This window comes from Mycobacterium sp. IS-1742 (assembly GCF_001500125.1).
Classification (GTDB): domain Bacteria; phylum Actinomycetota; class Actinomycetes; order Mycobacteriales; family Mycobacteriaceae; genus Mycobacterium.
Genome location: NZ_LQIV01000013.1, coordinates 1 through 56,734 on the forward strand (window position 1 = coordinate 1; position 56,734 = coordinate 56,734).

The 56,734-nt window shown below is 69.9% G+C and carries 54 protein-coding genes, 1 tRNA gene and 1 riboswitch (1 of these 56 cut by a window edge); of the genes, 23 read left to right on the forward strand and 32 right to left on the reverse strand.

Features of this window, described 5'->3' with window-relative positions; genetic code table 11:
• The first annotated feature begins 221 nt into the window (after positions 1–221).
• Together AU196_RS10285 and AU196_RS10290 are read left to right on the forward strand one after the other, a co-directional pair.
• Entirely contained in the window at positions 222–461 is a 240-nt protein-coding gene (locus AU196_RS10285) for a hypothetical protein (RefSeq protein ID WP_231737508.1), read from the forward strand.
• A gap of 187 nt (positions 462–648) precedes the next feature.
• A complete protein-coding gene (locus AU196_RS10290) occupies positions 649–1,965 on the forward strand; it encodes a glycoside hydrolase family 183 protein (RefSeq protein ID WP_059094976.1) in 1,317 nt (438 codons plus the stop codon).
• Here the strand turns inward: AU196_RS10290 and AU196_RS10295 are convergent.
• From AU196_RS10295 to AU196_RS10320, 6 genes are read right to left on the reverse strand one after another with little or no spacing between them, the layout of a single operon-like run.
• Entirely contained in the window at positions 1,962–2,351 is a 390-nt protein-coding gene (locus tag AU196_RS10295) for a hypothetical protein (protein ID WP_059094977.1), read from the reverse strand. The two genes, AU196_RS10290 and AU196_RS10295, sit on opposite strands and share 4 nt — an antisense overlap.
• Positions 2,348–3,088: an SDR family NAD(P)-dependent oxidoreductase gene (locus AU196_RS10300; protein ID WP_059094978.1), complete on the reverse strand. Its 741-nt coding sequence runs from the start codon at positions 3,086–3,088 to the stop codon at positions 2,348–2,350. The genes AU196_RS10295 and AU196_RS10300 overlap by 4 nt, the downstream gene beginning before the upstream one ends.
• 13 nt (positions 3,089–3,101) lie before the next feature.
• A complete protein-coding gene (locus AU196_RS10305; RefSeq protein ID WP_082695667.1) occupies positions 3,102–4,733 on the reverse strand; it encodes an ABC transporter ATP-binding protein in 1,632 nt (543 codons plus the stop codon).
• Positions 4,730–5,617, reverse strand: a complete 888-nt coding sequence (locus tag AU196_RS10310) for an ABC transporter permease (protein WP_059094979.1) — start codon at positions 5,615–5,617, stop codon at positions 4,730–4,732. Before AU196_RS10310 ends, AU196_RS10305 begins: the two co-directional genes overlap by 4 nt.
• Positions 5,614–6,582 carry an ABC transporter permease gene (locus AU196_RS10315; RefSeq protein WP_059094980.1) on the reverse strand — a complete coding sequence of 323 codons (969 nt, stop codon included), beginning with the start codon at positions 6,580–6,582 and terminating at the stop codon, positions 5,614–5,616. The genes AU196_RS10310 and AU196_RS10315 overlap by 4 nt, the downstream gene beginning before the upstream one ends.
• The gene (locus tag AU196_RS10320; protein WP_059095062.1) at positions 6,579–8,129 is read right to left on the reverse strand and encodes an ABC transporter substrate-binding protein; all 1,551 of its coding nucleotides are present in this window, start codon (positions 8,127–8,129) and stop codon (positions 6,579–6,581) included. The genes AU196_RS10315 and AU196_RS10320 overlap by 4 nt, the downstream gene beginning before the upstream one ends.
• A gap of 120 nt (positions 8,130–8,249) precedes the next feature.
• Here AU196_RS10320 and AU196_RS10325 point away from each other — a divergent pair, with 120 nt between their 5' ends.
• A complete protein-coding gene (locus AU196_RS10325; RefSeq protein ID WP_059094981.1) occupies positions 8,250–8,792 on the forward strand; it encodes a hypothetical protein in 543 nt (180 codons plus the stop codon).
• Here AU196_RS10325 and AU196_RS10330 read toward each other — a convergent pair.
• Positions 8,789–9,544 (reverse strand): 3-oxoacyl-ACP reductase family protein, encoded by a 756-nt coding sequence (locus tag AU196_RS10330; RefSeq protein WP_059094982.1) that lies wholly within the window; start codon positions 9,542–9,544, stop codon positions 8,789–8,791. The two genes, AU196_RS10325 and AU196_RS10330, sit on opposite strands and share 4 nt — an antisense overlap.
• An 81-nt stretch (positions 9,545–9,625) precedes the next feature.
• Between AU196_RS10330 and AU196_RS10335 the strand changes: the two genes are divergently transcribed.
• Entirely contained in the window at positions 9,626–10,699 is a 1,074-nt protein-coding gene (locus AU196_RS10335) for an NAD(P)H-dependent amine dehydrogenase family protein (RefSeq protein ID WP_059094983.1), read from the forward strand.
• A gap of 1 nt (position 10,700) precedes the next feature.
• Positions 10,701–12,410, forward strand: coding sequence for an Hsp70 family protein (locus AU196_RS10340; RefSeq protein WP_059094984.1), 1,710 nt, complete (start codon positions 10,701–10,703; stop codon positions 12,408–12,410).
• Here AU196_RS10340 and AU196_RS10345 read toward each other — a convergent pair.
• Entirely contained in the window at positions 12,407–12,724 is a 318-nt protein-coding gene (locus AU196_RS10345; RefSeq protein ID WP_059094985.1) for a hypothetical protein, read from the reverse strand. The genes AU196_RS10340 and AU196_RS10345 overlap by 4 nt on opposite strands.
• Complete coding sequence (locus AU196_RS10350; RefSeq protein ID WP_059094986.1) at positions 12,721–13,377, reverse strand: DJ-1/PfpI family protein; 657 nt, start codon at positions 13,375–13,377, stop codon at positions 12,721–12,723. Before AU196_RS10350 ends, AU196_RS10345 begins: the two co-directional genes overlap by 4 nt.
• Before the next feature lie 92 nt (positions 13,378–13,469).
• On the opposite strand from AU196_RS10350, the gene AU196_RS10355 reads away from it, so the two are divergent.
• Positions 13,470–14,432 carry a GlxA family transcriptional regulator gene (locus tag AU196_RS10355; RefSeq protein WP_059094987.1) on the forward strand — a complete coding sequence of 321 codons (963 nt, stop codon included), beginning with the start codon at positions 13,470–13,472 and terminating at the stop codon, positions 14,430–14,432.
• A 1-nt stretch (position 14,433) separates the two neighbouring features.
• Here AU196_RS10355 and AU196_RS10360 read toward each other — a convergent pair whose 3' ends face one another.
• The 3 genes from AU196_RS10360 to AU196_RS10370 all read right to left on the reverse strand — a co-directional run bounded on the left by AU196_RS10360 (position 14,434) and on the right by AU196_RS10370 (position 17,319).
• The gene (locus tag AU196_RS10360) at positions 14,434–15,522 is read right to left on the reverse strand and encodes a class I SAM-dependent methyltransferase (protein ID WP_059095063.1); all 1,089 of its coding nucleotides are present in this window, start codon (positions 15,520–15,522) and stop codon (positions 14,434–14,436) included.
• A gap of 82 nt (positions 15,523–15,604) precedes the next feature.
• Positions 15,605–16,219, reverse strand: a complete 615-nt coding sequence (locus AU196_RS10365) for an MBL fold metallo-hydrolase (RefSeq protein ID WP_157546224.1) — start codon at positions 16,217–16,219, stop codon at positions 15,605–15,607.
• 11 nt (positions 16,220–16,230) lie between these two features.
• On the reverse strand, positions 16,231–17,319 hold the full coding sequence (locus tag AU196_RS10370; RefSeq protein ID WP_059094989.1) for an S-(hydroxymethyl)mycothiol dehydrogenase: 1,089 nt from the start codon (positions 17,317–17,319) through the stop codon (positions 16,231–16,233).
• Between the two features lie 101 nt (positions 17,320–17,420).
• On the opposite strand from AU196_RS10370, the gene AU196_RS10375 reads away from it, so the two are divergent.
• The 4 genes from AU196_RS10375 to AU196_RS10390 all read left to right on the forward strand — a co-directional run bounded on the left by AU196_RS10375 (position 17,421) and on the right by AU196_RS10390 (position 21,637).
• Entirely contained in the window at positions 17,421–19,037 is a 1,617-nt protein-coding gene (locus AU196_RS10375) for a LuxR C-terminal-related transcriptional regulator (protein ID WP_059094990.1), read from the forward strand.
• 68 nt (positions 19,038–19,105) lie between these two features.
• On the forward strand, positions 19,106–20,182 hold the full coding sequence (locus AU196_RS10380) for a class I SAM-dependent methyltransferase (protein ID WP_059094991.1): 1,077 nt from the start codon (positions 19,106–19,108) through the stop codon (positions 20,180–20,182).
• Positions 20,183–20,192: 10 nt separating this feature from the next.
• Entirely contained in the window at positions 20,193–21,017 is an 825-nt protein-coding gene (locus AU196_RS10385; protein WP_059094992.1) for a serine hydrolase domain-containing protein, read from the forward strand.
• A gap of 107 nt (positions 21,018–21,124) precedes the next feature.
• Positions 21,125–21,637 carry a DUF3145 domain-containing protein gene (locus AU196_RS10390; protein WP_059094993.1) on the forward strand — a complete coding sequence of 171 codons (513 nt, stop codon included), beginning with the start codon at positions 21,125–21,127 and terminating at the stop codon, positions 21,635–21,637.
• 15 nt (positions 21,638–21,652) lie between these two features.
• On the opposite strand, the gene AU196_RS10395 is transcribed toward AU196_RS10390, so the two are convergent.
• Entirely contained in the window at positions 21,653–22,555 is a 903-nt protein-coding gene (locus tag AU196_RS10395) for a diacylglycerol kinase (RefSeq protein ID WP_059094994.1), read from the reverse strand.
• A 19-nt stretch (positions 22,556–22,574) separates the two neighbouring features.
• On the reverse strand, positions 22,575–24,152 hold the full coding sequence (locus tag AU196_RS10400) for an FAD-binding oxidoreductase (protein ID WP_082695668.1): 1,578 nt from the start codon (positions 24,150–24,152) through the stop codon (positions 22,575–22,577).
• 59 nt (positions 24,153–24,211) lie between these two features.
• Here AU196_RS10400 and AU196_RS10405 point away from each other — a divergent pair, with 59 nt between their 5' ends.
• Genes AU196_RS10405 through AU196_RS10420 form a run of 4 tightly spaced genes read left to right on the forward strand, consistent with a single transcriptional unit; the run spans position 24,212 to position 29,170 of the window.
• Entirely contained in the window at positions 24,212–24,793 is a 582-nt protein-coding gene (locus AU196_RS10405) for a TetR/AcrR family transcriptional regulator (RefSeq protein ID WP_059094996.1), read from the forward strand.
• Positions 24,790–26,445: a glycerol-3-phosphate dehydrogenase/oxidase gene (locus tag AU196_RS10410; protein WP_059094997.1), complete on the forward strand. Its 1,656-nt coding sequence runs from the start codon at positions 24,790–24,792 to the stop codon at positions 26,443–26,445. Before AU196_RS10405 ends, AU196_RS10410 begins: the two co-directional genes overlap by 4 nt.
• 29 nt (positions 26,446–26,474) lie before the next feature.
• A complete protein-coding gene (locus AU196_RS10415) occupies positions 26,475–28,295 on the forward strand; it encodes an amino acid permease (RefSeq protein ID WP_059094998.1) in 1,821 nt (606 codons plus the stop codon).
• A complete protein-coding gene (locus tag AU196_RS10420) occupies positions 28,292–29,170 on the forward strand; it encodes a universal stress protein (RefSeq protein WP_059094999.1) in 879 nt (292 codons plus the stop codon). Before AU196_RS10415 ends, AU196_RS10420 begins: the two co-directional genes overlap by 4 nt.
• A 13-nt stretch (positions 29,171–29,183) precedes the next feature.
• On the opposite strand, the gene AU196_RS10425 is transcribed toward AU196_RS10420, so the two are convergent.
• The 8 genes from AU196_RS10425 to aceE all read right to left on the reverse strand — a co-directional run bounded on the left by AU196_RS10425 (position 29,184) and on the right by aceE (position 39,327).
• Positions 29,184–29,528, reverse strand: coding sequence for a hemophore-related protein (locus tag AU196_RS10425; RefSeq protein ID WP_231737509.1), 345 nt, complete (start codon positions 29,526–29,528; stop codon positions 29,184–29,186).
• A 193-nt stretch (positions 29,529–29,721) separates the two neighbouring features.
• Complete coding sequence (locus AU196_RS10430) at positions 29,722–31,143, reverse strand: acyl-CoA carboxylase subunit beta (protein WP_059095001.1); 1,422 nt, start codon at positions 31,141–31,143, stop codon at positions 29,722–29,724.
• 60 nt (positions 31,144–31,203) lie between these two features.
• Entirely contained in the window at positions 31,204–32,457 is a 1,254-nt protein-coding gene (kasB, locus tag AU196_RS10435) for a 3-oxoacyl-ACP synthase KasB (protein ID WP_059095002.1), read from the reverse strand.
• Positions 32,458–32,495: 38 nt separating this feature from the next.
• Positions 32,496–33,746: a 3-oxoacyl-ACP synthase KasA gene (kasA, locus tag AU196_RS10440; RefSeq protein ID WP_059095003.1), complete on the reverse strand. Its 1,251-nt coding sequence runs from the start codon at positions 33,744–33,746 to the stop codon at positions 32,496–32,498.
• Positions 33,743–34,036: a meromycolate extension acyl carrier protein AcpM gene (acpM, locus tag AU196_RS10445; RefSeq protein WP_059095064.1), complete on the reverse strand. Its 294-nt coding sequence runs from the start codon at positions 34,034–34,036 to the stop codon at positions 33,743–33,745. The genes kasA and acpM overlap by 4 nt, the downstream gene beginning before the upstream one ends.
• An 88-nt stretch (positions 34,037–34,124) precedes the next feature.
• Positions 34,125–35,039, reverse strand: coding sequence for an ACP S-malonyltransferase (locus AU196_RS10450; RefSeq protein WP_286141140.1), 915 nt, complete (start codon positions 35,037–35,039; stop codon positions 34,125–34,127).
• A gap of 147 nt (positions 35,040–35,186) precedes the next feature.
• Entirely contained in the window at positions 35,187–36,473 is a 1,287-nt protein-coding gene (locus tag AU196_RS10455) for a PucR family transcriptional regulator (protein WP_059095005.1), read from the reverse strand.
• A 64-nt stretch (positions 36,474–36,537) separates the two neighbouring features.
• Positions 36,538–39,327 carry a pyruvate dehydrogenase (acetyl-transferring), homodimeric type gene (gene aceE / locus AU196_RS10460; protein ID WP_059095006.1) on the reverse strand — a complete coding sequence of 930 codons (2,790 nt, stop codon included), beginning with the start codon at positions 39,325–39,327 and terminating at the stop codon, positions 36,538–36,540.
• A gap of 249 nt (positions 39,328–39,576) precedes the next feature.
• On the opposite strand from aceE, the gene AU196_RS10465 reads away from it, so the two are divergent.
• The 4 genes from AU196_RS10465 to AU196_RS10480 all read left to right on the forward strand — a co-directional run bounded on the left by AU196_RS10465 (position 39,577) and on the right by AU196_RS10480 (position 41,178).
• On the forward strand, positions 39,577–40,077 hold the full coding sequence (locus tag AU196_RS10465) for an Rv2240c family protein (RefSeq protein ID WP_059095007.1): 501 nt from the start codon (positions 39,577–39,579) through the stop codon (positions 40,075–40,077).
• Positions 40,078–40,169: 92 nt separating this feature from the next.
• Complete coding sequence (locus AU196_RS10470; protein ID WP_059095008.1) at positions 40,170–40,592, forward strand: DUF3052 domain-containing protein; 423 nt, start codon at positions 40,170–40,172, stop codon at positions 40,590–40,592.
• Entirely contained in the window at positions 40,589–41,059 is a 471-nt protein-coding gene (locus tag AU196_RS10475; RefSeq protein ID WP_059095009.1) for a peroxiredoxin, read from the forward strand. The genes AU196_RS10470 and AU196_RS10475 overlap by 4 nt, the downstream gene beginning before the upstream one ends.
• Before the next feature lie 47 nt (positions 41,060–41,106).
• Positions 41,107–41,178 (forward strand) — tRNA-Val (locus AU196_RS10480).
• A 15-nt stretch (positions 41,179–41,193) separates the two neighbouring features.
• On the opposite strand, the gene AU196_RS10485 is transcribed toward AU196_RS10480, so the two are convergent.
• Together AU196_RS10485 and AU196_RS10490 are read right to left on the reverse strand one after the other, a co-directional pair.
• Entirely contained in the window at positions 41,194–42,576 is a 1,383-nt protein-coding gene (locus AU196_RS10485) for an L-serine ammonia-lyase (RefSeq protein ID WP_059095010.1), read from the reverse strand.
• 147 nt (positions 42,577–42,723) lie between these two features.
• Positions 42,724–42,813, reverse strand: a riboswitch (glycine riboswitch).
• Between the two features lie 75 nt (positions 42,814–42,888).
• Entirely contained in the window at positions 42,889–43,284 is a 396-nt protein-coding gene (locus AU196_RS10490) for a nuclear transport factor 2 family protein (RefSeq protein ID WP_059095011.1), read from the reverse strand.
• 272 nt (positions 43,285–43,556) lie between these two features.
• Between AU196_RS10490 and AU196_RS10495 the strand changes: the two genes are divergently transcribed.
• Positions 43,557–44,270, forward strand: a complete 714-nt coding sequence (locus AU196_RS10495; RefSeq protein ID WP_231737511.1) for a chitinase — start codon at positions 43,557–43,559, stop codon at positions 44,268–44,270.
• Here the strand turns inward: AU196_RS10495 and AU196_RS10500 are convergent.
• The 5 genes from AU196_RS10500 to AU196_RS10520 form a co-directional block, all read right to left on the reverse strand.
• The gene (locus AU196_RS10500) at positions 44,261–46,618 is read right to left on the reverse strand and encodes a bifunctional polysaccharide deacetylase/glycosyltransferase family 2 protein (protein WP_059095012.1); all 2,358 of its coding nucleotides are present in this window, start codon (positions 46,616–46,618) and stop codon (positions 44,261–44,263) included. The two genes, AU196_RS10495 and AU196_RS10500, sit on opposite strands and share 10 nt — an antisense overlap.
• 7 nt (positions 46,619–46,625) lie before the next feature.
• A complete protein-coding gene (locus AU196_RS10505) occupies positions 46,626–47,240 on the reverse strand; it encodes an NAD-dependent epimerase/dehydratase family protein (protein WP_231737512.1) in 615 nt (204 codons plus the stop codon).
• 4 nt (positions 47,241–47,244) lie between these two features.
• Positions 47,245–49,029: a glutamine--fructose-6-phosphate transaminase (isomerizing) gene (gene glmS, locus AU196_RS10510; protein ID WP_059095013.1), complete on the reverse strand. Its 1,785-nt coding sequence runs from the start codon at positions 49,027–49,029 to the stop codon at positions 47,245–47,247.
• Positions 49,030–49,117: 88 nt separating this feature from the next.
• Complete coding sequence (locus AU196_RS10515) at positions 49,118–50,164, reverse strand: hypothetical protein (RefSeq protein ID WP_157546218.1); 1,047 nt, start codon at positions 50,162–50,164, stop codon at positions 49,118–49,120.
• Positions 50,165–50,470: 306 nt separating this feature from the next.
• Positions 50,471–51,154 carry a response regulator transcription factor gene (locus AU196_RS10520; RefSeq protein ID WP_059095015.1) on the reverse strand — a complete coding sequence of 228 codons (684 nt, stop codon included), beginning with the start codon at positions 51,152–51,154 and terminating at the stop codon, positions 50,471–50,473.
• A gap of 383 nt (positions 51,155–51,537) precedes the next feature.
• Here AU196_RS10520 and AU196_RS10525 point away from each other — a divergent pair, with 383 nt between their 5' ends.
• Positions 51,538–52,482 carry a cobalamin biosynthesis protein gene (locus tag AU196_RS10525; protein ID WP_059095066.1) on the forward strand — a complete coding sequence of 315 codons (945 nt, stop codon included), beginning with the start codon at positions 51,538–51,540 and terminating at the stop codon, positions 52,480–52,482.
• On the opposite strand, the gene AU196_RS26080 is transcribed toward AU196_RS10525, so the two are convergent.
• The 3 genes from AU196_RS26080 to AU196_RS10540 are packed head-to-tail and all read right to left on the reverse strand — an operon-like array spanning position 52,464 to position 54,458.
• Positions 52,464–53,288: an SURF1 family cytochrome oxidase biogenesis protein gene (locus tag AU196_RS26080; protein ID WP_059095016.1), complete on the reverse strand. Its 825-nt coding sequence runs from the start codon at positions 53,286–53,288 to the stop codon at positions 52,464–52,466. The two genes, AU196_RS10525 and AU196_RS26080, sit on opposite strands and share 19 nt — an antisense overlap.
• Positions 53,288–53,788 carry a low molecular weight protein-tyrosine-phosphatase gene (locus AU196_RS10535; RefSeq protein ID WP_059095017.1) on the reverse strand — a complete coding sequence of 167 codons (501 nt, stop codon included), beginning with the start codon at positions 53,786–53,788 and terminating at the stop codon, positions 53,288–53,290. The genes AU196_RS26080 and AU196_RS10535 overlap by 1 nt, the downstream gene beginning before the upstream one ends.
• The gene (locus AU196_RS10540) at positions 53,781–54,458 is read right to left on the reverse strand and encodes an HAD hydrolase-like protein (protein WP_059095067.1); all 678 of its coding nucleotides are present in this window, start codon (positions 54,456–54,458) and stop codon (positions 53,781–53,783) included. The genes AU196_RS10535 and AU196_RS10540 overlap by 8 nt, the downstream gene beginning before the upstream one ends.
• Positions 54,459–54,540: 82 nt before the next feature.
• Here AU196_RS10540 and cobC point away from each other — a divergent pair, with 82 nt between their 5' ends.
• The 3 genes in view from cobC to AU196_RS10555 are tightly spaced (each overlapping or abutting the next) and all read left to right on the forward strand, a layout consistent with a single transcriptional unit that may run on beyond the window.
• Positions 54,541–55,563, forward strand: a complete 1,023-nt coding sequence (gene cobC, locus AU196_RS10545; RefSeq protein WP_059095018.1) for an Rv2231c family histidinol phosphate aminotransferase CobC — start codon at positions 54,541–54,543, stop codon at positions 55,561–55,563.
• Positions 55,560–56,699 carry a Nif3-like dinuclear metal center hexameric protein gene (locus tag AU196_RS10550; RefSeq protein ID WP_059095019.1) on the forward strand — a complete coding sequence of 380 codons (1,140 nt, stop codon included), beginning with the start codon at positions 55,560–55,562 and terminating at the stop codon, positions 56,697–56,699. Before cobC ends, AU196_RS10550 begins: the two co-directional genes overlap by 4 nt.
• Positions 56,689–56,734: the 5' portion of a zinc ribbon domain-containing protein gene (locus tag AU196_RS10555; RefSeq protein ID WP_059095020.1), read on the forward strand. It continues 692 nt past the right edge of the window; only the first 46 of its 738 coding nucleotides appear in the window; its start codon is at positions 56,689–56,691; the stop codon falls past the right edge of the window. Before AU196_RS10550 ends, AU196_RS10555 begins: the two co-directional genes overlap by 11 nt.

Here is a 56,734-nt window from a genome sequence, read left to right on the forward strand (position 1 = left end):
CAGCGAATACACGTCGGCCGACGGGCCGACGGGTCCGCCGCTGAACCGTTCCGGCGCCATCTGCGCCGCCCACCCGATCTGGAGGGTTTCGAAGTTGCAAAGCGGGGTAAGATCAGACGCGAAGCTGTGAACAGCCTAAACAGCTTGGCGTGCGGAGGACAGCGAACATGTATACCAATGAATTCCCTGAGGAAACCCTTCGAATTAACTTTGAACATTGGTTGTGTGAAGCCATCCGCACCGGTGTCCGCAGCGCCCACCTGCAGCCCCTCACCCCGCTGAGCGCGCAGACCTGGCAGGCGATCGACGAGGTGGCCGACGCGGCCGCCGCGGTCGGAGGGCAGTCCGCCCACGTGGCACGTCTGCAGAACGTGGTGCTCGCCGCCCGCGAGCAGTTCGCCCGCCAGCTCGACGGCACGCAGCGCGCCCCCCAGGTGTTGCTGGGCCGGGCGGCCAGCTAGCCGTCCTTTGCGCAAACAAATAAACCCCGCGGCGAATCGCCGCAGTCTGGGCTGACGTAGGCGTCAGCTTCTTCTGGCAAACCATCTCGGATCGATCACGAAGGCGTTGCGGTTCGCTCCCCGACGCGGTCGGTAAACCACAGAGGCCACTACTGTCACACGGGTATCTCGGCCCGAAAGGTGTGACATGTCGGCCATGCGACGACTGGCGGCGCTGACCGTGGCGTCGGCGACTCTGGCGTCGCTGGTGGTGCCGATCGTGACCAGCCCGCCCGCGGCCGCCGACCCCTGTTCGGTCCCCGTCGCGGCGCCGTCGGCCCGCAGTGCCAACCCGGGGTTCACCGTCCCGAAGTTCCCGATCCTGCACCTGCCGATCGGTCGCAAACCCGCGCCGAAGACCACCGCCGCCGAGGCCGCGCAGTCCGACGCCGCTGTCGCCCCCGACACCGAGGCGCGGGCGGCCGCGGCGCCCGCCGCGTCGGGAGCGACCGTCGTCGACACCGTCGCCGGGCCGGACTCGTCGTCCTACCCGCGGTTCGGCATCTCAGGGGCCGATCTCGGCATTCTCTGGGACAACGGGCGCACCGGCGCGCAGCGGCAGGTGCTGATCGCTTTCGGCGACACCTTCGGCAACTGCAGCCTGCAGGACCAGGAATGGCGGAAGAACACGCTGTTCCGCAGCGCGACCACGGACCTGTCGAACGGAATGGTGGTCACCGACCCGGTGCCCGGCGACACATTCGGTGGTTCACCGGTCAACGCCAACCGGCCGAGCTTCTCCCGTCAGGTGATCCAGAGCCTCAACCTCGCGGCCACCGAGGTCACCGTGATCCCCACCGCCGGGATATCCGTGGGCACACGGCAGTACGTCAACTTCATGTCGGTCAGCCAGTGGGGCGCGCCCGGTCAGTGGTCGACGAACTTCTCGGCCGTCGCGGTCTCCGACGACAACGGCGAGACGTGGACGGTGCCGCGGACCAGCATTCGGCCCAGCTGGTTCAACACCGTGCCCGGGGTGCAGTTCGTGTGGGGCGATCAGAATTTCCAGATGGGCGCGTACCTGCGCCACAACGGCTACGTCTACGCATACGGCACCGGCGCCGGTCGCGGTGGGATGCCGTTCCTGTCCCGCGTCAGCGAGAACGCGGTCGCCGACAAATCAGCCTACGAGTACTACACGCCCTTCGGCTGGCTGCGCGGCTTTCCGTTCCTCGCCATCCAGGTGGTGTGGGCCCCGGGCAGTGAGATGTCGGTGGCGTGGAACGACCATCTGAAGAAATTCGTGATGCTCTACACCAACACGGTGAGCGACGTCGTGATGCGCACCGCCGACAAGCCCGAGGGCCCCTGGAGTTCGGCCAAGACGATCGTCACCTCGGCCGCCATGCCCGGCGGCATCTACGCCCCCTACATCCACCCCTGGTCGAAGGGCGACGACCTGTACTTCACGCTGTCGCGCTGGTCGGACTACAGCACCCTGCTGATGCACACCACACTCGGCTAGACGTGCACATCCCTCAGGCCGACCGCGTTGCGCAGCCCTGAACAGTTGTAACACCCCACGCAGCCAACACAATTGGTGCACTTCGCGCATCCGATGCACGCGACGCACCTGGCGCAGGCGAAACACCCCACACAGGCCAGGCACGCGCTCACCGCGAACGACAGTGCGGTGAGCGCACTCCCGGCCACCGCCGCGCTGGAGGCGGTGGCGACCGACCCCGTCACCCCGGCGCTGTTGACGGTGCCCACCGAGGCCGAGACGCCGGCGCTGTTGACCGTGCCCACGGAGGCCGAGACGCCGGCGCTGTTGACGGTCGCCACCGACCGGACGACCCCGGCGCTCGCGCGGGTCGCCCTGGATCGCAACACCGCAGGCACTCGCGTCATCCCGCCGTCTTCCCGTTGTCCACCACGTACACCGCACCGTGCACCGCCGAGGCGTCGTCGCTGGCCAGAAACGCGATGGTCTTGGCGACGTCGGCGACGTCCATCATCCCGCGGGGCGCGGCGATCCGCATGATCAAGTTCCAGTCCGCCTGCTCCGGGGCGGCGAAGTCCGTGGTCTGCGGGGTCACCATCCCGCCGGGGCACACGGCGTTGACCCGCAACCGGTCCGCGGTGAACTCGATGGCCAGCGCGCGGGTCAGGCCGACCAGGCCGTGTTTGGCCGCACAGTAGCCCGCGGAGTACACCTCGCCCTCCACGCCGGCGATGGACGCCACGTTGACGATGCTGCCGCCGGTCTCGAGCAGGTGCGGCAACGCGGCGCGGCACAGGAAGAACGGGCCGTTGAGGTTGACGGCGAGGTCGTGGTCCCAGTCCGCATCGGACATCGTCGGTGTGTGCCGCATCTGGTGGTAGCCCGCGACATTGGCCAGCACGTCGAGCCTGCCGAACCTCTCGACGCAGTCGTCGACGGCTTCGCGGCAGGCGGCGGGGGAGGTGATGTCGACCGACGCGTACGCCCCGCCGGGCACGTCGGCGAACACCGACGCCATCCGGTGGGTGTCCCGGGAGATCCCGAACACGGTCGCGCCGCGCTCGGCGAACAGTTTCGCGGTGGCCGCGCCGAGCCCCGACGACGCACCCGTCACCAACGCCACCTTGCCGCTCAGTTGTGCCATGGGAGTGAGCCTCTCACGCGGAGGCGCGCGGCCGAGCTGGAGGTACGGCTGCCAGCAGGTCGCGGGTGTAGGGCTGTTCGGGCGCGGCGAACAGATCGGCCGCGGGCCGGTACTCGACCGCGACGCCGTCGCGCATCACCAGCACGTCGTGGCTCATCCGCTGGATGACCGCGAGGTCGTGGCCGATGAACAGATAGGTCAGGCCGAGGTCACGCTGCAGGCCGGCGAGCAGGTCGAGAACCTTCGACTGCACCGAAACGTCAAGGGAGGCGGTCGATTCGTCGAGGATGAGCAGATCGGGTTCGGTCGCCAGCGCACGGGCGATGCTCACGCGCTGGCGCTGACCGCCGGACAGTTCGTGCGGGTACCGCGAACTGAAGTCGGCGGGCAGGCCGACGAGGCCGAGTAGTTCGGCGACGCGCGCCCGGCGGGCGGCCCGCCCGTCGACGAGCTTGTGCACCGCCAGCGGTTCGCCGATCGCCGCACCCACCCGCATCCGGGAGTTCAACGAGGAGAACGGGTCCTGGAACACCAGGCTGATGCGGCGGCGCAGCTTCTTCTCGTCGGCGCCCCGTACGGCGAGCACGTCGGCGCCGTCGAGGTTTGCGGACCCGGCACGGGGTGTGACCAGACCGGTCAGCGCGGCCGCGACGGTCGACTTCCCGGACCCGGACTCGCCGACCAGGCCGAGCGTGCTGCCGCGGCGGATGCGGAACGAGAGATCCCGTACCGCATGCACGGTCGAGCGGCCGGTCGGACCCGACACGTCGAAGCGGACGTCGAGGCCGTCGACCTCGAGCAGGACGGGGGCGTCCGGATCGGCCGGCGGCGGACCGTCGCCACCGACGAGGGGCCGCGCCGCCAGCAGTTCGCGGGTGTAGGCGTGCTGTGGGCGGTCGAACACGTCGAGTACCGGGGCATGTTCGACCGCCACCCCGTTCTGCAGGACGGTGACGTCGTCGGCGACCTGCCCGATCACCCCGAGGTCGTGGCTGATCCACACGACCGCGGTCCCGAAGTCTCGCTGGAGATCTCGCACCAGCTCGATGATCTGCGCCTGCGTGGTGACGTCGAGCGCTGTCGTCGGCTCGTCGGCGATCAACAGTTCCGGGTCGCACGCCAGGGCGATCGCGATCATCACCCGCTGGCGCTGTCCGCCCGACAACTGGTGCGGGTAGGAGTCCAGGCGGCGTTCGGGCTCGGGCAGGCCCACCGCGGTGAGCAGTTCCAGGGCGCGTCCCCGGGCCTGCCTGCGCGTCATGTTCCGGTGGGCCTCGAGGGATTCGGTGATCTGACGCTCCAGGGTCAGCAGCGGGTTCAGTGACGTGCCGGGGTCCTGGAACACGAAACCGATCCGGCCGCCGTGCACGGCGCGAAGCGTGCGGGCCGAGGCGCCGACCAACTGTGTCGGCGTCTGCCCGCCGAGCAGGCTGGATCCGCTGACCACCGCGCCGGGGGCGTCCAGCAGACCCGTGGCGGCCAGCACCGTCATCGACTTCCCCGAGCCCGACTCCCCGACGATGCCGAGCGTCTTCTCCCGCTCGACGGTGAACGAGACGCCGCGCACGATCTCACGCCTGCCGATCCGCACGCCCAGCTCGGCGACGTCGAGGACGGGTCCGGTCATCGCTTCCTCCGGTGTCATCCTCGCTCCCTGCGTGCGCGTGCCTCGATCATCGTGCGCTGCTTGGGATCCAGCACATCGCGCAGCCCGTCGCCGAACAGGTTGAACGCCAGGACGATGACGAATATCGCCGCGCCGGGGAACACCGCCATCCACCACGCCAGCGTGACGAAGCCCTGTGAATCGAAGATCATCCGACCCAGCGACGGCTGTGGCGGCTGGATGCCCAGGCCGAGGAACGACAGCGCAGCCTCCGACAGGATCGCGAACGCCAGCGACAGCGACGTCTGCACGATCAGCGGTCCGGAGATGTTGGGCAGCACGTGGCGGCCCAGGATGTAGAGGTGTCCGGTGCCCATCGTCCGCGACACCGCCACATACGGTTCCACCCGCACCGACAGCGTGCTCGCCCTGGCCACGCGGGCGAAGATCGGGGTGAAGACGATGCCGATCGCAAGGATCGTCGTCGTCACGCCCGGCCCGAGGATCGCCACCACCGCGAGCGCGAGCAGCAGCACCGGAAACGCGAACATCACGTCGACGATGCGCATCAGCACGGTGTCGAGCCACCCGCCGCGGTAGCCGGCGACCACACCCACCGTGACCCCGACGACGACCGCGAACGCCACGCTGACCACGGACACCCGCATCGACGCCTGGACGGCGACGAGCACGCGCGAGAACACGTCGCGGCCGAGTTCGTCGGTGCCGAACCAGTGCGTGCCGCTGGGTGACTGCAGGGCGTTCGGCACGTCGATGTCGTTGACGCCGTACGGGATCAACCACTGTGCGAACAGCGCGACGACGACGACCACGGCGAGGACCACCGAGCTGACCACCGTGACGGGATTGCCGAGCAGCAACCGCCAGGAGGCGATGCGGGTCGTTTCGGTGGGGGCGGTCATGACAGCCGGATCCTCGGGTCGGCGACCGCGTACAGCACGTCGACGATCAGGTTGATGAGCAGGAACAGGGCCGCCATCAGCAGCACCGCGCCCTGGATGACGGGGTAGTCGCGGGCGGCGACGGCGTTGTAGACGAGCCGGCCCAGGCCGGGCCAGGCGAACACGACCTCGACGACGATGACGCCGCCCAGGATCGTGGCCAGCTGGATGCCGGTGATGGTGAGCACGGGGATCAGCGCGTTGCGCACCGTGTGACGCAGCGTGACCACCCGCGGCGCAAGGCCTTTCGACCGAGCCGTGCGCACGTACCCCATCGACGCCACCTCCAGCACCGCGGACCGGATGTAGCGGGTCATGATCGCCGCGGCCACCAGTCCGACCGTCAGCCCCGGCAGGATGATGTGGCGAAGCCAGCCCGCCGGGTCGTCGAACAGCGGCCGGTACCCCGAGGTGGGCAGCCAGCCGAGGGTGGACGAGAACAGCGCGATCAGCAGGATCCCGAGCCAGAAATCCGGGACCGAGACGCCGAACTGACTGCCGACCCGCACGATCGCGTCGCTGACCCGGCCCTCGCGCAGCGCCGCCCAGATACCCGCGGGCACCGCGATGAGCAACGCGAACACGATGCCCACCAGCCCGAGGGACACCGTCGCGGGCAGCCGGTCGAGCAGGGTGGCGGTGACGGGGTCACCGTTGCGGAAACTCACCCCGAGGTCGCCGGTGAGCGCGTTGCCCAGATAGCTGAAGAACTGCACGATCAGCGGGCGGTCCAGGCCGCTCGCCGACCGCAGCGCCTCGTAGGCCTCCGGGGTGTACCGGGTCCCGAGCGCGATGCGTACGGGGTCGCCGGGCACCAACTGCACGAGCGCGAACACCACGATCAGGACGCCGATCAGCACCACCACCGAGTAGGCGATGCGCCGGGCCAGGAACCGCACGACCGGGTGGGTGAGCAACGCGGTCATGTCGATTCGTCCTCACCGAGGACGGCGCCGCGGAACCGGACCGCACCGTCGCGGCGCGCCTCGTACCCCGACAGCGCCGGTGTCCAGGCCTGGATGACCGACGGGTTGTAGAGGTAGATGTAGCTCACCTGGTCGGCGATGCGGGTGGCGGCCTCGGCGTAGACGTTTCGGCGCCTGTCGCGGTCGGTCTCGACACGGCCGGCGTCGAGCAGCCGGTCCACCGCCGGATCGGAGAACTTCTGCGCGTTGCTGGTGCCGTTGGTGTGGTGCTGGGCGTAGTAGAAGTCGTCGGGGTCGATGTTGCCGAGCCAGCCCATCATCAACATGTCGAAGTTGCCGTTGTTCTGCTCGTCGAGCCAGGTGGCGAAATCCACCGTGCGGATGTCGACGGTGATCCCCAGGGGCGCGAGGTTGTCGGCGATGATCTGCGCGGCGGTGACCGTCTCGGGGTATTCGCTGGTGACCAGCATGTCGAGTCTGTCCGGATCGGCCCCCGCCTCGGCGAGCAGGCCCTTGGCGGTGTCCAGGCCCGCCTCGGCGGAGGCGGGATACCGGTCGTAGGGGGTGTACCAGGGGTTGCCCTCGGGGATCGCGAGCTGATTGCGGGCCGCGGTCCCGTAGCTCGTCGCCGCGACGATCGCCTCGCGGTCGATGCCGTAGGCGATCGCCTGGCGCACCCGCACGTCGTTCCACGGCGCACGGGCCTCGTTGAGCGCCAGATACCAGTAGTCGTTGCTCGGGGTGACGGCGAGGCGCAGGGAATCGTCGTCGCGCAGCTGCGAGACACGCTGCGGGGGAACCGAATCGGTCCAGTCGACCTCCCCGGCCTGCAGCGCCGACAACGCCGTCGACGGTTCGGAGATGAAACGGAACGTCACTCCCGAGATCCGCGGACCGCCACCCCAGTACGAGGGGTTCGCGCGCAACGTGATCGAGTCACCGCTGGTGGCGCCTGCGAACGAGAACGGCCCGGTCCCGACGGGATGGGTGGCGATGCGTCCGCTCTCGACGTTGGCCCGGGACACGATCGCCATCCCCTTGAACCCGCCGAGGTTCGTCAGCAGGTTGGGGGTCGGTTTGTCCACGGTGATCCGCACGGTGGCCGGGTCGACGGCGGTGACGTCGGTGACGGCGCTGAACTTGTCGACGTTGGTCAGTTCCTCGTCGATGATGCGGCGGTAGGAGTAGACGACGTCGTCGGCGGTGAACGGCGACCCGTCGTGGAACGTGACCCCGCGCCGCAGGTGGAATGTCCACACCAACTGATCGGGGCTGACGTCCCAGCGTTCGGCGAGCGCCGGGCGCATCTCGAGGTCGGCGTCGGGTTCCACCAGCGTGTCGAAGACGTTCTCGAGCACTTCGAACGAGAAGTACGCGCTGGTCTTGTGCGGGTCGAGTTGGTCGGGTTCGCCCGCGATCGCGGCGACCAGGTTGCCGGTCGCGGCGTCGCCGAGGTCGACGCGTTCACCGGTGGAGCAGCCGGTGAGCGCGAGCAGCAGCGCGACGGTGAGCGCCAGGCAGGCAGCCCGCACCGCGTCACGCCGCATCACGACCACCTCAAGATCAACCAGGCACCTCCACGCTTCTTACCCCACCGGGTCGTCGCCGCAAACGCCGAAGCGGCGAACCGGTGACTTCCGGGGAGGCGGACTGTCATACTGACCCCGATGACCACCATCTCGCGACTGCTGGCCGCCGCGCTCCTGGCGCTCGGCGTCGCCACCGTCGCCACCGTCGCCGCCGGTCCGGCGCATGCCGAACAGCAGGTGCTGCAGGGGGTCTACACCTACACCCAGCAGGATGGCCTGACCGGCGAGTGGGAGATCCTCCCGTCGTGCGTGCCCACGGTGGGGGATCTGCGCGAGCCGCTCTACCTGCCGGTCGCCTGCCGTCTGCACGTGACGTCGTTCCCGGAGGTCAAGAGCGGGGACGCGGTGCTCACCAACGGGGTGTGGACCTACGACACCACGATCGCCGACGGGGTGATCTGCTCGGACGGCAGTCCGCTGCAGGTCGTCGAGGTCCTCGAGTTCAACACCGACACGATGACCGGCACGCGCACCACCACCCACGCCCCCGGGTGCAACGGCCAGCTCCCGGCGACGATGATCAAGACGTCGTTCACCCTGGCGTTCAAGAAACCGTTGCCGATCCCGGTGGACAAGTACCCGCTGATCTGCGAGCCGGGCGGCCTGAGGCGCTGCTTCTAAGCGGTGAACCCGCCGTCGACGTTCCAGTTGGCGCCGGTGATGTAGCCGGTGTCCGGGCCGGCCAGGTAGCTCACCACCCCCGCCACGTCGGCGGTGTGCCCGTAATGCCCGACGGCGATGAATTGCTTTGCGGCGTCGGCGAACTCGCCTTCGGCGGGATTCATGTCCGTCGCGATCGGCCCGGGCTGGACGTTGTTGATCGTGATGCCGCGCGGCCCCAGTTCGCGGGCCAGGCCGCGGGTCAGGCCGGCCACCGCGGCCTTCGTCATCGAGTACACCGACAGCCCGGGTGACGGCACACGGTCGGCGTTGATGCTGCCGATGTTGATGATGCGCCCGCCGTCGCCGAGGTGGGGCACCGCGCACTGGATCGCCACGAACACTCCGCGCACGTTGACCGCCACCAACTGGTCGAACTGCTCGAGCGGAAACGACTCGACGGCGCCTGCCCTTGCCACGCCGGCGTTGTTGACGAGGATGTCCAGGCCGCCGAGGCGGGTGACGGTCTCGTCGACGGCCGAGGCGATCTGCCCGGCGTCGGAACTGTCCGCGCGGATCGGCAGCACCCGGCCGCCGCCGCGGGACACGTCGACCACGACCTGGTCCGCATCGGTCGCCGACGACCCGTACGTGAACGCGACGGCTGCGCCGTCGAAGGCCAGTCGCCGCACGATCTCCGCGCCGATGCCGCGCGATCCGCCGGTCACCAGCGCCCGCCGCCCGGCCAGGCGCCCTTGGGTCCCCATGGTCATGAACGGCAATGTAGACCGCGGGACGCCCGTGCCGGGCCGCTTCGCCCCCTATGGTGAACGCAGGGCGAAGGAAGGCAGCAGATGGCCAAACGGATCGTCGTGTGGGGCACCGGGTTCGTCGGCACGATGGTGATCGCCGAAATCGACAGGCACCCGCTGTTCGAACTCGTCGGCGTCGGGGTGAGCAACCCGGACAAGGTCGGCCGCGACGCGGGGGAGATCTGCGGGCTCGGCCACCGGCTCGGCGTGACCGCCACCGACGACGTCGACGCGCTGATCGCCCTGCGGCCCGACGCCCTGGTGCACTTCGGGCCCACCGCCGCGCACGCCGACGCCAACATCGCGCTGATCACCCGCTTCCTGCGCGCAGGCATCGACGTCTGCTCGACGGCGATGACGCCGTGGGTATGGCCGACCATGCACCTCAACCCACCCGACTGGATCGTGCCGGTGACCGAGGCGTGCGAACTCGGCGAATCGTCGTGTTTCACCACCGGCATCGACCCCGGGTTCGCCAACGACCTCTTCCCGATGACGCTGATGGGTGTGTGCTCCGAGGTCAAGCGTGTCCGCGCCGCCGAGCTACTGGACTACACCCACTACACCGGCGATTACGAGAACGAGATGGGCATCGGCAGACCGCCGGAGCACCGGGCGCTGCTGGAAACTTCGGACATCCTCGTGTTCGCCTGGGGTGCAACAGTTCCCATGATCGCCCATGCGGCGGGCATCATGCTCGACGAGATCACCACCACCTACGACAAGTGGGTGACCCCGACCGACCGCGCGAGCGCCAAGGGCGTGATCGAGGCGGGCAACGTCGCCGCGGTCCGCTTCACCATCAACGGGATCTACCGCGGTGAGACCCGCATCCAGCTCGAACACGTCAACCGCATCGGCGCCGACGCCGCACCCGACTGGCCCTCGGGAACCCAGGACGACGTCTACCGCGTCGAGATCGACGGCACGCCCAGCATCGTGCAGGAGACCGCGTTCCGGTTCACCGACGGCTCCGGACGCGACGCCGCCGCCGCGGGCTGCCTGGCCACGGGCATGCGGGCGCTCAACGCGGTGCCCGCGGTCAACGACCTGCGGCCGGGGTGGGTCACGGCACTGGATTTACCGCTGATCGCCGGAGCGGGCACAATTCGCTGACATGACGGATGGGACCGGGCTGTCGATCGGCGCGACAGCACTGACCGCGGTGGTCGTGGACCGCGCGGCCGTGCGGCGCTCGCCTGTGCTGACGCTGTACCCGCACCGGCCGCCCGAAGTCGGCGTGCCGAGCGAGAACCCCCGCCTCGACGAGCGCGGACTGGTCATCACCGGCTTCGTCGACCGCGTCGGCGACCCGGTCGGCATCCTCGCCGCCGACGGCACCAGCCACCGCGGCGAGAAGCTGACGGCCGATGCGCTGCGGGCCCTGTTCCACGCGCTGCCCCGCGGCCGCGAACCCGGGGCGCCCGTCGCGGTGACCCACCCGGCTCACTGGCACGGCGGGTCGGTCGACGCGCTGCGCGCCGCCCTGGCCGAGGTCGCCGAATTCGGCCCGGCCACCCCCGTGCTCCCCGACGCGGAGGCCACGCTGACCGCCCTGCAGGCCGAGCCGGGACTGCCCACCCGCGGACTGATCGCCCTGTGCGACTTCGGCGGCTCCGGGACCAGCCTCACCATCGTCGACGCGGCCGACGGGTATCGACCCGTCGCGCCGACCGTCCGTCACCTCGACCTGTCCGGCGACCTGATCGACCAGGCACTGCTGACGCACGTCCTCGACGGCGGGCCGGGGTCGGCGGATCTGACCGGAACCTCGGCCATCGGTTCGCTCACCAGGCTGCGCGGCCAGTGCCGCGGCGCCAAGGAGCGCCTGTCGACCGACACGGTGACCGCGCTGAGCGCCGACCTGCCGGGGGGCGCCGGCGAGGTGCGGATCACCCGCACCGAACTCGACGACGCGGTGCGCGGGCCGCTCGCCGGCTTCGTCGAGGTCGTGCGCAACACCCTCGAGCGAACCGGCGCACGGCCCGCGGACCTGGCCGCGGTCGCCACTGCCGGCGGCGGTGCGCGGATACCGATCGTCACGACGGCGCTGTCGGAGAACTTCCGTGTCCCGGTGATCACCACCCCGCGACCCGAACTGTCGGCGGCGATCGGTGCGGGGCTGACCGCGGTGCGCGGTCCCGACGACCGCACCGCACTCGCCGCGGCCGCACCGGCAACCGCCGCCGCCCCGGTCATCGGCGACAACCCCGACTCGACCACGTTCGGGGCGCTGGCGTGGTCGGACGCCGACGACATCCCCGACATCGCGCCCACCGCCTACGAATCCGATCCGGCCGCAGACCCGGGTGACGTGCGGCCGCGGTTGTTGTTCGGCGCCCCCGAGTCCGCCGCCGACGACCGGCCCGCCGCGGTGCCGTGGTACCGGCGACCTGCGGTGGCGCTGGCGATCGGGGCGGCCGCAGTGCTCGCGGCGCTCGCGGCGGCGGTCTACCTGGTCAACCGTGACGACGGCGAGACCCCCGCGACGACGAACACCACCACCACCACTGTGACGACGGAGGCGCCCGCCCCGGCGCCGGCGGCGCCACCACCCGCCGACAGCCCGGCGCCGCAGGCACCCGCACCCGGCACCGTCGTGCAGGAGGCGCCGCCTCCGGCGGGGACCGAGGCGCCACCGCCCCCGCCCGCCGAGGCGCCACCACCACCGCCGGAGGAACCACCGCCGCCGCCACCGCCGCCGGCCACGACGGAACCGCCGGCGCCGCCACCGACGACGCAGCCGCCGCCGGTGATCCCGACGTTGCCGTACACGACGATCCCTGGGCTGCCGTTCGTCCCCGCCCCACCCGGGTTCGGCGGTTAGCCGGGGCGGCGCACGCCGGTCACGGCCGAGCGCGGCAGCCTCCCGGCCCGGGAGTGGCCGGTCATCCGGTCGCCGTCGACGAGCACGTCGAAGTCGAGGTACAGCCGCATCGGTGTGGTCACCGACTGGCGCCACCGCACCCGCTGACCGTCCGGTTCGTCGATCACGGTGATGCCGTGCAGGGAGACCGTCTCCTCCTTCGACGTCGCACTGCCGCGCAGCGAATCCCCGTCGGCGACGAATTCGTATGTGGTGGAGAGGGATCCGATCGGGGTCTTGATGCGCACATCCCACCGCCCGGCGAGGCCCGTCACACCGTCACCGGCACCTGGCCGCGGTTGCTCCACACGGTGCCCCGGCGCTCGTAGGCGAACAGCGTCTCGACCGCGGCCGCGATCTGCGGGCCGTAGGTGCGGTCGAGCAGGTGCAGCGCCAGGTCCAGCCCCGAGGTCACGCCCGCGGCGGTGACCAGGTCGCCGTCGTCGACCACCCGCGCCGGCACGGCGTGGGCCCCCGTCGCGTCGAGCAGGTCCATCCCCAGGTGGTGCGTGACGGCGAACCTGCCCTCGAGCAGACCGGCCATCGCCAGGGCGAGCGAGCCGCCGCACACCGTGGCCACGGTGACCTCCGGATCGGCCATGGCCCGGCGGATGAGCGGGATCGCGACCGTCTCGGCGAAGCGGGCCAACAGTACCGGGATCGTCTCGACGCCCTCGTCGGGGTCGCCCTCGATCGGTCCCGCCGCACCGGGGACGATCACGAAACCCGGCCGGTGGGGGTCGAGGCCGCGCGCCGCCTGCAGCACCAGCCCCCGGCTGCCGCTGGTCACCGGGCGGGGTCCCTCCGCGGAGACGAGTTCCACGCGCAGGTCACCCCCGACGGCGTCGCTGCCGGCGACGAGGACTTCGAAGGGCGCGATGATGTCGAGCGGGTCGAACCCGTCGAACAGCACGATCTGGGCATCCATGCCGATCAGCGTGCCCGCCGTGCCGCGCCCTCGACAGTGTCCAGATCGCCATACTGCGCCGACATCTTGCCACGTGCCTGCTATCGTGCCGCATGCACACCGTCGCGGTCCTGGCAGTTCCGGACACCATCGCGTTCGATCTGGCCACCGCCGTCGAGGTGTTCGGCCGGGCCCGAACGGCCGATGGCGGACGGGGTTACGACGTGCGGGTGTGCGCCACCGCGCCACAGGTCGACGCGGGGCCGCTGCGCATCGGCGCGGACCACGGCATCGACGCCCTGGCCGGCGCCGACACGATCGTGGTGCCCGGCTGCAACGACCTCGGTGTCGAAGCCCCCGCCGCGGTGCTGGAGGCGCTGCAGGCGGCGCACTCCGCGGGCACGCGGATCGCGTCGATCTGCACGGGCGCCTTCACGGTGGCCGCGGCCGGTCTGCTCGACGGCAGGCGAGCCACCACCCACTGGCTGGCCGCCGACGCCTTCCGGGCCGCATTCCCCGCCGTGGATCTCGACCCGGACGTGCTCTACGTCGACGAGGGGCAGGTGCTCACGTCGGCCGGCGCCTCGGCCGGTCTGGACCTGTGCCTGCACATGGTGTCGCGCGACCACGGCGCCGCGGTGGCCGCGGACTCCGCCCGCATGGCGGTCGCACCCCTGCACCGCAGCGGCGGTCAGGCACAGTTCATCCTGCGCAACCGGGCGGCGCGCGGATCGCTCGCCGAGCGCGCCGGACTCGACGGCGTGCTGGCCTGGCTCGAGGAGCACGCCCACCGGGACCTCACGCTCGCCGACATCGCGCAGTACGCGTCGATGAGCGTGCGCACCCTCAACCGACGCTTCCAGGCGGAGACCGGGCAGACCCCGATGCAGTGGGTGACCGGGGTGCGGGTCCGGCACGCCCAGCAGCTTCTGGAGACCACCGATCACGGTGTCGAACGCATCGGGCGCCAGGTCGGGTTCACCTCACCGGCGAACTTCCGCGAACAATTCCGCCGGCTCACCGGCGTCGCACCGACGAGCTATCGCAACACGTTCCGGGACAGCGTCGCCGGTTGAGTCAGCGGGACTTCGGCCGCTTGTGCAGCACCAGGTGCGCCAGCGGGATCTGCGTCTGCTCCGGGGCGGCGGCCAGCCGGGTGGCGATGCCGGCCTCGAGCCGGTCGAGGAACTGCGCCGCACGCGGATCGTCGCGTCCGCCGTCGAGTGCGCCGACCATGGTGGGGAACACCGACGCCCGCGCGAACTGCCCCCAGTTGGCGCCGAACGCGTTCGCGTCCTTGTCCTTTCGATACTGGGCGAAGAATCTGTCCTCACCGTCGAAGATGTCGAGGTGTTCGATCTCGAGGCGCTCGAAGCGGCCGGACGGGGCGAACGGCGCCATGAAGTCCGCGGCGCGCCTGCTCACGGTCGGGATCGTCATGCGCCGCAGTTCGTCCTCACGGACCAACCCCGTCCCGGCCAGTTCACTGAGCGCATCGCTCAACGCCGCCAGCAGCGGCCGGTACCCGTATTCGCCGTCCTCGCCGATGCCCATGGTCATCACCACCATGCGCCCGCCCGGACACAGTTCGCGGCCCCGGAACGCGATGAACTCGTGCCAATCGTGGGCGGCCTGACGCGCGTACGCGGTGCGCAGCGACTCCTCGGCGGAGTGGGCGACCTGCAGGTGGTCCGGCACCGGGCCGGGCACCCGGCTCAACCACTGGATGGCATACGAACTCCAGCCCAGCGTCACGCTGTTGGACGGCAGTATCTGCGAGTAGAACGACCGGCCGACCGCCGACGCGAACGACGCGGCATCCTTGCGCAGATACGAGTCGGGGTCGTCGGTCAACGTCCGGAACATCGCGGTGAAGTCGTTGTCGGGTACGTCGGTGTGCGCCACCAGCACCGAATGCTCGCGCGTGGTCCTGGTGCGCAGGACCGCGATCGCCGCGCAGATCGGCAACAGGGAGTTGTGCCCCGTCGCGGCACCGTAGTCCGCGATCGCGATGGGCTGCGGCGGTGCGGGCAGGGGCACCACCCTGGCGGCCTGTTCGAACAGGGCGATCGCCGGGCGCAGGCCGGCCGCCTGCAGCCGCGACCCGGCGGTGTAATAGGCGCTGTCCATCGGTTGCGGACGGACCACGACGCTGGACTCGGGCACGAGCGGACTTCCTTCGAACGCGGACGACACCGTCGACGGTAGTCGCCGCGCGTCGGGTTCGGTGGCCAAGTGGCCAGGCGTCCTAGTGGCCGCGCGCCACCCAGTCGTCGTAGTGGACGATCTCGTCGCCGATGGTGGTGGTGTCGCCGTGGCCGGTGTAGACGACGGTGTCGCCGGGCAGGGGGCCCAGGCGCCCGGAGATCGACTCCAGGATGGTGGGGAAGTCGGAGAACGAGCGGCCGGTGGCGCCGGGCCCGCCCTGGAACAGGGTGTCGCCGGAGAAGACCGCACCGAGGTCGGGGGCATACCAGCACACCGAGCCCGGGGAGTGGCCGGGAGTGTGCAGCGCGCGCACCTCGATCCCGCCGGCGCGCAGCGTGGCGCCGTCCTCCACCGAGCGGAACGTCTGCTCGGCGTGGGTCATCTGCCAGAGCATCTCGTCGGCCGGGTGCAGCAGCACCGGCGCGTCGAGCGCCTCGCCGAGTTCGGGTGCGACGGTGATGTGGTCGTTGTGTCCGTGGGTGCAGATCACCGCGACGACGTTGCGGCCGCCGACGGCCATCACGATCGGGGCGGCGTCGTGGGCGGCGTCGAAGACGATGACGTCGTTCTCGTCGCCGACGATCCAGATGTTGTTGTCGACCTCCCAGGACCCGCCGTCGAGTTCGAAGGTGCCGTGGGTGACCACCCGGGCGATGTTGTCGGCGGTCACAGGATCACCACCGAGCGCAGCACCTGTCCGTGATGCATCTTGTCGAAGGCCGCCTCGATGTCGTCGAGGCCGATGCGTTCGGAGACGAATTTGTCCAGCGGCAGCCGGCCCTGCCGGTACAGGCTGATCAGGGTGGGGAAGTCGCGTTCGGGCAGACAATCGCCGTACCAACTGGATTTCAGCGATCCGCCGCGGGAGAAGAAGTCCACCAGAGGCATCTCCAGCCGCATGTCCGGGGTCGGAACCCCCACCAGCACAACGGTTCCGGCCAGATCACGGGCGTAGAACGCCTGACGCCAGGTCTCGGGGCGGCCGACCGCGTCGATCACCACGTCGGTGCCGAACCCGTCGGTCAGCTCCTGGATGGCCTCCACCACGTCGGCGACGGTGCGGGCGTTGATCGTGTGGGTGGCGCCGAACTCGCGCGCCCACTGCAGTTTCTGGTCGTCGGTGTCCACGGCGATGATCGTCTTGGCGCCCACCAGCGCCGCACCGGCGATCGCCGCGTCGCCCACCCCGCCGCAGCCGATCACCGCGACGGTGTCGTCGCGGGTCAGCGCGCCGGTGTTGATCGCCGCGCCGATCCCGGCCATCACTCCGCACCCCAACAACCCGGCCACCGCCGGATCGGCGGCCGAATCAACCTTGGTGCACTGCCCCTCGTGCACCAGGGTCTTGTCGGCGAACGCCCCGATCCCCAACGCAGGGGTCAACTCGGTGCCGTCGGTCAGCGTCATCTTCTGCGCGGCGTTGTGGGTGTCGAAACACAGATGCGGCCGGCCCCGCTTGCACGCCCGGCACTGCCCACACACCGCCCGCCAGTTCAGGATCACGAAATCTCCCGGCACGACGTTGGTCACGCCGTCGCCGACCGATTCCACCGTGCCGGCCGCCTCGTGGCCCAACAGGAACGGGTACTCGTCGTTGATCCCGCCCTCGCGGTAGGTCAGATCGGTATGACACACCCCGCAGGCGATGACGTCGACCACCACCTCACCCGGACCCGGATCCGGAACGACGATGTCCACGACTTCCACGGGATTCTGTTTGGACCGGGAGATCACCCCGCGCACTGTCTGACTCATGCCTCACAACCTAGTGCCTCGGGGGTGGGAACGAATGTTGTCGGGCTCGGCCAAACGCATGGTTGAACCGGTGCGCCCGCTCTACCGTTGAACCGAGCGAGATGAACACCACCACCACCGACCTCCACACCGAACTGGTGACGACGGCCCGCGCGGCCCATGCCCGCCGCGACTGGCACGGTTCGTACGCGGGTTTCGCCCGGGCCGGCGCCGTTGCGGAGCTGAGCACGGACGATCTCGACGCGTTGTCGGTCGCGGCCTGGCGCATCGGCGAGGCGAAGGAAGCGGTGCGGATCGCCGAGCGGGTCTTCACGCGGCTGGTGCGCAGCGATCCGAACGCCGCGGCGCGCAAGGCCGTCGAGCTGGCGCTGGCGTGGCTCACCCGCGGCGATCTCAACATCGCCGCCGGCTGGATGAACCGGGCCCGCCGACTGCTCGACGGCGTCCCCGAGAGCCCCACGCACGGATACCTCGCCTATCTGGACGCGGTCGTCGCCGTGCTCGGCGACGACTTCGAGAACCTGGCCCGGTTGGTGGCGGACCTGCGGGCGATGAGCGGCCGGCTCGACGTGCCCGCCTTGACCGCGCTCGCGATGGTGGCCGAGGCCATCGAGGCGGTCTATGCCGGGCGGATGTCGCACGCCGGCGGGCTTCTCGACGAGGTGATGCTGCCGCTGCTGGCCGACGACGTGCCGATCGACTGGGCCGGCGACATCTACTGCGTCGTGCTGCACATCTGCCACAAGGTCGCCGACCTGCCGCGGATGCGGGCCTGGGTGCACTCCATGGAACGGTGGTGCGAGGTGGCGGGCTCGGACACCTACGGCGGGGTGTGCGACGTGCACCGGCTGCAGGTCCGCGCCGCGACCGACGACTACGAGAGCCTCGAGAACCAGTTGGCCGGTGCCAGTCAGACACTCGAGAGTGTCAACTCGTGGGCGGCCGGCGAGGGTTTCTATCAACTGGGGGAGGTACGTCGGCTGCGCGGCGACGCGGACGGCGCGTTCGCCGCGTACGCGCGGGCCCGCGCCCTGGGCGTCGACCCCCAGCCGGGCGAGGCGCTGCTGCGCTGCCGGCAGGGCCAGAGCCAGGTCGCGTGGGCCGATCTGCGGGTGGCATTGGCCTCCGCGGGCCGGCTCGACCGGATGCGCCTGCTCCGGGCCGCGGTCGAGATCGCCCTGGCGCGTGGGCAATTCGAGGAGGCCGACGCGTACTGCCGCGAGTTGGAGGACGGTGCGGCGCAATTCGGCACCGCCGGGTTCCGGGGGTGGGCGGCCCATGCCCGCGGGGCCGTCCACGTCCAGGCCGGACGGCACGCCGAGGCGCTCGAGAGCCTGGGCCTCGCGCTGCGCGAATACCGCACGCAACAGTCGCGGTACGAGACGGCCGAGGTGTACGAGTGGATGGCGGTGGCGCACCGCGCGCTGGGCGACCACGCCACCGCCGACGCCGACTCCGCCACCGCGGAGAGCATCTACGCCCACCTCGGTGTGGAGCCGGCGGCGATCTGCGGCCGGCCGCCCGGTGGGCTCACCAAACGCGAGATCGACATCCTGCGCCGGATCGCCACCGACGGGGCGAGCAACCGCCAGTTGGCGCAACAGCTGTTCATCAGCGAGAAGACCGTCGGCCGGCACCTGGCGAACATCTACCTCAAACTGCAGGTGTCCTCGCGCGCGGCGGCCGTGGCGTGGGCGCACCAGCACAACATCGTGTAGCCCGGGGCGGCGGAAATACATGGTTTGCCCGATCCGCCCACCGTGCCCCGGCGCCTAGCGTCTCGGGTATGACCACACTCGACGACACCACCTCTTCTTCCTCCACCGAACAGTTCGCCGAACGCATCGTCGGCGTCATCGACAGCGCGAGCCTGGCGATCCTGCTGTCCATCGGTCACCAGACCGGCTTGCTCGACACCCTGGCCGAACTGCCCCCGGCCAGCAGCACCCAGATCGCCGACGCGGCGGGGCTCGACGAACGCTACGTACGTGAATGGCTCGGCGGCGCCGTCGTTTCCCGCGTGGTGGATTACGACGCTGCGGCGCAGACCTATTCGTTGCCGCGTACGCACGCCGCCGTGCTCACCCGGGCGGCGGGCCCGGACAATCTGGCCCGGGTCGCACAGTTCATCCCGCTGCTCGGCGAGGTCGAGCAGCAGATCATCGAATGCTTCCGTCGCGGTGGGGGACTGCCCTACAGCGCCTATCCGCGGTTCCACACCCTGATGGCCGAGGAGAGCGGTGAGGTGTTCGACGCCGCACTCGTCGACGTGATCCTGCCGATGGCCGACGGTCTGCCTGCGCGGCTGGCCGCCGGTGTCGACGTCGCCGACATCGGGTGCGGCAGCGGTCACGCGATCAACGTGATGGCGCAGGCGTTTCCGGCCAGCCGGTTCACCGGCATCGACTTCTCCGAGGAGGGGTTGAGCGTCGGCCGTGCCGAGGCGCAACGCCTCGGGCTGCACAACGCACAGTTCGTCGCCGCCGACGTCGCGACGCTCGACGTCGCCGAGGCCTACGACGTCATCACCGTGTTCGACGCGATCCACGACCAGGCGCAGCCCGCGCGGGTGCTGGCCAACATCCAGCGCGCGCTGCGGCCCGGCGGCGTGTTCCTGATGGTCGACATCAAGGCGTCCAGTCATCTCGAGGACAACGTCGGGATGCCGTTGGCGTCGTACCTCTACACCGTGTCGACGATGCACTGCATGAGCGTCTCGCTCGGGCTCGACGGTGCGGGGCTCGGCACCTGCTGGGGTCGCCAGCTCGCCACGTCGATGCTCGCCGATGCCGGCTTCACCGACGTCGACGTGCGCGAGATCGACACCGATCCGCTGAACTTCTACTACGTCTGCCGCAAGTAACATCTGCCCGATGGGTGTGCTGGACGTGATCGCGGACTGGCCGGTTCGCACCGCCGCCGCGGCGGTGGTGGGACCGGCCGGTGTGCTGGACGAGTACGGCGACCTTGGGCACCGGTTCCGGCTCGCGTCGGTGACCAAACCGCTCTCGGCGCGTGCCGCGCAGATCGCGGTCGAGGAAGGGGTCGTCGACCTGGACACCGAGGCGGGTCCGCCCGGCTCCACCGTCCGGCACCTGCTCGCCCACACCTCCGGGTTGGCCATGCACTCCGACGAGACGATGGCCGAACCCGGCGACCGCCGCGTCTACTCCAACTACGGTTTCGGGGCGCTCGCCGCCACGATCGAGAAGGCCGCCGACATCGAATTCGGCCGCTACCTCGCCGAGGCGGTGTTCGAACCGCTCGGCATGTCCGACAGCACGCTCGACGGCGGGGCGGAGGCCGCCGGCTACGGCGTCTACTCCACGGTCGCCGACGTCGCGGCCTTCGCAGGCGACCTGCTGCGGCCGCGACTGGTGTCCCAGCAGATGCACGACGAGGCGACCAGTGTGCAGTTCCCGGGGCTTGACGGCGTGTTGCCCGGCTTCGGCGTGCAGCGCCCGAACGACTGGGGGCTGGGCTTCGAGATTCGCGACGACAAGTCGCCGCACTGGACCGGCTCGACCAACTCGAAGCGGACATACGGGCATTTCGGCCAGTCAGGGACGTTTCTGTGGGTGGACCCGGGGGCGGACCTGGCGTTCGTCGCGTTTGCTGACCGGGACTTCGGGGACTGGGCGTACGAGCGCTGGCCGACGATCTCTGATGGAGTCCTGAGAGAATTCGGGCCACACTAGCGCAACACCCGCCTCACAAGGCACAATAGACACGCACGACACAGTTGTCATTCGGTTTCAAGAGGCCGCTTGGGGAAGACGTCCCTCGTGGAGCCGAAGGAGCAGCTATGCGTGCGTCGAATCAGTTCGCCGACGCGACGACAGGCGTGGTGTACGTGCACGCCTCACCCGCGGCGGTGTGCCCACATGTCGAGTGGGCGTTGTCGTCGACCCTGTCGGCGCGCGCCAACCTGAAGTGGACCCCACAACCCGCCATGCCCGGACAGCTGCGTGCGGTCACCAACTGGGTGGGTCCGGTCGGCACCGGAGCGCAGTTGGCGAACGCCCTGCGGTCCTGGTCGGTGCTGCGTTTCGAGGTCACCGAGGATCCGAGCCCGGGGGTCGACGGGCACCGGTGGTGCCACACCCCGCAGCTCGGTCTGTGGAGCGGTCCGATGAGCGCCAACGGCGACATCGTGGTCGGGGAGATGCGGCTGCGGGCCTTGATGGCCGCAGGCGCCGACGTGCTGGCGGCCGAACTGGACACCGTGCTCGGCACCGCGTGGGACGAGGCGCTGGAGCCCTACCGCGACGGCGGCTCCGGGGCCGAGGTCAGCTGGCTGAACCGCGGAGTGGGCTGACCCTCCCCGCTGGCGCTAGGGGGCGGGCACCAGAATCTGCAGGGCGCCCGGCACCGCCGACACCGTGACCGGCAGCGGGCAGGCGAGATCCCCGTCGGCGTAGGCGTTGATGCCCGGGCAGTCCACCTCGATGACGCGCGCGCGGGCGGTGGTCACGTCGTCGAGGTCGACGTGGGTGCCCTTGAAGACGGTCGGGAACAGCCGGACCAACCGGGTGCGCGATGCGGAGTGCACCATCGTGACGTCGAGCATTCCGTCGGCGTGGTCGGCGCCCGGGCAGATCAGCATTCCGCCGCCGTAACTGCGGGTGTTGCCGAACGCGGCGAGCGTGAGCTGGACGTCTCGTGCCGGTCCGCCGTCGAAGCGCAGCCGGAACGGCAGCAGCCGCAGCTTGGACAGTTCGGCGACCATCGCGACGTTGTAGCGCATCCGGCCGTGCGGCCAGCGCATCCGGTTGGTGCGGTCGCTCACCAGGGAGTCGAAGCCGGCCGCCATCACGGTGCCGAACCATTTGTGCCCGCCGGCCGCGTCGTCGATACGCCCGAGGTCCACGGTCTCGGTGTACCCGTCGGCGATCACGTCGGCCGCGGCCTCCGGATGCCCGGTCGGCAGGCGGTATTCGCGCGCATGGTCGTTACCGGTGCCCGCGGGAACGATCCCCAGCGGCACGTCGCCGTGCGCGAGCGCCTGCAGCGCCAGCGAGATGACGCCGTCCCCACCGACGACGACGAGCGCGTCGGTCCCGCCGGCCAGTGCCTCGTCGACCAGTCGCCGGGCGTGGGCGGCATCGGTGCCGACGATCGCGGTCACGTCGACCCCACGCTGCTGGAAGCGGGCGACGGCGCGTTCGGTGGCGTGCGGGGCGTTGCCGTGGCCCGACAGCGGATTGGTCAGCACGGTGACGTGGCCGATGGTCATCGTGGTCCTCGCGCGCGTGTCATGGGATCAGCTTGCCCGGGTTGAGGATTCCTGCCGGGTCGAGCGTCGCCTTGACCGCACGCAGGATCTCGACGCCGAGGTCGCCGACCTCGTCCCGCATCCACGGGCGGTGGTCGGCGCCGACCGCGTGGTGATGGGTGATGGTGCCGCCGGCGCGCACGATCGCCTCCGACGCGGCGGCTTTCGCCGCGCGCCACTGCTCGATCGGGTTGCCGCGTTGGGCGGCGACGACGGTGAAGTACAGCGACGCCCCGGTCGGGTAGACGTGGGAGATGTGGCAGAGCACCAGTGCCGCCGTGCCGGATTGGGCGAGCGCGGCAGTCAGCGCCTCGGTCACGGCGGTTTTGAGCGACGGGATGTTCGACCACGTGGTCGCGGTCTCGAGCGTCTCGCAGAGCGCCCCCGCGGACAGCAGCGAGTCGCGCAGGTAGGGCGCCCCGAACCGGCCGTGCTCCCAGGCCCGCGCGGGTTCCTCGCCCAGCGACGTGCCGCCGTGCCGTTCGAGGAGGGCTCGCGTCTCGGCGTGCCGGCTCTCGGTGTGTGCCGCCGTGCCCTCGAACACCGTGACCGCCAGGCATCCTCCGGTGATGGTCTGCTCGCCGATCGCCTCGGTGGTGGCGAGGTTGACGCCGGTCTCCGCCTCGTCGGACAGCCGGATCACGGTCGGCCCGCTGCCGGTCTGCGTCACCGCCCTCAACGCCGTTGCGCCGGTCTCGAAGTCGGGAAACGACCAGGCCTCGTGACGCGTCACCTCCGGGACGGGGTGCACCCGCACCCGCACACGGGTGATGACGCCGAGGACCCCCTCGGAACCGACGAGGAGCTGCCGCAGGTCGGGTCCGGCCGCCGACGCCGGTGCGCGGCCGACGTCGAGGATGCCGGCCGGGGTGACCGCGCGCAGCCCGCGGACCATGTCGTCGAAGCGGCCGTAGCCCGCCGAGTTCTGACCGGACGACCGGGTGGCGGCGAAACCGCCGATGGTCGCGTAGCAGAAGCTCTGAGGGAAGTGGCCGAGGGAGTAGCCGCGTTCGGCGAGCAACCGTTCGGCGTCCGGGCCGGTGACTCCCGCACCCAGTTCGGCCTCGCCCGACACCTCGTCGAGCCAGTGCAGCGCGTCGAGGCGGCGCAGGTCGAGCGACACCACCGCGGTGAAGTCGCCACGGACCGGGTCCAGCCCGCCCACCACGCTGGTGCCACCGCCGAACGGCACGACCGCGATGCGCCGCGCGCTGCAGTGCTCGAGAATCGCCGCGATCTCCTCGTCGTCCGCGGGCAGCAGCACCGCGTCGGGTGCGTCCTGGGCGCCGCGGTCGCGCCGGCGCAGCAGGTCGAGGGTGGATTTGCCGCCGGCGTGCAGCATCCTGCCGGTGTCGTCGACCAGGCAGTACGGCTCACCGACGATGCCGGTCAGCGCGGCGCGATCGTCATCGGACAGGGCCGACGGCCGGAGGGTCACCTCCTCCGCGGTGATCGGCGGGGTCCCCTCCGTGACGCCGAGCGCCTGTTCGAGCAGCGACCGGATGCCGTCGGACAGCGGTTTGGCGGCGGCCGGATCCCCCCAGGCGTCCCACTTCATCGGGGGGAGCAGGGCTGCTGGGTGCTCGGATCGGCCTGGCATGCGTTACAGTATTACACATGGTGTCAATCCGTAAGGACAGCTCGGCGTCGGTGGAGCAACGCATCCTCGACGCCGCCGCGGAGTGCGTCGTGGCCTATGGCGTCAACCGGGTGACGCTGGCGGAGATCGCCCGCCGGGCGCGAGTGAGCCGGCCGACCATCTACCGCCGCTGGCGGGACACCGACGCCGTCCTCGCCGCACTGCTCACCGCCCGGATCGCCGGGGTCCTCGACGCCGTCCCCGACGCGGGGGTCGGCCGCCAACCGCTGGTCGAGCGAATCGTGTTGGTGGGCAACCGGCTCCGCAACGACGAGATCGTGATGGCCGTCCTGCACAGCGCTCCGGAGCTCGCGATGGTGTACATCACCGAGAGGCTCGGCACCAGCCAGCAGATCCTCATCGACGCGCTGGCCGGTGAGCTCAAACTCGCCCAGGATGAGGGCAGCGTCCGGTCCGGGGAGCCCCGCCAGCTCGCCGCCATGTGCCTGCTGATCACCCAGTCGACCATCCAGTCCGCGCAGATGGTGGCCCCGATACTCGACGAGGATGCGCTGTCGCAGGAACTGGCGCGCTCGCTGAACGGATATCTGCGGCCATGACGTCGTCGAAGAGTTCCGCCCTCAACGCATCCCGCCGTCACACAGAACTGGCCGCCCTCGCCGACGGCGCACCGCTCGACCTCGTGGTGATCGGCGGCGGGATCACCGGGGCCGGGATCGCCCTGGACGCCGCGACCCGAGGCCTGACGGTGGCGCTGGTGGAGAAGCACGACCTGGCGTTCGGCACCAGCCGCTGGAGTTCCAAACTCGTCCACGGCGGGTTGCGCTACCTGGCCAGCGGCAACGTGGGCATCGCGCGGCGCAGCGCGGCCGAACGCGGAATCCTGATGACGCGCAACGCTCCTCACCTCGTCTCGGCGATGCCGCAACTCGTGCCGCTGCTGCCCGAGATGGCGGGCCCGGCGCGGGCGCTCGTGCGGGCCGGGTTCCTGGCGGGCGACGGTCTGCGCCGGCTCGCGGGCACGCCGTCGACGACCTTGCCGCGCTCGGGGCGGGTCAGCGCGCAGCGCGCCGTCGAACTGGTGCCCGCGGTGCGCCGTGACGGTCTGGCGGGGGCGTTCCTGGCCTACGACGGTCAGCTGATCGACGACGCGCGACTGGTGACCGCGGTGGCGCGCACCGCCGCCCAGCACGGCGCCCGCATCCTCACCCGGGTCGGCGCCTCCCACGCCACGGGGACCTCCGTCCGGCTCACCGATCAGGGCACCGGCGACTCGTTCGACGTGGCGGCCCGCGCGGTGGTCAACGCCGCGGGCGTGTGGGCCGCCGACGTCGACGAGACGCTCCGCCTCCGGCCCTCGCGCGGGACGCATCTGGTGTTCGACGCGGCGGCCTTCGGGCACCCGGTCGCCGCGCTGACCATTCCGATCCCGGGCGCGCTCAACCGGTTCGTCTTCGCGATGCCCGAACAACTCGGCCGGGTCTACCTCGGGCTCACCGACGAGGACGCACCCGGCCCGATACCCGATGTGCCACAACCGAGCCCGCAGGAGGTCACCTTCCTGCTCGACACCGTCAACACCGCGCTCGAGACGAGGCTGACCGAAGCCGATGTCCGGGGTGCGTACGCGGGGTTACGACCGCTCATCGACACCGCGCACGGGAGGAGCGAAAAAGGCACCGCGCACGCGAGGAGCGAAGAAGGCACCGCGCACGTGAGGAGCGAAAAAGGCACCGCGCACGCGAGGAGCGAAAAAGGGGGAGGCGGCGGAGCCACGGCCGACCTCTCGCGCGACCACGCGGTCACCGAATCCCCGTCCGGGGTGATCAGCGTGATCGGCGGCAAGCTCACCGAGTACCGCTACATGGCCGAGGACGTCCTCGACCGCGCGATCGCCCTGCGCGGGCTGACCGCCGGCCCGTGCCGCACCCGCAACCTGCCGTTGGTCGGCGCGCCGGCCAACCCGGTGTCGACGCTGCGCGCACCGGTCGACCTGCCGGGGTCGCTGGTCGCCCGCTACGGCGCCGAGGCGCCGCGCGTGATCGCCCAGGCCCGCTGCGACCGGCCCACCGCGCCCGTGGCCGACGGCATCGACGTCACCCGGGCCGAGTTCGAGTACGCGGTCACCCACGAGGGCGCGATGACCGTCGACGACATCCTCGACCGACGCACCCGCATCGGTCTCGTCGAAGCCGACCGGGACCGCGCAATGACCGCGGCCAGGGAGTTCGTCGACACACTCGTGGAGTGACCTGGGTCACATCTGGGTATCCGGCTCGGATGACAGCAGCACCCACCCTCAAAAAGGCGCTCAACCAGCGCCAACTGCGAATGATCGCGATCGGCGGCGTGATCGGCGCCGGCCTGTTCGTCGGTTCCGGTGTGGTGATAGCCGACACCGGTCCCGGCTCCTTCCTCACCTACGCGATGAGTGGCGTGCTCATCATCATGGTCATGCGGATGCTCGCCGAGATGGCGGTGGCCAACCCGTCGACGGGGTCGTTCGCCGACTACTCGCGCAACGCCCTCGGCAACTGGGCGGGCTTCTCCGTCGGTTGGCTCTACTGGTACTTCTGGGTGATCGTCGTCGGCTTCGAGGCCATCGCCGGCGCGAAGATCATCCAGTACTGGATCGACGTCCCGCTGTGGGCGTCCTCGCTGGTGTTCATGGTGCTGATGACCGCCACGAACCTGTTCTCGGTGAAGTCCTACGGCGAGTTCGAGTTCTGGTTCGCCGGCATCAAGGTCGCGGCGATCCTGGCCTTCATCGCGGTCGGCGCCCTGTTCGTGGTGGGGCTGTGGCCGGGTAAGGACGCCGACTTCTCCAACCTGACCGCCCACGGCGGCTTCATGCCGATGGGATTCGGGGTGATCACCGTCGGGATCGTGACGGTGATCTTCTCGATGGTCGGCGCCGAGATCGCGACGATCGCGGCCGCCGAGTCGTCGGATCCCGAACGGGCGGTGGCGAAGGCCGCGAACTCGGTGATCGTGCGCATCCTGCTGTTCTACGTGGGTTCCGCGCTGCTGCTGGTGACCATCCTGCCCTGGAACGACGAGGGCATCGCCGCGTCACCGTTCGTCGCGGCGTTCACCGAGATGGGCATCCCGTACGCCGACCACGTCATGAACGCCGTCGTGCTGACCGCCGTGCTGAGTTGCCTCAACTCCGGGATGTACACCGCGTCGCGGATGCTGTTCGTGCTCGCCGCCCGGCGCGAAGCGCCGCCGGCCCTGGTCCGGGTGACCCGCAGGGGAGTGCCGGCCAACGCCATCCTCGCCTCGTCGGTGGTCGGGTTCCTGTGCGTGATCGCCGCCGCGGTCTCGCCGGACACGATCTTCGCGTTCCTGCTCAACTCCAGCGGCGCGATCATCCTGTTCGTCTACCTGCTGATCGCCGTCTCCCAGATCGTGTTGCGCAGGCGCACACCGGATTCCGAACTGCGGGTGAAGATGTGGCTGTTCCCGGTGCTGTCGGTGCTCACCGCGCTCGGCATCGTCGCGATCCTCGTGCAGATGTTCATCGACGATGCACTGCGGTCCCAGCTGGTTCTGAGCCTGCTGTCCTGGGCGGTGGTGCTGGGGCTGTACTTCGCCAACCGGGGCTTCCTCAAGCGGAGGCACGCAGAGGCAGGCGTACCCGGCACCGGGAAGCCGCACCGCGTGCTGGTGCTGGCCAATCAGACCGTGAACTCCACCGAACTGCTCGACGAACTGCGCCGGATCGGCGCCGACCAGGAGACGCACTACCGGGTCGTGGTCCCGGTCAGCCCGATCGAAACCGGCGTGGCCGAGACGCACGGCCCGCTCGACGTCGAGGAGGCGACGCAGAAGGCCGCGTCCGACCGGCTCGACCACACGCTGAAGGTGTTGCGGGGGCACGACTTCACCGCCGACGGCGCACTCGGCGACCGCCGGCCGCTGCGGGCGCTGGCCGACGCGGTCGACGAGTTCGGACCCGATCAGATCGTCATCTCGACACTTCCCCCGGAGGCATCGGTGTGGCATCGCTTCGACGTCGTCGACCGGGCGCGCGCCCAGCACAAGGTGCCGGTGACCCACGTGATCGCCTCGAGCGTCGAGGCCACGGCCACGCCATGACGATCGTCGCCGGGTTCAGCGCCAGCCGCCAGGGCAGCGCACCGCTGCACCTCGCGGCGGAGATCGCCCGGTGCACCTGCGACCGCATCATCGCCGCGGCGATCGTCGAACGGCCGTGGCCGGCGCGGGGCGACCCGGTCGAACAGGAGTACCTGCGCTACGTCACCGCGGCGGCGCGCACCTCGCTGGAGCGGGTGGTCGGCGAGATGGGCGGCGACGTCGAGGTGTCGGTCGTCGTGCACAAGGCGACGTCGGTGCCGGAGGGTCTGACCGAACTCGCGACCCATCACCGCGCCGACGCCGTCGTCGTCGGCTCCTCGTCGTCGGGTCTGCTCGGCCGGGTGGCGTTGGGCAGCGTGACCGACCGCCTCGTGCACACCGCCGCGGTCGCGGTGGTGATCGCCCCCCGCGGTTATCCGTCGGGCCGCGGGCCGATCCGGCGGCTCACGGTCGCCTACGGCGGGCACGCCGACGCCGTCCGGCTGATCGAGACCGCCGCCGAACTCGCGGTGCGGTGGTCGGCGCGGCTGCGCATCGCGTCGTTCACCGTGCGGCCGGTGGCGGTGTTCAGCGGCTCGATCGAACCGTCGGCCGAGAGCCTGGTCGTCGAGCAGTGGTCCAAGCGGACCGCCGACGAGATCGTCGGTCAGCTCAACGAGATCCGCAACACCATCGCCGCGGACGACGTGGAGATTGTCGTCGGGGTCTCACACGACTGGCGCGAAGCGGTCGAGGACGTCGGCTGGGAACCGGGGGACCTGCTGCTTCTCGGCTCCGGCGCGGCCGGGCCGGCCGCACACGTGTTCCTCGGGTCCGCGGCCGCGAAGATCCTGCGGCACAGCCCCGTTCCGGTGATGATCGTGCCCAGGCGTTGACCGGCAGCGGATCTCAGGACGCCATCGCGTCGTAGAGCCGCGCGATGTCGGCCGGTGCGACGTCGACCTGGCACTGCTGCCGCAAGGTGCGCAACGGCTGCGCGATCCGTTGCAGGTCGGCCCACTCCTGGGGGTGCGCGACGAAGTACTGCCGGATGGAAGCCTCGCCCGCCGCGCCCTGACCGCCGGCGTTGGTGACGGCGTCGTTCGCGCCGGGATGGCTGCTCAGGTATTGGCCGGTCTGCGCGGAGACGGTGCCCAGCGTGTTGCTCAGCGTCGCCGCGGTGCACTGCGGCTGGGCGGCTGCCGTAGGCAGGGCGACGGTGGCGGCGGCCAGTCCCAGAAGCGCGCCGGTCACGACTGCGCCGCCGACTCCACGGCGCACTGCGATGCCAGATGTGTGCATGATTCGAACCCCTCGATCAGTGATCTCCTCCCCGACACCACTGGCCACGCTACGCCGAGCGCGCGGCCACTTCGGGCAGACGGAGAAATCCCCGGTACGCCGAACAGCGACCGGGGATCTCTTCAGGTGTTCGTGCGCGGAACGCCTACAGCGGGATGTTCTTGTGCCGACCACGGCGCGCGGGCGCCTCGGCCAGCGCCTGGGTCAGCTTGCTGCGGGTGTGCGCGGGGTCGATCTTCTCGTCCACCACGCCGATCTCGATCGCGGAATCGACACCGCCGGCGATCCGTTCGTGCTCGGCGGCGAGCTCCTCGTGCAGCGCCTCGCGATCCTCGGGCGCGGCGGCGGCCAGCTTCTTCTTGTGCAGGATCCCGACGGCGGCCTTGGCACCCATGACGGCGACCTCGGCGTCCGGCCAGGCGAAGACCTTGGTCGCGCCCAGCGAGCGCGAGTTCATCGCAATGTAGGCGCCGCCGTAGATCTTGCGGGTGACCAGCGTGACGCGCGGAACGGTGGCCTCACCGAACGCGTGCAGCAGCTTGGCGCCGCGGCGGACCACGCCGCCCCATTCCTGGTCGACGCCGGGTAGGTAGCCGGGCACGTCGACCACGACGACCAGCGGGATGCCGAACGCGTCGCACAACCGCACGAAACGTGCTGCCTTCTCGGCGCTTTCGGAGTTCAGGCAACCGCCGAGACGCAGCGGGTTGTTGGCCAGCACGCCGACGGTGCGCCCGGCCAGCCGGCCCAGGCCGACCACCATCGACGGCGCCCACTTGGCCTGGAACTCCTCGAACGGCACGCCGTCGTCGAGCAGCGCGGTGATCAGCGGGTGCACGTCGTAGGCGCGCCGCGCCGACTCCGGCAGCAGGGCCGCCAGATCGCTGTCCTGGGCCTCGGCCTTCGTGCGGTCGAAATGGCCCTGCTGGCTGAACAGTCCCACCAGGCGGCGGCCGCGCTCGTAGGCGTCGAGTTCGTCGGTGGCGACGATGTGGCAGACGCCGGACTTCTTGTGGTGGGCCTCGGGTCCGCCGAGCGACACCATGTCGACGTCCTCACCGGTGACACTGCGGACCACGTCGGGGCCGGTCACGAAGACCTTGCTGTCGGGTGCCATGACGATGACGTCGGTCAGGGCGGGGCCGTAGGCGGCGCCGCCCGCGGCGAAACCGACGACGACGGAGATCTGCGGGATGTACCCGGACGCGCGGATCATGGCCTCGAACACCAGACCGACGGCGTGCAGTGCCTTCACCCCCTCGGCGAGGCGGGCGCCACCGGAGTGCCAGATCCCGATGATCGGGCTCTGCTCCTCGATCGCGGTGTCGTAGGCGTCGACGATGTGGCGGCAGCCCTCGGTGCCCATGGCGCCACCCATCACGGTCCCGTCGGTGCAGAACGCGATGCTGCGCACACCGTTGACGGTGCCGGCGGCCGCGAGCACGCCCGAGCGGTCGCGCTCGTGCAGCAACTCGACGGTGCCGTCATCGAAGAACGTGCTCAGCCGCAGCAGCGGGTCACGCGGGTCGAGCGTCTCGCCGACCGCCTCGGGGGCCATGATCGTCATTCAAATCCTCCTAGTGCCCGTTCCGATGTCAGCTGACTGTCGGGATGCTGCTGTGCGTGCTCAGTACTTCCCGAAAGCGAGCGCGACGTTGTGCCCACCGAATCCGAACGAATTGTTGATCGCGTACTGGTAGTTACCGGGGCGCGGAGAGCCCGCGACGACGTCGAGGTCGATCTCCGGGTCCAGGTTCTTCAAATTGAGGGTCGGGGGGATGACGCCGTTCTTGAGCGCCAGCACCGTCAGGATCGACTCCACCGCGCCGACGGCGCCGACCGAGTGGCCGAGCGCCCCCTTCGGCGCGTAGACGGCCGGCTTGTGGCCGCCCATCGCGTTGTTGATCGCCTTGCCCTCGGCGACGTCACCGACACTGGTGCCGGTGGCGTGCGCGTTGACGTGGTCGATATCGGTCGGTTGCAGACCGGCCAGCTGGATGGCGCGGGTCATCGCCCACCCGGCCTGTTCACCGTTGGGGTCCGGCGCCACGATGTGGTAGCCGTCCGAGGTGACGCTCGCCCCCATGATGCGGGCGAGGATGTCCGCGCCGCGCGCCTTGGCGTGCTCCTCGGTCTCGATGACCAGGAGCGCGCCGCCCTCGCCGAAGACGAAGCCGTTGCGGTCCTTGTCGAACGGACGGCAGGCGCCCGCCGGATCGTCGTTGGTGGTCGACAGCACGATGCGCATCTGCGCGAACCCGGCGATCGGCACGGCCTCGATCCGGGTCTCGACCCCACCGCAGATCGCGATGTCGGCCTCGCCCAGCACGATGTTGCGCCAGGCCTGGGCGATGCCTTCCGAACCGGAGGCGCAGGCCGAGACCGGGGTGATGACCCCGGCCCGGGCCTTGCGCTCCAGACCCACCGCGGCGGCGGCCGCGTTGGGCATGTACATCTGCACGGCCAGTGGTGACACGGCCTTGAGGCCCTTGGCCCGCATCCCGTCGTAGCTGAACACGAGCTCCTCGGTGGAGCCCATGCCGGTGCCGATCGACACCATCAGCCGACGCGGGTCGACCTCGGGTGACCCGGCGTTCGCCCAGACCCGCCGGCCCAGCACCGTGGACATCTTCTGCAGGTAGGACAGCCGGCGCAGCTCGACGCGCGTCAGCTCACTGTCGAAATCCTCCAGCAGATGCCCGCCGATGCGCACCGGAAGGTCGTACTGCTCGACGAAGGGATCCTCGAGTGTGCGGATACCGCTCTGTCCGTCCAGAAGACGCTGCCAGGTGGTCTCCGCGTCGGTAGCCAGGGCGGTCGTCATGGCAACGCCAGTGACGACCACGTTGGGGAAGCCGTTCCCCGTAGCTAACCGTGCCATTCCTGCTCCGTTGATCTATCCGTTGGCTCAGCGCAACTTCAGTAACGCCCGAACGCCAAGGCCACATTGTGGCCGCCGAATCCGAACGAGTTGTTGATGGCGTACTGGTAGTCGCCATACCGTGGCTCGCCCGCGACGACATCGAGATCGATCTCAGGGTCCGGTGTCTCGTAGTTCAGTGTCGGCGGAATGACGCCGTCACGCAGCGCGAGCACCGTGAGGATCGATTCGAGCGCACCGACCGCACCGATGGAGTGGCCGAGCGCCGACTTCGGCGCGTACACCGCGGCGTGCTCCACACCGGCAACCCGCAGCGCGTTGGCCTCGGCCGTGTCACCGATCGGGGTGGCGGTGGCGTGCGCGTTGACGTGGGAGATGTCCTTGGGGGACAGGCCCGCCGTCTCCATCGCCCGCTTCATCGCGTGGCCGGCCCGCTGGCCGTCCGCCGCCGGAGCCACCATGTGGAACGCGTCGCTGGTGATGCCCGCGCCCATCAGCCGGGCCAGCGGCTTGGCGCCGCGGGCCAGGGCGTGCTCCTCGGTCTCGATGATCATCATCGCCCCGGCCTCGCCGAACACGAAGCCGTCGCGGTTCTTGTCGAACGGCCGCGACGCACCGGCGGGGTCGTCGTTGCGGGTCGACATGGCGCGCATCATCGAGAACGCCGCGATGGGCAGCGCCTCGATGCCGCCTTCCACGCCGCCGACGACGGCGAAGTCCGCGTCACCCATGACGACCTGGCGCCAGCCGTGGGCGATCGCCTCCGACCCGGACGAACACGCCGACACCGGGGTGATGACCCCGGCGCGGGCGCCCAGTTCCAGACCGGCGACGGCCGCCGCACCGTTGGGCATGATCATCTGCACAGCGAGCGGCGACACCTTGCGGGGGCCGCCCTCGTTCATCGCGTCGTAGGTCTCGACGATCTTCTCGCCGCCGCCCAGACCGGTGCCGATGATCACGGCGAACCGGTCCGGATCGACCTCCGGCTTACCTGCCGTCTCCCAGAGCCGGCCGGCGAGGAGCTTCGACATGCGCTGCACGTAGGACATGCGGCGCATGTCGATGCGGGTCATGTGATCGTCGACGTTGTCGACCAGATGACCGCCGATACGCACGGGCAGGTCCCACTTGGTGACGAATTCGTCTTCGAGAACACGGATGCCGCTCTCGCCAGCCAGCAGGCCCTTCCACGTGCTCTCGATGTCCGCGGCAAGTGACGTGGTGGCCTCGACGGCGGTCACCACGACGCTCGGGAAACCGCCGTTAGCAGTGGAAGGCCGGGTCACTGGGTGAACTTCTCGCGGAGCGCGGCGGCAGCCTCGGGGTTCTCTTCCTCGAGCTTCTGGATGTAGGCGACGACGTCACCGACGGTGCGCAGGCCGGCGAGGTCCTCGTCGGGGATCTTCACGCCGTACTTGTCCTCGGTCTGCACGGCGATCTCCACCATGGACAGCGAGTCGATGTCGAGGTCGTCGACGAACGACTTCTCCGGGGTGACCTCCGAGGGCTCGATACCGGTGACCTCTTCGATGATCTCGGCGAGACCGGCGATGATTTCTTCCTGACTTGCGGGCACGGTGGCTCCTTCTATATGTGTGGTGAACATGCCTCCGCGGAGCGGAGAACTCTTGAGATGACGATCGATATGTGGTTGTCCCGGCGGGCTACAGGGAGTTCAGTCCGTCCAGGTCAGCGGGGGATTTGACGGCGTGCGTCGGAACCCCCCGAAGTTCACGTTTGGCGATGCCGACGAGTGTGCCCGCGGGCGGGAATTCGACGATCGCGGCGTTCTCGGCGTTCTCGAAGCGCTGCCGCATCGTTGCGGTACAGAGATCCCAGCGCACCGGCCGGGTCAGCTGGGCGACCAGCTTGTCGATTGCGTCCGCAGCCGAGGCTACCGGCTGTCCGTCGGCGTTCGACAGCAGCGTCGCGGTCGGTTCGGCGGTGGCCACGGCGCGCGCGGCGGCCTCGTACCCCTCGAGCGCGGAGGCCATGTAGGCGGTGTGGAAGGCGCCGGCGGTCGCCAGCTTGCGGACCCGGGCCTTGGCCGGCGGATCCTCGGCGAGCTTGTCCAGGGCGGACACCGCACCGGCGGCCACGATCTGGCCGGCGGCGTTGCGGTTGGCCGGAACAAGGTCCAGCGCCTCGAGGCGGGCGAGTACCTCGGCCTCGTCGCCACCGAGGACGGCGGCCATCCCGGTGGGCTCCAGCGCGCAGGCCTTGGCCATCTCGGCGCCGCGGGTCGCGGCCAGCTTGATCGCATCGTCGGCGGAGATGACCCCGGCGATCGCGTAGGCGGCGATCTCACCGACGGAGTGACCGGCCACGACAGAATCGGCACCGAACAGGTCGCGCCGGGCCGCCTCCTCGTGGGCGAGCAGCGTCGCGGCCACCACCAGCGGCTGGGTCACCGCCGTGTCGGTGATCTCGTCGGCGTCGGCGGTCGTACCCAGCCGGGCCAGGTCGAGACCGCTGATCTCCGACCACGTGGCCAGGCGCTCCGCGGCGCCGGTCAACTGCAGCCACGGCTCGAGCATCCCGGGGGTCTGCGAGCCCTGGCCGGGCGCGAGCAGCGCGATCTGCGTATGCGATTGAGGCACGTCTCTAAGAGAACACTGTGAAGACGACTTTGCGCCGTGTAAGAGATTATGAACCTCGTCTTATGTTTTTGTAGCAAGTCCACAAATCGGCATGTGATGCGACTCCAGCGATACCGCGTCGCGACCTCAGCCGCTGCGGTACAGGTTCGCGCTGGCCGGTCGCACGGCCGGGACCTGCGCAGACTGCGTACTCGCGCGGGTGGACTGGGCCGCGTGCCGGTTCAGCCGGCCGACCGTGGAGGCCACCCGCAGAACGTACGCATCGCGGGGCAGGGTGGGGTCGCGACCGGTGAAGTCGGCGATCCGTTTCAGCCGGTAACGGACGGTATTTGGATGAACGAACAATTGACGGGCGCAGGCCTCGATCGCGCCACCCGCATCGAGGTAGGCGTCGAGGGTTTCGGCGAGGGCCGGACCGGCGTCGCCGAGCGGGCGCATCACCTCCGCCTCCAGTGCGGCGATGGCTGTCGCATCGCCGAGCAGGGCGCGTTCGGGCAGCAGTTCGCGCGCCGACACCGGTCGGGGCGCACCGCTCCAGCCCGCGACCGCGTTCATCCCCGCGATGGCTTCGGTCGCGGACAGGTGTGCGGCCGACAGGGTCGGCGCCGTCGGGCCGACGACGACCGGACCGTCGGCGAACACCGCGAGGATCTCCCTGAGGAAGCGGTCGGTGGGGGAGATGGGCCCCGAGACGATCGCGACCAGCCAGGTGCCGTGTACGTCGGACAGCGCGGCGCGGTCGTTGCGGGTCACCACGTCGCGCACGTCGTCGGAGGCGAGGTCGATGCGGTCGGGGTGGGGGAGCCCGACGATGACCGTGGCCGGCGCGGTGGCGTCCCAGTTGAGCGTGGCCGCCTGGGACTGCAGTTCCGGCCCGACGTCACCGCGGACCACCGCGTCGACGACGTTGGCCTCCATCCGGGTGTCCCACGCACCGCGTGCCTCCGCCGCGTCCGCGTAGGCCGAGGCCGCGGCGAACGCCAGGTCCCGGCTGTAACGCAGGATGCCCGCCGTCAGCGCCGTGACCTGTTCGTCGGAGCGAGCCAACAGCGGCACCGCCTCCTCGAAGAACTCCATCGTGGTGCGCACCATCTCGACCGTCTGGCGCAACGCGATGCGGCGGGTCAGGTCCTGGGGAACGACCTCGAACGCCTGCGCGGTGTAACTGACGTTGCTCTGCGGGTCGCGCATCCACTCGACGAAGTTGACCACCGCCGTCTGCACCACCAGCTGCACGCTGGCGCGCTGCGAGGCCTCCAGGCTCGCGAAGAACGGCAACCGGTCCTGCATGAAGGTCACCGCCTGCGTGGCCAGCGGGCCGGAGTACTGCTTCAACCGGCGTAGGACGGAGTCCGGCACGGTCTGCAGAACCTCGACCGTGGACGCCGGCGGCACGTACCGATTGTCGGGCATCCCTAAAAGCTACCCGGGTTTTCTGGCAGCAACCTCCAAGTCACTGATGCCGAGCGGGGCCGGGTCAGGCGACCCCGGGATCGGACGTCTGCTCCGGTGCGGCCAGCACGTCGTCGATCTCGTAGCGTTTGGCCGCCTCGACGGCCACCGAGATGTCGATGTTGCCGTCGCGGGCCAGGCCCTCGAGCACCGCCACCGCGATCGACTCGGCGTCGGTGTTGAAGTAGCGCCGCGCCGCGGGCCGGGTGTCGGAGAACCCGAACCCGTCGGTGCCCAGCGTGATGTAGGTGCCGGGCACCCACGGCCGGATCTGCTCGGGCACCGCCCGCATCCAGTCCGAGACCGCGACGACGGGTCCGGCCGCGTCGGCCAGGGCCTGGGTGACGTACGGGGTACCTGCCGGCTGGTCGGGATGGCGCAGCAGGTGCTTCTCGACCTGCACGCCGTCGCGGTTGAGCTCGTTCCAGCTGGTCACCGACCACACGTCGGCGGCCACGTCCCATTCCTCGGCCAGCATCTCGGCGGCCTTGAGGGCAGACGGCATGGCCACCCCGGACACGAGGATCTGCGCGGTGTTGGCCTTCTTCTCCGTCGCCGCGCGGTACCGGTAGATCCCGCGCAACAGCCCTTCGACGTCGACGTTCTCCGGTTCGGCGGGCTGGACGTACGGCTCGTTGTAGATCGTCAGGTAGAAGTAGACGTTCTCCGGGTTCTCCCCGTACATCCGGTGCAGGCCGGATTCGATGATGTAGGCGATCTCGTAGGCGAACGCCGGGTCGTACGCCACGACCGCGGGGTTGGTCGACGCCAGCAGCAACGAGTGGCCGTCGGCGTGCTGCAGCCCCTCGCCGACGAGCGTGGTCCGGCCGGCCGTCGCGCCCAGCACGAAGCCGCGGGTCATCTGGTCGGAGGCCGCCCAGAAGCTGTCGCCGGTGCGCTGGAACCCGAACATCGAATAGAAGATGTAGATCGGGATCATCGGCTCGTTGTGCGTGGCGTAGGACGTGCCCGCCGCGATGAACGTGCCGACCGAACCGGCCTCGTTGATGCCCTCGTGCAGGATCTGGCCGGCCTCGCTCTCCCGGTACGCCAGCATCAGCTCGGCGTCGACGGAGGTGTAGAGCTGCCCGTTGCGGTTGTAGATCTTGAGGTTCGGGAACCACGAGTCCATCCCGAAGGTGCGCGCCTCGTCGGGGATGATCGGCACGACGCGATGCCCGATGTTCTTGTCCCGCAAGATCTCCTTGAACGTGCGGACGGTCGCCATCGTGGTGGCGACCTCCTGCTTGCCCGAGCCCTTCTTCAGCGCCTTGTAGGCGTCGCTGCCGGGCAGGGTCAGAGCCTTGGACTTGGTGCGGCGCTCGGGCACGAAACCGCCGAGCGCGCGTCTGCGGTCGAGCATGTAGCGGATCTCCGGCGCCTCCGGACCCGGATGGTAGTAGGGCGGCAGGTAGGGGTTCTCCTCGAGCTGGGAGTCGCTGACCGGAATGCGCTGAACGTCGCGGAAGTCCTTGAGGTCCTGCAGCGCAAGCTTTTTCATCTGGTGGGTCGCGTTGCGTCCCTCGAAGTGCTTGCCCAGGGTGTAGCCCTTGATGGTCTTGGCGAGGATGACCGTCGGCTGACCCTTGTGCTCCATCGCCGCGCGGTAGGCGGCGTAGACCTTCCGGTAGTCGTGGCCGCCGCGCTTGAGATTCCAGATCTCGGCGTCGGACATGTTCTCCACCAGCTGCTTGGTGCGCGGGTCGCGGCCGAAGAAGTGGTCGCGGACGTAGCCGCCGTCGTTGGCCTTGTAGGTCTGGTAGTCCCCGTCGGGCGTGGTGTTCATCAGGTTGACCAGCGCGCCGTCGCGGTCGGCGTGCAGCAGCGCGTCCCACTCGCGGCCCCAGACCACCTTGATGACGTTCCACCCGGCCCCGCGGAAGAACGACTCCAGCTCCTGGATGATCTTGCCGTTGCCGCGCACCGGACCGTCCAGGCGCTGCAGGTTGCAGTTGATCACGAACGTCAGGTTGTCGAGCGCCTCGAGCGCGGCGACGTGCGCCAGGCCGCGACTCTCCGGCTCGTCCATCTCCCCGTCGCCGAGGAACGCCCACACGTGCTGGTCGGAGGTGTCCTTGATGCCGCGGTCGTGCAGGTAGTGGTTGAACCGGGCCTGGTAGATCGCGTTCATCGGGCCCAGGCCCATCGACACCGTGGGGAACTCCCAGAAGTCCGGCATCAGGCGCGGGTGCGGGTACGACGGGATACCGCCGCCGGGGTGGCTGTGCTCCTGGCGGAAGCCGTCGAGCTGGTCGGAGGTGAGCCGGCCCTCGAGGTAGGCGCGGGCATAGATGCCGGGGGAGGCGTGTCCCTGGATGAACACCTGATCACCGCCACCGGGGTGGCTCTTGCCGCGGAAGAAGTGGTTGAAGCCCACCTCGTACAGCGCGGCCGAGGACGCGTACGTCGAAATGTGGCCGCCCACACCGACTCCCGGACGCTGCGCGCGGTGCACCATGATCGCGGCGTTCCACCGGATCCAGGCCCGGTACCGGCGTTCGACGTCCTCGTCGCCGGGGAACCACGGCTCGAGCTCGGTCGGGATGGTGTTGACGTAGTCGGTCGATGTCAGCGCGGGAATGGCGACCCGCTGCTCACCCGAGCGTTCGAGCAGCCGCAACAGCATGTAGCGGGCTCGGGCCGGGCCGGACCGTTCGAGCAGCTGGTCGAACGATTCGAGCCACTCGCCGGTCTCATCCGGGTCGATGTCGGGCAGATACGATGCAACACCCTCACGGATCACCCGAACACGGTCGTGTTCGGCTGCGGTGGAGGAGTTTTGGGCCAGATCCTGGCGCACGAACTCGGTGGTCAACTTCCGCTCCTTGTCAGGCGGTATCGGTACGCCGCGACCGTGAGGGGTTTGTGACTCCGCACGTGCGCGACCACTCCATCCTTCCCCCATCGTGCCGCAACCGCACCGCTGGGGGCGGGTGGTCTCAATGAACCCGCGATCGGGCCGGTCAACCGGTAACGTCTGCAGACCGTGCTGAGCGACCGACGGCGCCAGGGAAGGCGGCTGCAGGCGGCTGCCCGGATACTCGGCAGCCTCGCCGCGGCGGCCATGGTCATCGTCGGCTGCACGTCGGTGACCTCGGGAACCGGCCAGGTCGACCGGGAGGCGGCACCGTTGTACCGCGCCTCGGTGTCCGCCTCGGTCGAGGAGTCGATCGCGCAGTCGAGCGCCCGGGAGTCCAAGCGCCAGCAGTCCCTGACCACCGCGGCCATCCACACCGCCTGCGAGGACCTCAGCAGTTCCAGCGTGAACGCGATCGGGGCCGTCAACGCCTACGTCGACGCGGTCAACGAGAACACGCCCGAGGTGGGCGCGCGGGCCCGGCCGGCCGTGGAGGCGCTCGACGTCAGCGCGAACCTGGTCGCCAGCGGCATCTCCGACGTGCTCTCGCCGGCGCTGCGCGACGCCCTCAACGCCTGGGTGGGCGCCGCCCGCGACGTCGCGGGCACGATCACCCGGGATGCCGGACCCGATGAGTTCAACGACGCGGTGACCCGGTTGAACGATTCCAAGGAGGTGGCGCTCGAACTGTGCGACGCGTCATATTGACGAACCGGGGCAGCGGCCGCACGTAACCGGTGGGGCACGTGCAACGATAGGGATTCGAACAACGGGCAGCACCGGCAGAGGGAGGACCGAAGGTGGCGGCGGCGGACGCCCCGAACTACGCCCAACGACTGGGCATCGAAAACGATCAGGTTGTGCAGGAACTGGGCTGGGACGAGGACGTCGACGACGACATCCGGGCCGATGTCGAGGACGCCTGCGGTGGCGAGTTGCTCGACGAGGACGCCGATGAGGTCATCGACGTCGTGCTGCTGTGGTGGCGCGACGACGACGGCGACCTGGTGGATGCGCTGATGGACGCCATCACCCCCCTCGCCGACGACGGCGTCATCTGGGTGGTCACCCCGAAGACCGGCAAGCCCGGGCACGTCCAACCCGCGGACATCGCCGAATCGGCGCCCACGGCGGGTCTGATGCAGACGTCGTCGGCGAATCTGGGCGACTGGATCGCCAGTCGGCTGGTCCAGCCCAAGTCGAAGGCCGCGGGGCGAAGGTGAGCGCACTCGACGTCGGCGCCGAGGCACCCGACTTCACGCTGAAGGACCAGAACGGCCAACCGGTCACGCTCAGCGACTTCCGGGGCGCCAAGAACGTGGTGCTGGTGTTCTTCCCGCTCGCGTTCACCGGCATCTGCCAGGGCGAGCTCGACGAGATCCGGGACAACCTGCCCACCTACGAGAACGACGACACCGTGACACTGGCGATCTCGGTCGGCCCGCCGCCCACCCACAAGATCTGGGCGACGCAGAGCGGTTTCACCTTCCCGGTGCTGTCGGACTTCTGGCCGCACGGTGCGGTCGCGCAGGCCTACGGGGTGTTCAACTCCGACGCCGGCATCGCCAACCGCGGCACCTTCGTGGTCGACCGGTCGGGGATCATCCGGTTCTCGGAGATGAAGGGTCCCGGTGAGGCGCGGGACCAGGCGGTGTGGACGGAAGCCCTCTCCGCGCTGCGCTCGGCCTGAGCGGATTTCCGCCTGCGGCGCGCCGCCGGGTAGCCTGCCCGGCAACGGGGCGTGTAGCTCAGTGGTAGAGCTCTGGTTTTACACACCAGCGGTCGGCGGTTCGATACCGTCCACGCCCACTTCGCGGTCGATCCTCAGCACTCCACCACGTTGACGGCGACGTTGATCGCCAGCCCGCCGGTGGACGTCTCCTTGTACTTGCGGCTCATGTCCTCACCCGTCGCGCGCATGGTGTCGATGACCTCGTCGAGTGTGACGTGGTGGGAGCCGTCGCCGCGCAGCGCCATGCGGGCGGCGTTGATGGCCTTCCCCGCGGAGATGGCGTTGCGTTCGATGCAGGGGATCTGGACGAGTCCGCCGATCGGGTCGCAGGTGAGGCCCAGGCTGTGTTCCATGGCGATCTCCGCCGCGTTCTCCACCTGTTCGGCGGTGCCGCCGAGGATCTCGGCCAGCCCCGCGGCCGCCATCGCGGCCGCCGAGCCCACTTCGCCCTGGCAGCCGACCTCGGCACCGGAGATCGACGCACGCTCCTTGAACAACGAGCCGACGGCGCCCGCAGTGAGCAGGAACGTGACCGCGGCGCGGTCGGGGTCGGCCCGCCCCGCCGGTGTGTAGTGGGTGGCGTAGTGCAGCACGGCGGGCACGATCCCGGCCGCACCGTTGGTGGGGGCGGTCACCATCCGCCCTCCGGAGGCGTTCTCCTCGTTGACCGCGAGCGCCACCAGGTCGACCCAGTCCAGCGCGAATTCCGCTGTCCTGCCCGGATCCTCGGCGTCGAGGCGGTCGTACCAGCGCTTCGCGCGCCGGCGCACGCCCAGCGGCCCGGGCAACAGTCCGTCGCGGGACATTCCGCGCGCCGCGCAGTCGACCATCACGTCCCGGATGTGGAGCAGTTCGGCGCGGATCTGTGCCTCGGTGCGCCGGCTCATCTCGTTGCGCAGTGCGACGCCGCCGATGGACAGCGCGTGCGTTCGGCAGATCTCCAGCAGCGCCCGCGACGACGAGTACGGCAGCGGCGGCGTGAACGCGTCGCCGCCGGATTCGTCGTCGCCGTCGGTCACGACGAATCCGCCGCCGATCGAGAAGTACGTCGCGGCCGCCGCGGTGCTCCCGTCCTCGGCCGTGGCCGTGAAGGTCATGCCGTTGGTGTGCCGGGGCAGTATGTCGTCCGGATGAAGGGCGATGTCGTCTTCGGTCAACGGCACCGGGGTGAGCCCGCCGACGCGGGTGGCGGCGTCGCGGTGGATGCGCCGCAGCGTCTCGTCCCGCTGTTCGGTGGTGATCGTCTCCGGGCGCAGCCCCTCGAGCCCGAGCAGTATCGCGGACATCGTGCCGTGCCCGGCTCCGGTCGCCGCCAGCGAGCCGTACAGATCCACCCGCACGGCGCGCACCGCATGCAGCAGCGCACCGCGGCGGAGCGTGTCGGCGAAAGCCGCCGCGGCACGCATGGGGCCGACGGTGTGGGAGCTCGACGGGCCGATACCCACCGAGAAGAGGTCGAACACGCTGACGGTCAAGGCGACTCCGGTTTCATCGCGTCCGGCGGCGCCGGACGTCAACAGGGCCCTCCCCGCTCTGTCCTGAAACCTGAGAGTTTGGCGCGCAGGCGCATTCACCTTCGGTACAGCCACCGGCATGCGCCGGTGGCCGTTCTCCAGAGTTGCCTCGACGCTGCGGTATTGGGCCTGAGAGATTCCCGGGGAGGACCTTGCTCCTTCGGCGCCTCCGGTCGGAGGTTCTCCCGCTGCGTGTCGTCGGCGTATGGAGTTGTGGATCGAACTGTGTCGGCCCAGTGTCGTCCAGGACTCCGGGCGCGTCAACGGGTGCGCCTACTGCTGCGTCGCGGCCTGCTTCGTGCCGTAGACCTTCTCCATCAGCGCGGTGTCGGCGTGGATCTCGACGCGCACGGTCTTGCCGTCCCGCAGGGTGAACACGTCGGCGTCGGTGGTGTGGTTGCCGTCCATCACCACGTCGGTCAGCGCGACCACCGTGTCACCGTCGGCCAGCAACCGGTTGACCCGTACCTCAAGGGGCTTGTCGGCCATCTTGGCCAGGAACGAGCCGAGTTCGCCCTTGCCGTGGAAGGTGCCGCTGATCGTGCTGTTGCCGGGTTGCACCCATTCGATGTTGTCGTCGAAGAGGTTCATGACGGTCTCGATGTCGCCGGCGGCGAATGCGTCGTAACCCCTCTTGACGTTCTCGATGTTGCTTTCCTGCTCGGACATGGCCCAGATCCTTTCGTGCCGTTCCTTCAGGGAATGGCTGTGCTGGCCGGGCCGGTTCGCAAGGCGGTCAGACCAGGCGCCGCCACGTCGATTGTGACCCCACCGCAGCCGCGGGGGAAGGCCACGGCGCCCAGGTAAACGGTGTTATGAACGCTTGCAATGATCTTGTGGCGCAACCTGATCTGTGCGGTCAAACGGCTTCCGACGGTCGGCCGGAGCCGTCAGACTCGAAGACAGGCGACCGGAGCTCGAGAAAGGCGGGAGGTTCCGACATGCGCTACCTGCGAACCGCTGGGTGCCTGGCGGTGGCCGCGGTGGTCGGTTGCGGGGCCCAGTCGATGCCGGCGTCGCCGCACGCCGACGCCGATGCCGCTTTCGTCGTGAGCCGCGATGAGTTCGACAGGGCCTTCCCCGGACGGATTCCGTTCTACACCTACGAGAATCTGATCGAGGCGCTGCCGTCGTTCCCGGGTTTCGCCACGACGGGTGACGACACGGTGCGCCGGCGTGAGGTCGCCGGGTTCTTCGGCAACGTCGCCCACGAAACCGGTGGGCTGGAGATCATCGAGGAGGCGGTGCACCGGCGCAGGGTCTACTGCGACCCCGACCTGCCGTTCGGATGCCCGGCGGGCGAGGATGCGTATTTCGGTCGAGGGCCGGGCCAGTTGAGCTGGAATTACAACTACCGCGCGGCCGGTGAGGCGCTGGGCGCCGACCTGCTCACCGACCCCGACCGGGTGGGGCGGGACCCGGTGTTGGCGTGGCGGACCGCACTCTGGTTCTGGAACACCCAGAAGGCCGCGGCGGAGGCCACACCTCACGATGCGATGGTCAACGGCCTCGGCTTCGGTCAGACGATCCGCGCCTTCAACGGCGTCCTCGAATGCGACGGCGGCAATCCGGCGCAGGTCCGGAGCCGGGTGGAGGCGTACCTGCGGATCTGCGCACTGCTCGGGGTGCCGCCCGGGGAGAACCTCTACTGCTGAGCGCCCAGCACGGGTATCGGGCCGTGGCGGTCGGCGAAGGCACTCACCGAGTTCCTGCGCTCCAACTTGTCCCACGCCACGATCGTGCCCTTGAGGGCGCGATAGGCCGAGGCGTACAGCAGATAGGCCCGCAGCGGCTCGTAGATGATCCGGTAGACGGGAACGACGAGCAGATGCCACGCGCGTTCGCGCGCCATCGCGACCGCGGTGATCGAGATGATCATGTGGAGTGCCGCGACGAAACCCGCGTACAGCGCAATGCTCTGCCAGTTGCCCGCGGCGATGCTCATCCCCGCCGCGACGACCGTCAACGGCATGAACAGCAGCGGCACGACGAGGGACAGCGTGGCGTAGGGCAGCGTGACCAACCCCAGCGCCCCGTAGCGCGGCCGGAACAGCATGGCGCGGTGCTTCCACAGCGCCTGGATGTTGCCGTAGGTCCACCGCTTGCGCTGTTTGGCGAGTGCGCGGATCGTCTCGGGCGCTTCGGTGTCCGCGATCGCGTTGTTCTCCTGCAGGATGCGGTATCCGCGCCGCTGCAGGGCCAGCGTGGCATCGCAGTCCTCGGCCATGGTGTCGTCGCAGAAGCCGCCGATCTGCTCCAGGGCCTCACGGCTCCACGCCGAGCAGGCGCCGGGCACGATGGAGATCGCGTTGAGCAGGCGCTCCGCCATTCGGGTCACGCAGATCCCGGAGATGTATTCGAGGCTCTGCCACGCGGTCAGCAGGTTACGGCGGTTGCCCACCTTGATGTGGCCGGCGACGGCGCCCACCCGCTTGCCGCGGGTGGTCCGCACGAAGTGCCGGACGAGATTGCGGATGGTGTCCGGCCGGAACAGCGTGTCGGCGTCCATGGTGACGATCACGGTGGACGCGGGTGACGCGTGGTTGATCCCGTTGTTGATCGCCGACGACTTACCGCTGTTCGGCTGGTCGATCACCCGCAGCCGGGGCCAGTCGCGGGCGAGCTCGGTGAGGATCCGGAGGGTGTCGTCGTTGGACCCGTCGTTGACCGCGACCACCTCGAATCTCGACCGGGGGTAGTCGCTGCGGCGCAGTTCGGCGATGGTCCTCGAGATCACCTTCTCCTCGTTGAACGCCGCGAGCACCACACTCACCATGGGGAGCGTCTGATCGTCGATATCGTTCCAGCACAACCGATTCTGGCGATACTGACTGATGAGCGCCAGGACCAGGTAGAGCAGCGACATCACGGTCAGCGAACCCATGCCGAGCCAGAACAGGAACCCCAGCAGCGTGCCCGGCGCCTCCTCCGCCAGCCGCAGGGTGCGGTACGTGGCGGTGTCGGCCGGGTACGGCTTGGTGTCGGGCACCGGCTGGAAGTGCTCGGGCAGCAGCGGTGCCAGCGTCGAGAAGGTGTAGCCCTTGCTCTTGGCCTCGGCGATGAGCTTCTCCAGCATGCGGATGGTGGCGGAGCGGTCGCCGCCTCCGTCGTGCAGGAGGACGACATGTCCGCGTCCGTCGAGCGGGGGAACCGCCAACTCGTCCTTGGGCGAGACCTTCCAGTCCAGGGTGTCGATGTCCTGGTCCACCTGGAGGTAACCGAGCTGCTGGGACTGCAACAGCGCGAGCGTGTTGTTGTCGGGATCGCCCTTCGGGATGCGGAAGAGTCGGCTGGCGTAGCCGGCGGTGGCCCGCATCACCCGGTCGGCGGCGATGATCTCCTGGCGGTTGCGGAAATCGGTGTGATCGTCGAAGTCGATGTGGAACATCGTGTGGTTGCCCGCCATGTGGCCTTCGCGGACCATCCGGCGAAACACGTCGGGATGCAGGACGACCTGCGACCCGACGACGAAGAAGGTGGCGGGGACCTTCTCGCGGGACAGGATGTCGAGGACCAGGGTGGTGAACTCGACGTCGGGTCCGTCGTCGAAGGTCAGCATCAGCTGTCGTTCGGCGGGCCGTCCGTAATGGTCGATCGCGTAATCGCTGTCGCCGATACGGTCCTTGTCGTCGTCGTCGGCGATCCGGTACGTCTCGTTGGTGAACGGGTCGACGAGAGTCCACCGCCCTTGCCGCCGGTCGACGCGAACCACCCGGCTCAGGACCTCGTCGTCCTCGTTGCCGAGGATCGGCATCTGCCCCTCCGGCGACGAGAGCAATTGGCGGGGGAATTCCGAGTCGCCGTTGGTCGGTACCGTCCACAGCGGGTCGAATGCCATGGGGGTGACCCGGACCGGCAGGACCGCCATGAGCAGCGCAATCGTCACCACACCGGCGATGAAGTAGTACAGACGCTTGCCCGTCCGGTCGTAGAAGACGGGCCCGGTGCTGCTCGTCAGCGCATCGCGCGCGCCACCGAGGTGTTTTCTGAGCGAGTGCCACACGGTTCGCTCACCCGGCCTCTCGCCGGTCGTAGTCGACGTCGTAGACCGGGGTGTCGATCGGTGTGCGCATGGCACGCATCAGCGCTTCGACGGCTTCGGCGAGCGTAGACACGTCCACCTGCGGCAGTGGCACACCGATCGGCGTCAGACCGTACCGATCCGCGTAGGCGCGTAGGTACATCTCACCCGCGGTCCTGGCCACCGAGGTCGGGGTGTGCGGGTGCGACGCGGTCTCGCTGACGTAGACGATCCTCTCCACGCACGCCCGCCGGGCGGCCTCGCAGAGGTTGATCGTGCCGAGCACGTTGCTCCGGGCGTCGAGACAGGGGTCGGCCCAGGACGTCTCGCGGTCCGTGCGCGCGGCGAGGTGGAAGATGACGGCGGGGTTGGTGCCGGCGATGATGCCGGTCAGCTCCGGGGCCTGGACGTCGCGCCGGATCAGCGTGAACAGGCGCGACCCGGTGGCGCCCAGCCGCAGTGCCGACTCGAGATTCGCCGCCGACCCGGTGCTGAGGTCGTCGATGCCGACCACCTGGTGGCCGTCGGCGAGCAGGCGGTCGACGAGCGCGGAGCCCAGGAACCCGGCTGCACCGGTGACGACGGCGCGCATGGGAGATCTCACCGTGTCACTCCACCGTGACCGATTTGGCGAGGTTGCGGGGCTTGTCGACATCGCGTCCGAGCATGAGCGCCGACGTCCTGGCGAAGATCTGCAACGGGATCGCGCTCTGCAGCGGGCCCCACGGTGCGACCGGATTCTCGATCACCGGAACGCTGCTACCGGACGGGCCGATGCGGATGATGCTGCCGCCCCGGGCCTGCACCTCGGCGATGTTCGTGGCGAGCTTGGGATCGCCGTTGTCGATCACGATCACCGGGGTGCCGTCACTGATCAGCGCCAGCGGCCCGTGCTTGAGCTCACCGGCCGGGTAGTGCTCGGCCCAGCGGTAGGTGAGCTCCTTGAGTTTGAGCGCGCCCTCGGCGGCGTAGGGCAGGCCGGAACCCCGTGCGATGAAGACGTAACCGGTTGCGCTGATGCACTGTTCGGCCAGCGGAGGTACGACGCTCTTGGCCACGGTCTCGGTCCTGGCCAGCTCGTCGGGCAGCCGGCGCAGCTGATCGACGAGCGCTGCCGCTGCGCTGCGGGACAACCGGTTCATGGCGACGAGCGCCGAGAGCGTCACCGCGACGCCGGCGATGATCTGGCAGGTGAACGTCTTGGTGGCGGCCACACCGATCTCGGGTCCGGCCGCGCAGTGGACGACACCGTCTGCGCGACGCCCGACGGTCGAATGGGGGCTGTTCGTCACGGCGAGGATCGAACAACCCTCCGCCACCCGGGTGTCGATGGCGTGGAGGACGTCGGCCGTCTCACCGGACTGGCTGATCGCCAGGCACAGCGTGCGCGGTTCGGGAGTGTCCATCCCCGCCTCACTGGCGACGCACCGCGTGACAGGCAGCCCGGACAACCGGTGCACCGCATTGCCGATCACCATCCCGGCATTGAGCGAGGTGCCGCAGGCGATGATCTGCAAGCGGTCGAACGGCGCCAACCCGAGGTCATTCCACAGGGTTGCGGCGGCGACGCCGTCCGCCAGTTCGTCGAGCACGCGCGCGGCGGCTGCCGGTTGTTCGTCGATCTCCTTGGCCATGTGGTCGGCGTAGCCGTTGAGGTCCGCGTCGCTGCTGCGCCATATGCACCGCACCATGGTCGGCGGGGTTCGGCCGGCATCGGCCGCCGCCGGGTCGGCGGCGGTGAGTTCGATGACGTCACCGTCGTCGAGAACCTGGAATTCGTCGACCCAGTCGGCGATCGCGGCGATGTCGCTGGCGGCGAAGACGCCGTGGGCGGTGCGGGCGACCAGCAGGGGCGAGCCGCTGGCCGCCACGACGATGCGGCCGGTGCCGCGCTCGAGGACCGCGAGCGCCCAGCTGCCCTCGGCCACCGCGAGTGCGTTCCGCACCGCCGTGCGCAGATCGTCGGTGATCAGCAGTTCGTCCTCGACGAGATGCGCCAGCACCTCGCTGTCGACGGTCGAGGCCAGGCGGTGACCCGCTCCGGTGAGCACCTCGCGCAGACGGTCGGCGTTCTCGATGGTTCCGTTGTGCACCAGACTGATTCGTCCCGAGCAGTCGTTGTGCGGATGCGCATTGCCTTCCGTCACCGCGCCGTGGGTCGCCCACCTGGTGTGGCCGATGCCGGTGCCGTCGAGTTCGGAACCGGTCCACGTGTGCAGTTGGTGTTCCAGGGCGGCGATGCGGCCGACGGTTCGCAACCGTGCGATGTCACCGCTGCAGGTTCGGACCGCCACACCGACGGAGTCGTAACCGCGGTACTCGAGCCGGCGGAGTGCGGTGAGAAGGTAGTCCGCAGCCGGACGGTGCGTACGGCACGCGATGATCCCGCACATCAGCGGCGTCGCGATCGTGGATGCGCCGCTCCGGCGACATGATTGATGAACATGCTGTCCCCCTTGTTGATTCGTTGTTGAAGTCGGGTCAGTCCCCGGTGGCGTCGTTCTCCGGCGGATCGTCACCCGCCGGGCTGTCGCCCGCGGGCTCGTCCTGCGGTTCGGTGCGGGAGGTCTCCTGCGGCGGGTCGGGTTCGGCGGTGGGCGTGTCGTCCACGGCGGACTCCTCGGGCTCGAGGTCGGTGATGTCCTCGACCACATCGACCGGGTCGATGTCGAGGACGGGCTCGGCCGGCGCCGTGCTCGGGATTCCCGCGTCGTCCACCGGCGGGGTCGTCGGGTCGATCGATGTCGTTGTCACCGCTGCTGTGTGAGACAGATCGACGGCGGTGAATCCGGGTGCCGGGTCGGCCGCGATTTCGTAGGTCCGGGCGATCTCGAAGTCCGGCGTCGGACCGGTGGATGGGGCGTCCGGTGGCGGGGCCGACGCCGGCGCGGGATCGGACACCGTCACTCCGGCCGTCGACGTCTCGGCTCCGGCGGGTGCCGGACCCGCCCCGACCAGCACTTCGAGGGATCGGAGTACCGCGGGCCACACCGCGGCGACGAACGCCGGCGACCCGGCGACGAGCAGGGCTGGGAGCTCCTCCCCGAGGAACTCGAGCAGGATCAGGAGGGCGGGCAGGACGCCCTGGGTGGAACCGAGCGGTGCGCCGCCCCACCCCCCGTGGCCTCCGCCGGGGATCATCGGAACGGTCCCCGCCAGCGTGTTCAGCGCCAGCATGAGGGCCGGCACCCCGTAGGTCGCCGCGAGCTCGGTCAGCGTATCGGCGGGGAGTTCCGCGATCACGGCGGCCATGGCGGGGTCACCGTCGAGCAACCGCTCGAGGGCCGCCGCCAGGGCGATCGCGGGCAGGCCGTCGCCGGTGTCGTGGTCGACGAGTTCGACCACGAGCGCATTCGCCGCCTGCTGCTTCTGCGTCGAATCCGCATTGGGCGGGAACAGATCGAGCAGACCGGAGTCGCCGGGTATCGGGTACAGCGAGGCGGCCAGCGCGACGCCGACCGAGACGACGGAAGCGGTGACGACGCGCTTGTTGACCCGTTGGGCCGCGGACGGTGCTCGATGCAACATGGCCATCCCTCCTCGACGCGGAAGAGACGCACCATCGACGCGCCGTGACCCCGCGGAAAATCCACCCCGTTCTCGCTCCCGACCCTGCATGAAATTTGCTATCGGAAGCTACCGTGTATGACGGTATCCAGATACTGCGCGCACCACGGGGCATAGGCAATCGCCGGTTAAACCTTTTACGTGCACTTTTGTCAGGTTCGTGCGATCAAGCGACAAGTTCGTCATCCGATCGTATGACAGGTGGGGTGAACGATCGGCACTGTCGATCATTTGCCATAACCCGGGTTGTCGTGCGCACCAGGCGCCTCACAGGTCGTCGGCGCTGAGGATCCCGTCCTGGATGGCGCGCGCGATCAGGGCGGCTTTCGTCGGTGCGGGCCTGCCTATCGCCGCGTACTTCGCCCGCACCCGTTGCAGGTGGGTGCGGACGGTGGAGGGCTCGATGAACAACCGCTGCCCGACGACATCCTTGTTCTCGGTCAGGAACCACGCGACGAGGACTTGACGCTCACGTTCGGTGAGATGGGGTCGCCCGCCCGTCCGGTCGTGGAGGAGTGCGGCGGCCATCCGCGGCGGGACGTACGGCGTGGCGCTGCGCGCGGCATAGATCGCGTCGCGCAGGTGGCTGCCGCTCTCGGACTTCGCCACGAAGGTGAGCGCACCCAGGTCGAGACAGGTGAGAATCACCTCGTCGGTCGCCAGATACGAGTACACGATCACCCGGTGTCCGCGCGAGCAGATCGTCCGAAGCGAGGCGAAATCCGGTGCGTGATCGTCGTATTTGAGCGCCAGCAGGACGACGTCGACGGTGGGATCGGCCTCGGGGTAGGCGGCGATGAACTCTGTCGGGTGGGCGAAATGCCCGATGATCTTGATGGGTGGCACGCTGCCGATGAGCCAGTGCTCGATGCCGGCGTGCACCACGGCCTGGCGGTCGACGACGGCGATCGACACCGCGGATTCGCCGTGACCCTCCGGTGACGCGGGCATCTCACGCTCCTTTGCCCGAATATCGCTTGGTTCACATCCAACCACTTTTGTCAGTGTGTGTCACTACGTTGCGCACCACCTGGGGTTGACTGGTTTTCATTGCAACCGCGCCATCCACGGGTGGCTGACGCGTAGCTGGGACGGCACCGCAGATTGTGCGGTTTCAACAGGTATTTTCTGCGGGTCGGCCGGATCCGAAGGCGCGGCGCCCGAAGCGTCACGGCGCACGGAGGTCGGGCGGATCCCGGTTCCGCCATGTCTCTTAGAGTTGCTAAGAGTAGCTCGGAGAGCAACTTTCCGTCTCTGTGGTACACACTGATAAATTTGCCAGCCCGGGTCTGCGCGGTCGATGTGGCGCGGTGTGAGACGCTCCCCGGGTGTTCATGCCGACCACGCGCGCCCGCGCCGCCGGAATCGCGGCCGGACTGCTCGCCGACGCGCTGCTCGGGGATCCGCGCCGTGGCCACCCCGTTGCCGGATTCGGTTGCGCTGCAGCGCAATGGGAACGGCTGACCTACGCCGACTCCCGGTGGGCCGGGGCTCTGCACACCGGTGCGTTGTTGACCGCGCTCGCCGCGGGCGGGTCCACCGCTGCGCGGGCGGCGCGCCCGTGCCCCCTGGCCACCGTGGCGCTCACCGCGGCCGCCACCTTCTTCGCCGTGGGCGGCACCTCGCTGTGCCGGGTGGGCGACGGGCTGTCGGCGGTGCTCGACGCCGGTGACGTCGTCGGCGGCCGTGGCCTGTTGCCGTCGCTCTGCGGACGGGATCCGGCGGTGCTCGACGCCGACGGCCTGACCCGCGCCGCCACGGAGTCGATCGCCGAGAACACCTCCGACGCGCAGGTCGCGCCGTTGATGTGGGCGGCCGTCGCCGGTGTGCCGGGTCTGCTGGTGTACCGGGGAGCCAACACGCTGGATGCGATGATCGGCAACCGATCTGCGCGGTATGTCCGATTCGGTTGGGCCGCAGCACGACTCGACGATGTCCTGAACTACCTGCCGGCTCGGCTGACCGGGCTGCTGACCGTACTGTGCGCGCCGGTGGTCCGCGGCGCTCCTGCCGAGGCGTTGCGGGCCTGGCGGCGCGACGCCCACCGGCATCCCAGTCCCAACGCCGGCGTCGCCGAGGCGGCGTTCGCCGGAGCGCTGGGCCTGCGGCTGGGCGGCCCCACGCAGTACGCCCACGAATTGGAGATCAGGCCGACGCTCGGGGACGGGCGCAGCCCCGCGGTGGCCGACCTCCGCCGGGCGGTGCGGTTGTCGCGGGCGGTGCAGGCGGCGGCCGGGGTGCTGGCGGTGACGGTGGCGGCTCAGCGCCGCCGGCCGTAGCGGTCGGCGAGTTTGTCCTCCGGCGTCGCCGGCGCCTTGGAGTCGGCTGCGGACTGCGCGGCCGCCCTGTCGCGGCGGCGCTGGCGGATCTCGGCGTAGACGAAGTACCCCAGGCCGATCGGGGCGATGATGCCGAACGCGATCCACTGGATTCCGTAGGACAGGAACGGGCCGGCGTCGAGGTGCGGCAGGCCGATGACGCCGAGCCCGCCCGGCTGATCCTCGACCAGTTGCAGATACGAGCCGGCCAGCGGCACGCCGGTGAGCGCGGAGATCTGGCCGGGGTTGATCGCGTACACCTGCACGGTGCCGTCGTCCCGTAGCGGTTCCTTGCCCGCGGGCACGGCTTCGGCATCGCGCAGTCGCGCGGTGATGGTCACGGTCCCGGCCGGGGCCGGTTCGATCGGGGGCACCTCCGTGCCCTGTTCCGGTGTGACGTAGCCGCGGTCCACCAGCACGGTCGGGCCGCCGTCGACGGCGAACGGCACCAGCACCTCGTACGCCGGATCGCCGTCGATCACCCTCAGCCGGGCCAGCACCTGCGCCTCGGGCAGATACCGCCCGGTGGCGGTGACCCGTTGCCACTGTTCGTCCGGGGCAGCCGAATCCTGACGCGGCAGCACCGACGTCAACGGCACCGGTTCGGCGGTCACCGAGCGGGCGATCTGGTCGTTCTCCCGCGAGGTCGTGGTGTTCTTGCCCAGCTGCCAGGGCGCCAGCACGGTGAAGCACAGGTAGGCGAAGGCGAGCACCACCACGTACAGCGCCAGCCACGCCGGCCGCAAGAGGAATGCCCAGCGCTTCATCAGCTCGCGATACCTCGGGTGGCGAGCTGTTCGTCGACCCAGTCGTGCAGGCCGGGCAGCGACGCCTCGATCACGGTGAACACGTCCTCGAAGTCGTCCTGTGTGCCGTAGTACGGATCCTCGACGTCGAGCGGATGTGCCGCCGAGCGGGGATCGAACGAGCGCAGCATGCGCAGACGTCCTGGCGGCACGCCCAGCTCGGTCAGCATCCGGACGTGATTGCGGCCCAGCGCCACCACCAGATCGGCGGCCAGGTGATCGTCGTCGACCTGGGCGGCCTCGTGGCTGCTCGGGTATCCGTGCGCGCGCAGCACGTGGACCGCTCGCCGGTCGGCCGGATCACCGGCGTGCCACCCCCCGGTGCCCGCACTGCTCACCCGGACCGCCCCCGACAGCCCGCGTTCGGCGATCTGGTGGGCGAACATCTTCTCCGCCATCGGCGAGCGGCAGATGTTGCCCGAACAGACGAACGTGATGTGGAGCGGCCCCGACTCAGACACCCAGCACCTCCCGCAGGGCGGCGACGGTGTCGACGTGCGCAAGGACGGGCACCGGGCCGGGTTCGGCGAAGTCGGCGCGGCCGTAGCCCCAGCCGACCACCACGGTGTCGATGCCGTGCATGGCGGCACCCTCGACGTCATGCGACCGGTCACCGACCATCACCACGCGGTCGGGCAGCGGTTCGAGCCGGGCCAGCGCGGAGGCGACGACGTCGGCCTTGGCGGCGCGGGTGCCGTCGGGACTGGCGCCGGCGATCACCTCGAAGAAGCCGTCCAGGCCGAAGTGGGCAAGGATGCGCTGCGCCGTGGGCTCGGCCTTCGACGTCGCCACCGCCATCCGGACCCCCGCCGCCTGCAGGTCGGCCAGCAGCGCGGGGATGCCGTCGAACGTGCGGTTCATCGCCCAACCCCGCGAGGTGTAGTCGGCCCGGTAGGCCGCGATCGCCGCGTCCGCTCGCTCGCCGAGGCCGAGGGAGCGCAGGGTGTGGTGCATCGGCGGGCCCACGATGCGGCCGGCCAGATCGCCATCGGGAACCGGCGCCCCGACCTCGCTCAGCGCATGCCGGAAGCTCGAGACGATGCCCTCCGCCGAATCGGTCAGCGTGCCGTCCAGATCGAACAGCACGAGCTGCGGGCGGGTGGCGGTGGAGCGGGCGAGCGTGTCGGTCACGCTCCCATTCTCCCCGAAGTCCTCCACGGACTTCGCGGGGTCGTCCGGCCTACCCTCTCGCCCCGCGCACTAGGGTCGTGCTGTGCCACGTCTCGCGCCGCAGGCGACCCGGTACCACGGCGACCAGGCCGTGCTGCCCGGCATGCTCGACTTCGCCGTCAACGTGCGTTCCGCCGCGCCGCCGTCGTGGCTGGCCGCACGCCTCGCGCAGCGCCTGTCCGACCTCGGCCGCTATCCGTCGGCCGCCGACGAACCCGCCGCCGTCGCCGCGGTGGCGGCCCGGCACGGCCGCGCGGAGGATGAGGTCGCGCTGCTGGCCGGCGGGGCGGAGGGCTTCGCGCTGCTCGCCCGCCTGCGGCCCCGGTTGGCCGCGCTGGTCGCGCCGTCGTTCACCGAACCCGATGCGGTGTTCGCCGCAGCGGGCGTGCCCGTCGTCCACGTGGTGCTCGATCCGCCGTTCCGGCTGACCGGGGTCCGGATTCCGGACGCGGCCGACCTGGTGGTGGTCGGCAACCCGACCAACCCCACCGCGGTGCTGCACTCCCGGGCGGACATCCTTGCGCTGCGCCGCCCCGGACGGACCCTGGTGGTCGACGAGGCGTTCGCCGACGCGGTGCCCGGCGAGCCGGAGTCGCTGGCGGCCGAGGCCCTGCCGGACGTGCTGGTGCTGCGCAGCCTCACCAAGACGTGGGCGCTCGCCGGGCTGCGGGTCGGGTATGCGCTCGGTGCGCCCGACCTGCTGCGGCGCCTGACCGCCCAGCGCGCACACTGGGCGCTGGGCACCCTGCAGCTCGAGGCGCTCGCCGCCTGCAATGGGCCGTCCGCGCTGCGCGAGGCGCAGGCCGGTGCACAGCGGCTGGCCGCGGTGCGTGCCGAGATGGTCACGGGACTGGCCCGGGTCGGCGCCGACTGCGTCGCCGGTAGCGCACCGTTCGTGCTCTTCGCGGTGCCGGACGCCGGCCTGGTGCGGAAACGATTGGAAGCCAAGGGGATCGCGGTGCGACGGTGTGACACGTTCGTCGGCCTGGACGGTGAGTTCCTGCGGGCGGCGGTGCGCGAGGAATGGCCGGTGCTCGCCGGGGCGCTGGCGGAGGCGGTGCGATGAGCGTGCGCCTGGCCGATGTGATCGGCGTGCTCGACGAGGCCTACCCGCCGCGACTGGCCGAGGGCTGGGATTCCGTCGGCCTCGTGTGCGGCGATCCGGACGAACCCGTGGATTCGGTGACCGTCGCCGTCGACGCCACCGAAGCCGTGATCGCAACGGTGCCGGAACGGGGCCTGCTACTGGCGCACCACCCGCTGTTGCTGCGCGGGGTGGACACGGTTGCGGCGAGCACGCCGAAGGGCGCGCTCGTGCACTCGCTCATCCGTACCGGACGCTCCCTGTTCACCGCGCACACCAATGCCGACTCCGCGTCGCCGGGTGTGTCCGACGCGCTGGCCGCCGCGCTCGGGCTCAGGGTCGAGGGGGTGCTCTCGCCGATCGCCGCGGACACCGAACTGGACAAGTGGGTGGTGTACGTGCCCGCCGAGAACGCCGACGCGGTGCGCGAGGCCATGTTCGGCGCGGGTGGGGGTCGGATCGGTGACTACTCGCACTGCAGTTGGAGCACGGCGGGCACCGGGCAGTTCCTGCCACACGAGGGCGCCTCGCCGGCCATCGGCACCGTCGGCTCGGTGGAGCACGTCGACGAAGAACGCGTCGAGCTGATCGCGCCGACGGCGCGGCGGCGGGACCTGCTCGACGCGGTGCGCGGTGCACATCCGTACGAGGAGCCGGCGTTCGACATCTTCAGCATCGCGCCGATCCCCGGAGACGTCGGGATCGGCCGTATCGCCTCGCTGCCGGAGCCGGAATCGCTGTCCGACTTCGTGTCCCGGGTCAACGCCGCACTTCCCGCCACGTCCTGGGGGGTGCGTGCGGCAGGCGATCCGGCCACGGTGGTGTCGCGGGTGGCGGTGTGCGGGGGCGCGGGGGATTCGTTGCTCGACACGGTGTCCCGCGCAGGCGTGCAGGCCTACCTGACGGCCGACCTGCGCCACCATCCCGCCGACGAGCACCTGCGGGCGTCGCCGGTGGCGCTCGTCGACGTTGCGCACTGGGCGAGCGAGTTCCCCTGGTGTGAGCAGGCTGCCGGCGTGCTGCGCCGCCACTTCTCCGATGCGTTACCGGTGCGGGTGTGTGACCTCCGCACCGATCCATGGAACCTGGGAACCAGTAGGGAAACACGTGAAAGCTGATGTGTGGCAGCAGCATTCGTTGCTGCAATTGTCCG

Excerpts from the sequence above, each read along its gene's own strand:
- kasB (WP_059095002.1), bottom strand. The coding sequence starts at position 32,457 with ATGGCACGGTTAGCTACGGGGAACGGCTTCCCCAACGTGGTCGTCACT.
- AU196_RS10525 (WP_059095066.1), top strand. The coding sequence starts at position 51,538 with ATGCCGACCACGCGCGCCCGCGCCGCCGGAATCGCGGCCGGACTGCTC.
- AU196_RS10495 (WP_231737511.1), top strand. The coding sequence starts at position 43,557 with ATGCGCTACCTGCGAACCGCTGGGTGCCTGGCGGTGGCCGCGGTGGTC.
- AU196_RS10400 (WP_082695668.1), bottom strand. The coding sequence starts at position 24,152 with ATGAAGTGGGACGCCTGGGGGGATCCGGCCGCCGCCAAACCGCTGTCC.
- AU196_RS10420 (WP_059094999.1), top strand. The coding sequence starts at position 28,292 with ATGACGATCGTCGCCGGGTTCAGCGCCAGCCGCCAGGGCAGCGCACCG.
- AU196_RS10350 (WP_059094986.1), bottom strand. The coding sequence starts at position 13,377 with ATGGATGCCCAGATCGTGCTGTTCGACGGGTTCGACCCGCTCGACATC.
- AU196_RS10375 (WP_059094990.1), top strand. The coding sequence starts at position 17,421 with ATGAACACCACCACCACCGACCTCCACACCGAACTGGTGACGACGGCC.
- AU196_RS10340 (WP_059094984.1), top strand. The coding sequence starts at position 10,701 with ATGACGGATGGGACCGGGCTGTCGATCGGCGCGACAGCACTGACCGCG.
- AU196_RS10410 (WP_059094997.1), top strand. The coding sequence starts at position 24,790 with ATGACGTCGTCGAAGAGTTCCGCCCTCAACGCATCCCGCCGTCACACA.
- AU196_RS10310 (WP_059094979.1), bottom strand. The coding sequence starts at position 5,617 with ATGACCGCCCCCACCGAAACGACCCGCATCGCCTCCTGGCGGTTGCTG.
- AU196_RS10395 (WP_059094994.1), bottom strand. The coding sequence starts at position 22,555 with ATGACCATCGGCCACGTCACCGTGCTGACCAATCCGCTGTCGGGCCAC.
- AU196_RS10325 (WP_059094981.1), top strand. The coding sequence starts at position 8,250 with ATGACCACCATCTCGCGACTGCTGGCCGCCGCGCTCCTGGCGCTCGGC.
- AU196_RS10330 (WP_059094982.1), bottom strand. The coding sequence starts at position 9,544 with ATGACCATGGGGACCCAAGGGCGCCTGGCCGGGCGGCGGGCGCTGGTG.
- AU196_RS10515 (WP_157546218.1), bottom strand. The coding sequence starts at position 50,164 with ATGTTGCATCGAGCACCGTCCGCGGCCCAACGGGTCAACAAGCGCGTC.
- AU196_RS10520 (WP_059095015.1), bottom strand. The coding sequence starts at position 51,154 with ATGCCCGCGTCACCGGAGGGTCACGGCGAATCCGCGGTGTCGATCGCC.
- AU196_RS10380 (WP_059094991.1), top strand. The coding sequence starts at position 19,106 with ATGACCACACTCGACGACACCACCTCTTCTTCCTCCACCGAACAGTTC.
- AU196_RS10490 (WP_059095011.1), bottom strand. The coding sequence starts at position 43,284 with ATGTCCGAGCAGGAAAGCAACATCGAGAACGTCAAGAGGGGTTACGAC.
- AU196_RS10315 (WP_059094980.1), bottom strand. The coding sequence starts at position 6,582 with ATGACCGCGTTGCTCACCCACCCGGTCGTGCGGTTCCTGGCCCGGCGC.
- AU196_RS26080 (WP_059095016.1), bottom strand. The coding sequence starts at position 53,288 with ATGAAGCGCTGGGCATTCCTCTTGCGGCCGGCGTGGCTGGCGCTGTAC.
- AU196_RS10320 (WP_059095062.1), bottom strand. The coding sequence starts at position 8,129 with ATGCGGCGTGACGCGGTGCGGGCTGCCTGCCTGGCGCTCACCGTCGCG.
- AU196_RS10295 (WP_059094977.1), bottom strand. The coding sequence starts at position 2,351 with ATGACGCGAGTGCCTGCGGTGTTGCGATCCAGGGCGACCCGCGCGAGC.
- AU196_RS10290 (WP_059094976.1), top strand. The coding sequence starts at position 649 with ATGTCGGCCATGCGACGACTGGCGGCGCTGACCGTGGCGTCGGCGACT.
- AU196_RS10385 (WP_059094992.1), top strand. The coding sequence starts at position 20,193 with ATGGGTGTGCTGGACGTGATCGCGGACTGGCCGGTTCGCACCGCCGCC.
- AU196_RS10550 (WP_059095019.1), top strand. The coding sequence starts at position 55,560 with ATGAGCGTGCGCCTGGCCGATGTGATCGGCGTGCTCGACGAGGCCTAC.
- AU196_RS10455 (WP_059095005.1), bottom strand. The coding sequence starts at position 36,473 with ATGCCCGACAATCGGTACGTGCCGCCGGCGTCCACGGTCGAGGTTCTG.
- AU196_RS10355 (WP_059094987.1), top strand. The coding sequence starts at position 13,470 with ATGCACACCGTCGCGGTCCTGGCAGTTCCGGACACCATCGCGTTCGAT.
- AU196_RS10415 (WP_059094998.1), top strand. The coding sequence starts at position 26,475 with ATGACAGCAGCACCCACCCTCAAAAAGGCGCTCAACCAGCGCCAACTG.
- AU196_RS10390 (WP_059094993.1), top strand. The coding sequence starts at position 21,125 with ATGCGTGCGTCGAATCAGTTCGCCGACGCGACGACAGGCGTGGTGTAC.
- AU196_RS10430 (WP_059095001.1), bottom strand. The coding sequence starts at position 31,143 with ATGACGATCATGGCCCCCGAGGCGGTCGGCGAGACGCTCGACCCGCGT.
- AU196_RS10465 (WP_059095007.1), top strand. The coding sequence starts at position 39,577 with ATGGTCATCGTCGGCTGCACGTCGGTGACCTCGGGAACCGGCCAGGTC.
- AU196_RS10305 (WP_082695667.1), bottom strand. The coding sequence starts at position 4,733 with ATGACACCGGAGGAAGCGATGACCGGACCCGTCCTCGACGTCGCCGAG.
- glmS (WP_059095013.1), bottom strand. The coding sequence starts at position 49,029 with ATGTGCGGGATCATCGCGTGCCGTACGCACCGTCCGGCTGCGGACTAC.
- AU196_RS10405 (WP_059094996.1), top strand. The coding sequence starts at position 24,212 with ATGGTGTCAATCCGTAAGGACAGCTCGGCGTCGGTGGAGCAACGCATC.
- AU196_RS10300 (WP_059094978.1), bottom strand. The coding sequence starts at position 3,088 with ATGGCACAACTGAGCGGCAAGGTGGCGTTGGTGACGGGTGCGTCGTCG.
- AU196_RS10370 (WP_059094989.1), bottom strand. The coding sequence starts at position 17,319 with ATGAGTCAGACAGTGCGCGGGGTGATCTCCCGGTCCAAACAGAATCCC.
- AU196_RS10335 (WP_059094983.1), top strand. The coding sequence starts at position 9,626 with ATGGCCAAACGGATCGTCGTGTGGGGCACCGGGTTCGTCGGCACGATG.